This window comes from Brachybacterium vulturis, assembly GCF_043641765.1.
Taxonomy (GTDB): Bacteria; Actinomycetota; Actinomycetes; order Actinomycetales; family Dermabacteraceae; genus Brachybacterium; species Brachybacterium vulturis_A.
The window spans coordinates 57,108-102,697 of record NZ_JBHZRO010000015.1 but is presented as its reverse complement, the minus strand read 5'-3'; the positions used below and the strand labels follow the sequence as shown (position 1 = coordinate 102,697).

The window sequence follows — 45,590 nt, the reverse complement described above, 5'->3', positions numbered from 1 at the left end:
TCCTGTTGCGTAGCGTTTTGGAACCTTTGAACAGTCCCATTATCGCTGGTCACAGGAGCATCGTGCTGTTACGACCCGCCCACCACCCCGGCGGATCCAGGTTCAGACCCCAGCTACACCCTCGGATGCGATGAGCCGCATTTGTCCTCAACAAAATCGTCTAAGGTTGGCGAGAGCACTCCGCCTCATCTGCTGTCGGCAAGTCGAGCCCAGAAAGAGTGGAGGCACTCCTGGCACCTCCCCCTTCCTGGAGAGACAGCTCAGCGCCCGAAGTAAATGCCGTGCTTGCGCTTCGACAGTAGATAGAAAACGACACTCAGTGCGCAGAGAGCGGCGACGTAGACGGGAAATAGCCAGTACGCGCCGTGACCCTGGAGCCAGATAAGAATGTAGGAGCTCGTGCCGCCGAACAGCGCAACCCCGACTCCGTACCCGAGGCCGACGCCCGTGCCCCGCGCTCGTGCTGGCAAGACCGAGTTCGCAACGACAACGAAGACGGTCGCGTTAAGCAGGAGTAGAATGCCTCCGATCGCCATCACAAAAGCCATTGTGCCGAGGCCAGGGCCCGAGTAGACGAGGATCAGGAAGATCGCCGGAATTGTCAACAGGCGTCCGACCACGAACCATCGTGAAAGCTTCACTTTGTCGATATGCGGGACGAGCAGTAGTGCACCCAGGGTCAGGAAGATGCTGAGGCCCGTGCTGATTGCAAACACGCCAGTCGGATTCTCGCCGTAGGGGCCGTTTGCGAGGTTGGGCACCCCGGTCAGGAATGCGTACATAAACGACTGCATTCCGCCAACGATGAAAATAACTGCGATAATTGCGAGCCAGTGCTCCCGGACGGTCGCCCACGTGCCTTGGCGAGCTGACGCGTCCTCTTCAAGGTTGGCGACCTGCTCGCTGCTCCGGCCAGGCAGGGTCTCCGGGAGAGTGCGACGCAGATAGAGCACGACGATCCCGAAGAGTCCACCCAAGATGAATGGCACACGCCAGCCCCAATCTCCCATCATCTGGGCTCCAAGTACCGCTGAGACGGTGAAGGCGGAGAGGGGGGCAAGCAGATTGCCAAAGTTGTTAAAAAAGGAGAAGAATCCGGCGACGTAGCCGGGGCGGTCACGCACCAACTCAACGGCGTAGGCAGTACCGAGAGGTGCCTCGATACCAGCAGACAATCCTTGAATCAATCGTAGAGTGACAAGGATTATGGGGGCCGCAATCCCGATGGTTTCGTATCCGGGGAGCACCCCGATAAGGAGACTAGATCCAGCTATCGCCCCGATAGCGCCGATCATTATGACCTTCCGGCCGACCTTGTCGGCAATGAAGCCAAATACGACGCCACCGATCGGCCTTGCGAGGAAACCGACGGCGAAGACCGCGAGTGCGCTGAGCGTCTCGGCCACCACATTTCCCGAAGGGAAGAAAGCGTGGCCGATGTACACCGATAGCAGGCCGAACATCGCCCAGTCGAACCACTCTAGAGCGTGCCCCCAGCTTAGTGCGAGTAAGTGTCGGCGTTCTCGCCTGGTGACCGGCGTCAGTCCGGTGTCGCCCGCTACGGCTTCCGCGGGTGCTTCGTTCTTGAGCATCTTTGCTCCCTCTCGTCAGGACAGTGCGCTGCGATCTGCGTACATAGACTCTGGCATACTGTATACCAGAGAGTCAATCAGGTTGCTTCACGTCAGGTGAGCACCGAGGTGGGCGCGGTATCCGGCTCTTCGCAGATGCGGGGGTAGTTGCGGTGCGTGGGGTGGGCGCGTCGGTGCCGGGATAGACGTCGAGGTCTCCCGAAGATGGAAGTTCTGACACTCACCATCTGGAAGACCTCGACATGCCCAACGCTACCTTCGACAGCCCCGACCTGACGACCTTCGCCCGCCTCGAAGAGCTCGGCCTGGCCGTGGTCGGACAGAGACTCACCGCCGCCCGGGCGGTGCTGGAATGCCGACTCGCCGAGGAGGATCCATGGTGCCGGGCCTGCGGAGCACTCTCGACCTCGCGGGGCTCCATCTCCCGGACCCTGGCGCATGAGCCGTTCGGCCACCGCCCCACCACTTTGCTGGTGCGGATCCGCCGTTACCGGTGTGACCACTGCGGAACCCACTGGCGCGAGGACACCTCGACCATCGCCCCGGAGCGGGCGAAGCTCTCCCGGGGCGGGATGCGGTGGGCGCTGGAAGCCCTGGTCATCGACCACCTCTCGATCGCAAGGATCGCCGCCGGGCTGGACGTCGCCTGGCACACCGCCAACGACGCCGTCCTGGCCGAGGGGAAACGGCTGCTGATCGATGACCCGGCCCGCTTCGATGGCGTTGCCGTGATCGGCGTCGACGAGCACGTCTGGCGCCACACCCGACGCGGCGACAAGTACGTCTGTGAGTCTCGGGGTGGCTGGTCCGGGACCGGCTGGCGAGAATGGCTCCGGCTCTTCATCGGACGTGACTCGAAGTACGTGTGGCCCCGCCAAGGTGGGTGCCTTCACTGTGATCTGTCCGCCTGGTGGGGAGGCCGGCGCCGTTCTCGGCCCACCTCGGTGACTTGATCAGAAGGCTGTCCGATTCCCGTTGAACGCGGGATCGTGACTCATCACAGACCTGCCCCTGGGTGACTCCTTTCCGGACCGGCGCCGGCCACAGCGGCCGGACCATCAGCCCAGGAAGAGGAAGGATCTGTACCGCCATGACCATCGTCGCGCATGAGCACCAGTTCGTCATCGGTGTGGACACTCACGCCCGCACTCACGCTCTGTCGATCCTCGTCGCAGCAACCGGCGTCGTTGTCGACGAAGAACAATTCCCAGCCACCGAAGCCGGGATGGCCCGAGCGATTGCGTGGGCGGGGCGCCGTACCGAGGGTGACCTGGCAACGCTGTGGGTCATCGAGTGCGCGGGCTCCTACGGCGCGCACTTGGCATCCGTGGTGACACGGGCGGGGTACCAGGTCGCCGAGGCCGCGCGGATGGACGCTCGCGGCAACCGCGGGGTGGGCAAGTCCGACCCACTGGATGCTCGACGCATCGCGGCAGCGGTGCTCCCGCTCGCACTTGACCACATGCGGAAGCCCCGCCAGGACGATGGCCTTCGTGCAGCGTTACGGGTCCTGGTCAGCGCGCGCGATCAGATGACCACCGAGCGCACCGCAGCTATCAACGCGCTGACTGCTTTGCTTCGCAGCTTCGGGCTCGGCATCGACGCCCGCAGAGCGCTGAGCAGGACGCAGATTATCGCCGTGGCCAAGTGGCGTGCTCGCGGCGAAGACATCTCACTCGTCACCGCTCGGGCGGAGGCGATTCGATTGGCTAAGCGGGTCATCTACCTCGACGAGGAGGTCTCCCAGAACACTCGGACAACGACGCAGCTGATTCAGCAGAGCCCCGCGGAGGTGCTGTTGGCCAAGGTCGGAGTCGGTCCTGTCACGGCCGCTGTGGTGATGGCCGCGTGGTCACACGAGGGGCGCCTGCGCGACGAGGCCGCATTTGCGTCGCTGGCGGGGGTAAACCCGATTCCTGCTTCCTCGGGCAACACCGTGCGCCATCGGCTGAACCGCGGTGGCGATCGCCGCCTGAACCGAGCCCTACACATGGCTGTCATCGCACGAATGACCCACGACCCCGAAACGCGTGCTTACGTCGAAAGGCGTCGCGCCGAAGGACGTACGAACCGCGAGATCCGCAGGGTCCTCAAGCGCTACCTCGCCCGTCAACTCTTCCGCGCCCTGAACGCAACAACCGCGGCCGAGACCGAGCCTCAACGCGTAGCCGTAGCTGCTTGACAAGACATAGAAGGATCACCGTGATCATCGACCTCACCCCTACCAGGGACAAGACCGGGCCGGCGAGGCTGCTGGACATGGTCGAGGGACGTTCCAAGGCAGCGTTCAAGGCTTGACTGGAGGCTCGCCCCGAGGCGTGGAAGGACCGTATCGAGGTCGTCGCGATGGACGGGTTCTCCGGGTTCAACCTGACTTGCACAGGTAAGCAGGTTCTCGGCCATCTTGAGGGTGTCGATGCTGGTCAGTGAGTTTCGGCTCGGCAGATTGGGTCACTAATCTGGCCGGTAGGATCGGGTGATGGCTCCGTTTCTGAGGAAGGTGACGACTGCCTCCGGGGCGACGGCGGTCCAGGTCGTGGCCAAGGAGGGTCGCCGCAATCGGGTCCTTGAGCACCTTGGCTCTGCGCATTCCGAGGCGGAGTTGGCGGCGTTGATGCATCTTGGCCGTGAACGCCTGCACGCGGGGCAGGAAGCCCTCGATCTCGATCTGACCAGCGAGGCTGCTCCTGCCGCGGGCGTGTTGACCATGCAGGACCGGCGTAGTCGCTACCTCCTGGACGTCCTCGAAATGGGGTGGCGCCGGCTCGGGTTCGACGTGATCGATGACGAGGCGTTCTTCCAGCTCGTCGCCGCGCGACTGATCGAGCCGACGTCGATGAGCGACTCCCGCCGAGTTCTCGGTGAGGTCGGCATCGACCCTGTTCACCGCAACACATTCCACGCCGCGCTGCAGCGGTGCGGGCAGCGGGGCTATCGCGATCAGATCGCGGCGAAGTGCTTCGATCACGTCTGGACCAGCGGTGATGTCTCCTTGGTGCTCTACGACGTCACCACGCTCTACTTCGAAGCGGAGAAGGAGGACGAGCTGCGCAAGGTCGGGTTCAGCAAGGAGCGTCGGGTTGATCCGCAGATCGTGGTCGGCCTGCTCGTGGACCGGACCGGGTTCCCGCTGGAGATCGGCTGCTACGAGGGCAACAAGGCCGAGACGAAGACGATCGTGCCGATCATCAAGCAGTTCCAAGCCCGGCACGGCCTGGCGGACATGGCCGTTGTGGCCGACGCCGGGATGCTCTCGATGGAGAACCTGGGCGCGATCGACGAGGCCGGGCTACGGTTCATCGTCGGCTCGAGGCCGAAGAAAGCACCTGGTGACCTGGCTAATCACTTCCACTGGAACGGAGACGCATTCGCTGATGGGCAGCTGATCGACACCATCACCCCGCGCCACGGAAACTCGAAGACCGAGACGAAGCGGCGCCGCAGGGAGCCGGTCTGGGACGCGGAGGAGTATCCCGGGCACTGGCGATCGGTCTGGTCCTACTCCCGCAAACGGGACGTGCATGACCAGTACACCCTCACGCAGCAGGAGAACCGGGCACGAGCCGTGATCGCCGGCGATGCGAACGTGAAGGGGACCCGGTTCGTGAAGTCCACCAAGGCCGGCAAGGAGCTGGACGAAGCATCACTGGCGCAGGCGCGATCGTTGGCGGGGCTGAAGGGCTACGTCACCAACATCCCCGCGAGAATCATGCCCGCAGCGGAGGTGATCTCCAGCTACCACGACCTGTGGCACGTGGAGCAGTCATTCCGGATGAGCAAGACAGACCTCCAGGCCAGGCCCATGTTCCACCGACAACGCGATGCGATCGAAGCCCACCTGACCATCGTCTTCGCGGCGCTGGCGATCGCCCGCTACCTCCAAAGCGCCACCGGCTTCAGCATCCGAAGAATCATCCGAGCCCTGAAGCCACTGCTCGAGGTCCAGATCAACATCGGCGGACACCTCCACACCGCCGCCGACCCCCTCACCAACGACGCCCGCCACATCCTGGATGCCCTCAAGACCCCGGACGCCGTGGGTCACTAAACCTGTGCAAGTCAGGCGTAGCCGTAGCTGCTTGACAAGACATAGAAGGATCACTGTCATCATCGACCTCACCCCGGTACGGGACGGGAGCGGGCCGGCGAGGCTGCTGGACATGGTCGAGGGACGTTCCAAGGCAGCGTTCAAGGCTTGGCTGGAGGCTCGCCCCGAGGCGTGGAAGGACCGTATCGAGGTCGTCGCGATGGACGGGTTCTCCGGGTTCAAGACCGCCACCAACGAGGCTCTGCCCGGCGCGGTCGCGGTGATGGACCCCTTCCACGTCATTCGCCTCGCCGGGGACGCTCTGGACGACTGCCGGCGCCGGATCCAGCAGCAGCTCCACAAACGCCGGGGCCGTAAGGACGACCCGCTCTACAAGGCCCGCCGAACCCTCCACACTGGAGCCAAGTTCCTCACCGAGCGGCAGAGCGAGCGCCTCAGCAGCCTGTTCAGCAGCGAGAAGCACGCCGCGGTCGAGGCGACCTGGGAGATCTACCAGGCCATGATCGCCGCCTACCGAGAACCCGACCGGGTCCGAGCCAGAACGATGATGAAGAAGGTCATCGCGGCACTCAGCGTGAAGGCCCCGGACGCCCTCGTCGAGCTGGGAAAGCTGGGCCGGACGCTGGCCAAGCGCGCTGACGACGTCTTGGCGTTCTTCGATCGGCCCGGCACCAGCAACGGTCCCACCGAGGCGATTCAATGGCAGGCTCGAACACCTCCGCGGCTCCGCCCTCGGCTTCCGCAACCTCCCCAACTACATCGCCCGCAGCCTCCTCGAATCAGGAGGCTTCAGAAACCAGCTACACCCCCGGATGCGATGAGCCCGGTATCCTGCAGCGATGGAGGAGAGTCGATGACGCAATGGAGTACGGATCCCCGAACGGTGAACGAAGTAGCTTTCGATCGCCTACGAGACCTGATCCTCAACGGGCAGCTTGCAATGGGAGAGCGACTCGATGAGCGATCGCTTGCAGAGCGAATCGCCGTCAGTCGAACTCCGCTTCGTGACGCGATTGGCCGGCTGGCGAATCTGGGTGTAATAGAGCAGCGAACCTACCGCGGTTCCTTTTTACGTGTGTTTACCCGCACTCAAGTCGCAGAACTCTATGAGCTTCGAAAATTGCTTGAAGGGCTCGCGACTCGAAAGGCTACGGCTCAGATTTCGGTTGAACGCCTCGACGAGCTTGGAAAAATCGTTGACCGCGGAACCAGGGCCTTCAATGCGAAGGATACAGAGATGTTCGAGGCCGCGGATCGCGAGTTTCATGCCCTCATCGCTGAAGAGTCTGGCAACGGTCTACTGGTTGAGCATCTGAAGAACCTCGAGCTGCGCATCCAGCTTGTGCGGCACCTTGTAAACCTTGAACATGACGTCGCCGCACTCACTGTCGACGACCGTCAGCGCGTGCTTGACGCGATGAGGGAAGGTGATGCCGACGGTGCTGAGTTGGCGATGATCGACCATATTGGTGTTGTCGAGGCGGAGGCGTTGCGTCGACTCCCTGTGTCGGCGTGAGGCGCTGAGGATGCCAGTGCCTGTGGAGCGAAGCTAGGACGATGCTGGCCGGGGTGTTCGTTTGGATATTTACGAACACCCCGGTCGGCATCACTGCGTCAGGACTCAGCGCCTTCGGTGGTGCGGTGGGCGGTCGAGAAGACGATGCTCAGCTCAGCCTGGCCCTCTCCTACGTTGCGCGCGTTGTGAACCACTCCCTGTGGGATGGAGATGACGTCTCCCTCTTCCATCGGGAATTCTTCGTCGTCCCAAGAGTGGACGATGCGGCCCTTGAGGACGGTGAGGACCTCGTCACTCGTCGGGTGCCAATGGCGACCGTTCGCCTGACCGGGGTCAAGTACGCACTTGCCCACAGTGAGCTTCTCCGAGTTGCCGATGGCTCCCGATACATACCACTCGAGCCGACCCCACGGCTGGGGCTCGATGAGGTGCTGATCGGTAGTGCGGAGCCTAGCGGTGATGTCTGCGTTGGAATTCATGATTTTCCTTCAGTTCTTGGGTTCAGTTGTTGATGGCGACGGGAGTCCCGTCCGATTGCAGTGCGGCCTCAAAGACCTGCATCACGTTGCGAGCAAATTCGAGAGTCGACAGTTCCGGCTGGCGATCTTCCAGCACGCAGTCTAGGAAGTAGCGCAACTCACCGAACATACCCTGGGTAAAGAGTGCCTTGTTCTCAAGGGTGTTGTACGAATCCTGTGCTTCCCAAACGATTGCACCGTGGTCCGTACCTTCGGGGGCGAAGGTGGTTCCAGCGACATAGCTGTGAGGGATGTTGCGCTGGTACTTCACAGAGCGGGAGTTGTGGATCTCGATACTCTGGCCGTCGCCGACGAGGGTGTAGTGCTCAGAAGGCTGGAACATCGGTGCGCTGTCTGCCAAGTGCAACGCAGTGACGTTACCGCCCTCGTGTCGGATGATGAGAGCCCCCGAATTGTCGTCTGCTCGATGCGTAGTGACTTCAATCGCGCTACCACCAAGCGAAAGCAACAGCGCCGTGGGGTGGCAGCCGTCGACGAGCCAGCGGTTGCTCTCTCCGCGTGCAATAAAGTCGGCGTCGCCATGCGGAATGCTCATTGGATAGACGCCGGAGATTGAGTGCAACTTGCCGAACTCCGGTAGCCCAGTGAGCTCACGGGCCTTGACGGCGGCCGGCATGAACACCTTCTTATATCCGACGACTGCGATGCGGTCGCCGCGCGCGTCGATCATCGAGTCGACGTCCGCCACGCTCGTACCGACCGGCTTCTCCAACCACACGTGCAGTCCGGCAGCGAAGGCTTCCCGCGCCAATTTTGGGTGCAGCTGGGGCGATACGCACAGGAGCACGGCGTCCAGATCTTCCGCCGCATACATCTCGGCAGTGTCCTGGTACGAACGCTCGACCCCATACTGCTTCGCGGTTGCGTCGGCGAGGTCCTTGTCCAGGTCGGTTACAGCGATCAGGTCGACCGGCAGAAAAGTGAGCGTCGGCAGCAAGTTTCGGTAGCTATGCGATCCGAGGCCGACGATGCCGACCCGGACTCGCTTATCAAAGTCTCTTGCATAGCTCATCAGAGAATCCCCTCCACATTTGCTCGAAGGAAGTCAATGTCGCGCTTAACGAGATTGGTGTAGTCGTAGCCCGGCTTGTTTTCGCCGTGCTGGGAGGGATTAAGGCAGATGATCGGTGACACCCCGTCTTGCACCACCCGAGTGGTGATTCCAACGACGTCGTATGTGGAATCCTCCAGAGAGCTGTTCCACTTCAAGTTCTTGTCGGCGTCGGCGTGCTGGCCACCCTTGAGATGATAGTAACGAATGAGCGGCTTCAGCTGCTCGTAATCTTCCTGCGTCGGGAATACGCCCGTCGCCCATTGGTTGTTAATGTCCCAAGTGAGAGACACCTCCGGACGATCAAGCCACTCGTGGAAGTCGACGAAGTCCTGGGTTCGAGAAAGAAAGCTCTTATTAGCTTCGTTCTCGATTGTAGCAGTGAATCCGGCTGCTGCGATCTTGTCGACGACTTCGCGATACTGGTCAATCAGCCACGGGTAGTCTCGCTGCAGGATCTCCACAGCCGATTCGTCGGGCGCGCGCCCGGGCAGTTGAGCAGCGATAATGCGCACGAGCTTTGGCTGAAGCACTTCTGCGATTTCAAGGATGTGATCCAATGCTCCAACTTGATTTTCGTGGAACGAGGCCTCTCCGTCTGTGACATCGCCATAAAAGATGCTTGTCGAAAGGCAGAAGACATCCATTCCGGCATCATCGATAGCACGCTTCGCTTCGCGCGCCTCGCCAACGGTGATGTCTTTCACCCACTTGCCAGCGATTCCATCGCGAATGTCAAGATGGCGAATGCCCCACTCTTTGTGCTTCGCAAGTGCGACTTCCAGATCAGCGTCTGCCATCGAATTGAGCATTGTGAGCTCTGCAGTCTTCATGCGATTTCCTCCATGTTGATCTCCTTGAATCCCTGCACCTGCTTGGAGATGGCGAGCTCCGTGGGGAGCCTCTCCATGCTGGAGGCGCCGAAGAATCCGTCGACGCCAGTCGTGCGTTGCAGAACATACTTAGCGTCGTCTTGCTCAGCGATTGGTCCGCCGTGGCAGAGAACGATGACGTCATCACGGACCTCGACCGCCGCGTCGCGGATCGCCTGCACTCGATCAGCTGCGTCTTCCAGTGAGAGTGCGGTCTTTGCGCCGATAGAGCCACTAGTAGTCAGGCCCATGTGGATCACGATGATGTCAGCGCCCGCCTCAACCATGCTGCGGGCCTGGGCTTCATCGAAGACATAGGGGGAGGTGAGCATGTCCTGCTTATGGGCTTCGCGCACCGCCTCTACCTCGAGGTCGTAGCCCATGCCGGTCTCCTCGATGTTCTGACGGAACACGCCGTCGTAGAGGCCGACCGTCGGGAAGTTCTGAATACCCGCGAAGCCGAGCTCCTTCAGCTCGCGGATGAAGCGGGGCATCGAACGGAACGGGTCGGTGCCGCAGACGCCGGCGAGGACAGGAGTCTCCTTGACGATGGTGAGCACCTCGCTCGCCATTTCGACAACGATGCCGTTTGCGTCACCGTAGGGCAGCAAACCCGCAAGGGAGCCGCGGCCAGCCATGCGGTATCGGCCGGAGTTGTAGATGATGATCAGGTCGGCGCCTCCAGCTTCGGCAGACTTCGCCGACAGTCCGGTTCCGGCGCCTGCGCCGATGATCGGCGCTCCAGCTGCGATTTGTTTCCGGATGCGATCAAGTGCAGTCTTTCGGTCCATTGTTATTTGCCTTTCTGCGTGGTGCGAATCGAACGGTCAAGGGTATCGGCCATCTCAACCGCAAACTCAGGGTCGTTGATATTGACCGGTCGTCTGATGACGCGGATCGTGGGGTCGAGTCCATTCGTTAGCGTTTCGATGAAGGCCGCATCAGCGGCCGGGTCAAAGAAGGCCCCCTCTTCGACATCGATGCCGGAAAATCCGGCCTCGGGCAAAAACACTATCGTTGCCTCACGATCTTCGCGAGCATTGAGTCGATTTGCCATTCGACGAGCAATCTCCTGGAGCTCCTCTGCAGAAGTTCGCATGAGGGTCACTGAGTCATTGTGGTGGTAGAACGTGCGGTCCTTGTGCTCGGCAGGAACGGTAGATGCGGGGCCGAAATTCACCATGTCGAGCGCTCCGGGACTGACGACGTGGGGCACGCCCGCATGTCCAGCCGCTGTAAGGCGCGAAGAGCTCGCTGCGAAGACACCCCCGACCAGTTCATCCGCAAGTTCCGTTGTGGTTATGTCGAGCACCCCCACAGCGAGACCCGCTTCCACGATCGCTTCCATGGAGTCGCCTCCGGCACCGGTGGCATGGAAAACGAGAACCTCGTACCCCAGGGATTCAAGGCGTTCCCGGGCTGCGGTTACTGCCGGTGTGGTCAGCCCGAACATAGACGCCGTGATCACCGGCTTTGCATCGATTTCCGGGCGTTCGGCCAGCGCCATTCCTGCCACTGCTGCTGCAGCGTTACTGAGGATGGGGGCTGAGATCGCATTTACTCCAGCAATATCAACCACTGAATACATCAGGGTAATGTCTTTTGCGCCCACATAGTGGCGTGTCTCGCCAGAGGCGACTGTCGAGACGATGAGCTTCGGGAACCCCACCGGTAGGGCCCGCATCACCTGTGCCGACAATGTGGTGCCACCGGTTCCTCCGAGCGCCAAGATCCCCGCGATTTGGTTACGCTGAATCAGATCGAGGGCAACGCTAGTAGCCCCTCGCGCCATTGCGGCGATCGCCGCACCCCGATCGGGCAGTTCACGCACCTCGTTGAGGCTCATGCCCGCGGCCTGCGCGATCTCGTCACGCGTCACGTTTGCATCGATAGATGATGAGCCGAGCACACCCACGTCGACGTAGTGGGGCTCCACCCCCATTCTCGCCAACACATCGCCAACGAACTTGTACTCAGGCCCCTTCGTATCGAAGGTGCCCAGTAGGGCTACGGCTGTCATGTCGCCTCCTCGCAACTGGTTTGGTCTATTGTATACCAGATCTCGGCTCAGGTCGCATCATCGAGCAAACTGGCCACGAAGAGTGATCGATGCGCGACCAGGTGTTGCATGACCTGTGGTCCCCAGGGGCATTACAGGCACCTCCAGCGTTCCGAAGAGAACGAGGGCGGCATGTCTAGTCCTTGACGTGGGTTCATCTACATGCCCAGGCTCATGCCCACGCCCAGAACCCGCAGCCAAGTGGCCCCTGCAACCATCAACACCATGACGGAGACGGTCACGAAGTCACGCCCGCCAAATTTCGGGTTGAGTAGGAAGGTTCGCTTAGAATGAGCGCCAAAGCCCTTGGATTCCAGTGCCATGCTGAAGACTTGCGTGGAGCGGATTGTCGAGATAAAGACAGGGATGACAATGGGCGCCATATTCTTCAGGCGGTGGACGATGTTTCCAGCGTCGATGTCTAGTCCTCGGCTCCGCTGAGCTTGCATAATGACCTGCGCGGTGCCGAGCACGGTCGGAACAAGCCGCAAGGCAGTGGACAGTGCGAAGGCGAAGCGGTACGGCACCTTCAGGCGAACCAACCCAATGAGCAATTCTTCATTTGAGGTGGTGGATAGAAAAATTAACCCTGCCACGATAAGAGCCACCACGCGGAAACCGATAGTGATGCCGAAGATCACTGATTCAACCTCAATGAAGCCGATTAGCTGAGTCTCTCCTGGCTGGATGAGCCCGAACATGACGGTCGTGGCAATGAGAATGATTAAAAGCAATCCCCAAAATCGCTGGACATTGCTCCAGGACCTAGACAGTGTTACAACAATCAACTCGGCCAACAAAATTATTAGGTTGGCCCAAGGCGACATGAACACGAAGGCTAGGACAAACCACGCAGCGAGCATTAGCATCTTAGCGCGGGGGTCCATTCGATGGAACACTGTGTCCCGGTCGAGGTAGAGATACACGCTCACTGGGCACCTCCTCGAGTCAACGCGGTCATCTCCGCGACTGACATCGCGGTGTAGCCGAGGGAACTAGACAAAGCAACCACCGGGGGTGGGGCCAGGGACATGCCTTCCAACTCTGCTTCGTGAGAGAATACCTCGCGCACGGTTCCGTCGGCCACGACTTGGCCATCGCGCATGACGACTGCTCGGTGCGCGTACTCGCAAACCACCCACATGGCATGGGTGACGACGACGATCGTTGAACCAGCGTCGTTGAGCCGCTTGACTAGACGCATCATTCTCTGCTGCTGGCGATAGTCCAGACCGGTGGTGGGTTCGTCCAGCACGAGTACGTCGGGGTGCAGCGCAAGAGCAGAGGCAACCGCAACTCGCTGGCGCTCTCCCTTTGTAAGCGAGAAAGGATCAGCTTCCTCCTGACCGGACAGGTTTACTGCCTCCAGAACCTCGGACACGCGATCCTTGATGTCATCCTCCGATAAATTGCGTTTACGCAAAGCGAAAGCGACCTCGTCAAATACGGTGTCGGAGAAGATTTGATGATCCGGATTTTGAAACACATACGCGACATGATCGCCAAGCGAGAGTAAGCTTTGGTCGCGAGTATTTAAGCCATTCACTTCGACAGAGCCAGTGGTGGGTTTGAGCAAACCGTTGAGATGCTTGACGAAGGTCGTTTTCCCGGAGCCGTTCTGGCCAAGCACGGCCAGAAACTCGCCTTTGCGGATATCAAGGTCTACATCGCGCACGGCATCCATCCCGGTGGGATATCGGTGCCCTACGTTGCGCGCTCGAAGTACAACGTCCCCGTAGCCGCACGCTCGCTCTCTGTCAGCCTCAAGCATCCGGTCGTGGGCCACGGTGTCGATCTCGAGGCTTCCCGACTCATAGGCATGTCGAGCCTCCTCGACGGTCAGTGGACGGTCATCCTTGGGCACGCCGACTTCGGCAAACAGCTCAGGGATTTGAAGCGGCATAATGTGCAACTTCGTGAATATCTCTACTTCCTTAAGTACCTCGTGCGAGGGGCCGTCCCGGACAATCCTGCCACCGTCCATAAGCACCAGTCTGGATGACATGAGGGCTTCCGGAGTCTCATGCTCGACCACGACGAGAGTGATCCCTGACTGGGCCAGGACATTGGCGATGGAAAAAACCTCGATCTTGCCTACGGGATCCAGGTCCGTGGTCGGCTCGTCAAGGCACATCACGGAGGGGCGAGCGCCGAGGACTGAGGCGATAGCTAGTCGTTGCTTTTGCCCCCCCGAAAGCGTTGCCGGCTGGCGACGCTCAAAGCCCGTGAGGTTCACCTGTTCAAGGGCGTCCGTCACCCGACGTTGGATCTCGTCGCGATCCACTTGCAAATTTTCGATGCAAAACGCCACTTCGAGCTCAACATTCGTTGAGAAGAGCTGGGCCTCGAAGTCCTGAAAGACTAGGCCTACAGTCGGCGCCATCTCGGCGACCGAATGCTCCAATGTGTTGTGACCACCTACTTCCACGCGGCCAATGAACTCTCCTTTGATCTGATGCGGCACCAGACCGTTCAGGGCCTGGGACAGCGTGCTTTTACCTGCGCCTGAGGGGCCCATCACCGTAACGAATTCACCCGGCTGTATTTGCAGATTGATGCCTTGCAACGCGTCTTCCTCGCCTTCGGCCGCCTCTCGATGAGTGAAGTGCAGATCGGTGATGTGGATCGCTGGCTTAACCTGCTCGCTCATGCTGGTCGGTCCATCCTCAGAATTTCCGCGGATATCTGCAGCCACTTGCCCTCCCTAAGAGGTCGTTGATGCGGATTCGTTCGGCAGGTCATCGGGTGGCGGGAATCCGGCTCGTTTACTCCGGCGCCGTCTCGCGTTCATATCGTCTTCCCGCTCTTGTTCCATGGCCATGACCTGCTCACGACCACCCATGAGCACAGATCCACCAAAAAGCAGTACAAGGAAAGGGATGGGGAGGAGACGTACAACGATGTCGCCGGAAGGTATCCCTAGGACAAACATGGCAATAATCAGACTCGCCACCCCGCCAAGCGCTCCGACCGTGGTTAATGCAAACCCGACCTTACGGAAGCGCCCTGCGGACACCTCTTCGGGCTCCATAATATCCGTCCATAGTAGTCCCCACTTGCGGATCCGGGGGTAGATGATGCGAAGGATTACTGGGGTAATAAGCCCCGCCGTGATAGCTCCGGGTATTAGGACAGCGACGAAATAGAATTCCGCTGGCGCAAGTCCGAGCGTCAGCGCAACCCAGAATGTGAGAACTACAGTGATCCCACATTGGCGGATGAGCTGCGAGACCTGGTAGCGCAGCATCCGCGGCCCGGAATTTAGTTTGAGTCCCATATCCCTCAACGGACTGAGCGCATTCCATAATTTGTAACTCAGGAAGGCATTCATGAATCCCGCAACGAATCCACCGATGGCGCCTGGGCTCAAAGTGCCAAAAAAGTCACCGATCAGATTTCCGATCGCCACTCCCCACGCACCGGCCGGACCGAACAGCATTCCAAAAGCCACCGGCAAAATATCCGCCACTCGCAGGGACACATGGCCCGGAATAATCGGAATGCTCTGGAACGGAATGAGTAATGCCGCGTACATTGCTGCCGAGAGGGCGACTAGCACGATCATGTTCGTGTGCCGCCACATTGTAAAAACTTCCTTCACGGGGTGCCTCCTCTGGCCGGACATCCTCGTCCGCCTCGCTTGGCCCTGCATCCAACTGTCTGGGTGCCCGTCGGCACTGGTACACAATGTGCAATGCACCACAGTGTCGAGTACCTTAGGGCAAGGGGCTCCCGCTGTCAACGGTCGTTGCGGGTTGCTAGCCTTGGCCGTTGACTGGCAAGGGGTCGAACGGAATGAGTGCATCTAACGGAATGTATGGAGAGGGGCGTCAGTGAACGCAACGGAACTCGGTATCGAATCGAGCACCATCAACCAGCGGGTGTACTCACGCCTCTGTGAGCTGCTCGCCCACGGGCAGTGGGGCCCAAACGAGCGGTTAGACGAACGTCTGCTTGCCGAGCAGCTCGGAGTCAGTAGAACGCCACTGCGGGAAGCATTCACTCGTCTAGCGAGCGACGGCGTGGTGCGCCACCGGCCCTACCAGGGGAACTTCGTGCGCACGTTTACACCGCAACAAGTTGATGATCTCTATGAGGTGCGCAAATCGCTCGAGGTTCTGGCAGTTCGGAGTGCCTGCGAGAGAGCCACAGACACCGAGGTGGTGCAACTTCGGTTGACAGTTGACTCATGCCACGAGGCGCTTGACGACGGTGACCTCGAAGCCTTCGAGGAGGCTGACCGGAAATTTCACTCCCTGATCGTTGAGTACGCGCGGAACGAGTCACTCTCTGCTTCCCTCCGGATACTCAACCTTCACGTGCAGCTGGTGCGTCAAGTTGCAAATCAGGAGCCGACATTGCGGGAACACACCCGTGCGCACCGCGACGGCGTGGTCGAGGCAATAACCCGCCGTGATTCACAGCGGGCTGCGGATTTCCTAGCAGAACATATCGCTGATGTCCAGACGTCGGTACTGCAACAGATGGAGGAGCACGAAGAGTTACGAGCCAAAGTCTCGGGCAACGCCTGAGCTGACGGAAGGGGGAATCCCATGACCGAATATCTCAGTGGTGCTGTCGCCATCGTGACTGGCTCCGTCTCCGGTATCGGCGCCAGTGTGGCGAGGGCACTGCATGCTGAGGGCGCGCGGGTCGTCCTAAACTCCCGGTCCAGTGTTGCTGCAGGGCGTCGGATGGAAGCAGGCCTGCGGGATAGCGTGTACCAGCAGGCAGACGTAACTCAACGAGAAGGTGCTCAAGCCCTGGTCCAGTGTGCTCTAGACCAGTGGGGCCGGGTTGATATCTTGATCAATTGTGCGGGTGCTACGCAACGCATCGATCACGCGGACCTCGAGTCCGCGACTGATGAAGTGTGGGAACAGATGCTTAGCGGCAACGTGCTCAGCATCTGGCATATGGTCCAGGAATGTGTGCCCGCCATGCTTAACGAGGGCTTAGGCCGCATAGTCAATATTTCTTCGATGGCAGGCCTTGAGGTGATGGGAAGCTCGATTCCTTACGCCGCGATGAAAGCTGCCGTGAATCACACAACTCGTCTTCTGGCCAAAAGCTTAGGGCCGGAAATTACCGTCAACGCAATTGCGCCGGGACTGATTGACACGCCGTGGACCGCGGGATGGACTCTGGAACGTGACCAAGTCCGAACGCACTCACCGATGCGACGAATAGGCACTCCTGAAGATGTTGCTGAAGCATGCATATCCCTTCTCAGCCAGGCGTACACCACTGGCGTCGTGCTGCCAGTCGACGGAGGTACTCGCCTCTGAATCAGTCTAACCTCAATACCGTTAATTTAGTCGGTTTCGGTGGAGTCTCGGGGTATGCCAAGAGCGGGAATGGGTGAAGCCGGAGTCGGATCGCAGACTGTCGGATCTGGTGTCGGTGGGGGTGCTGACCCGGGTGTTCCCTCCAGACGTGGTCGATACGGTGATCGCGGCTCTTCGCGGTTCGTGGTGAATGACCCTGTTGTGGTGGGTGTTCACGCTACGGTTTTCGCGGCGCTGGTGAGCAGGATACGGGTCCGGTAGTTCTCCGGGTTGCGGAATCCGCGGCCGGTGTGTTTGATGTTCTTGATGCCGGTGTTGCCCGCTTCGACCTTCGCGGTGGTCGCGCCGGTGACGTTGAGGACCTCGATCGCGTCCCACCAGGTCACGATGGTGTCGTAGAGCTTGGTCGTCTCGGGCATGTTCGCGATCTGGGCGAAGTAGCCCATCCGCATCCGTTCGTCCCAGGCCTGGGCGAGGGTGTCGGTGGCCAGCAGGCGTCGGAGCTGTTCTTTGATGCCCCAGGCGGCAGAGAGCTCGTCGGTGGGATCATCGGTGCGGAAGACCGTCTCCAGCCGTTTCCAGGCGCGAGGGGTGAGGGTGTCGCCGCCGCGTAGCAGCAGCATCCGGTGCGCCCAGGCCGGGTCGTCCTTGCGACCCCGACGACCGTGATGGGTGCGGGCCAGGCGCTGGCGGACGGTGGTGACCATGTCGTTGCCGAGCTTGACGAGGTGGAACTTGTCGACCGAGACCGCTGCGCGGGGCAGGTAGGTTCGTAGTGCCTTGCGGAACGCGGCTGAGGGGTCGATCGCGACGATCTCGATCCGCTCCCGCCAGGCCTCGGAGCGCTGGGCGAGCCAGTGGCCGACGGCGGCGGAGTCCCGGCCATCGACGATGCCGAGGACCTGCCCGGTGGCGAGGTCGACCAGCGTCGTCATCCACGGCTCGAACCGTCTCCAAGCGCCTTCATCGGTGCGGAACCAGCGCACTGACCGGTAGCGGTGCTCATCGATCCCCAGGCGCGTCACTGGCACGTCGTCGACGGTGGGCAGGACCACTGCGGCGGCGCTGAGGGCGGCCTGGACCAGCCACCACGAGACCCCGTGGGCCCGGGCGACCTCGGAAGCTGCCCGGCCCGAGGTGATCACGGCCGAGACGACCTGGTCCCGCAGCCGGGTCGTTGAGCGGGCGTATCGCGGGACCTGCTCGGTGGCCTCGGCGAACGTGCCCCGGGTGCAGGCCGGTTCCAGGCAGAACCAGCGCCGCTTGACCCACACCACCACCGTCGCCCCGGCCACGAGAACGTCGCGCACCTGCTGTGACCGGCGGGAATGGACCTTAGTCGCGAGCACCCCGCACGACGGACAGCCCGGTGGGACGGTCGAGGTGATCACCACCCGTCGCTCCCCGTCGGGCAGGTCGACGGCGTCGATAACGCGGAAGTCGGGCAGGTTGAAGATCGTGCTCGCAGCATCCCGCTGCGAACCAGTACTCTCGTGCACAGGCTCGTGGTCCTCTGTGATTCGGATGTCTTGACAACACCCATCACAGCAGGACCACGAGCCGTTTCACGCCAGCGACGCGACGCTCCCCATCACCACGAACCGGGAAGAGCCATCTACCCACTACAGTGCAGGAATGGTCAGCACTGCATGGGTGATCCGGTCCGGTCGCTACGGCGAGAGGGACGAGTGGGCCCTGGAGAACAGCTGCTCGGGCGGAGGGTGGCGGGAGGTCCCGGATCTCACGTCGGCCGGCTCTCGCGAGGAGATCCAGCGGATCGTCGAGGAGGTCTACGCGCAGGAGTCGGCCGGTGCCCGCACCAACTTCGTCGCCCAGCTGTGGGCGCTGCGTGGCCGCATCGCCGTGGGCAATCTGCTCGCGATGCCGATGAAGACCACTCGCGAGATCGCGATCGGCCGCGTCTCCAGCCCGTACACCTTCCTCGCTGATAACGATCCGGCGTTCCGGCACGTGGTCGGCGTCGAGTGGCTCCGACAGGTGCCGCGCTCGGCGCTCAAGCAGGACCTGCTCTACACGCTCGGCAGCGCCTTGACGATCTTCTCTCCGAGCCGCAACAACGCCGCCGCCCGGCTCGAGCATGTCCTCGAAACCGGCGAGGACGCCGGCTCGCACGTGCTCCAGCGCAGCCCGGCGTCGGCCCCGACGCCGCGCTCGGCCAGTCCCGCTTCCCCGGACGTCGTGGACGAGCCCGAGTCACAGCCCGACATCGACATGATCGCCCGCGACCAGATCAGCAGCCGCATCGCCGAGGAGTTCTCCGGACATTCCTTCGCCCACCTCATCGCGGAACTGTTGCGCGCTGAAGGCTTCGACACCGACGAAGCCCCGCCCGGCGCTGACGGCGGCATCGACATCACCGCCGGCCGCGGCCTGCTGGGTCTGGAGTCCCCGAAACTGATCGTCCAGGTGAAGACCCCGCAGATCGGCTCCGAGGTGGTGGCGCAGCTGAACGGTCTGGTCCACACCCACGGGGCGGACTACGGGCTGCTCGCCACCTGGTCGGGACTGAGCAGACCCGCACGGGACGCGGTGAAGCACCAGCGCTTCCGGGTGAAGGTCTGGGACTCGACCGACATCGTCGAGGCGGTCCTGCGCAACTACGAGAAGCTTCCGGAGGACATCACCGAGCGTCTGCCGCTGCGCAGGGTGTGGATGCTCAAGGACGCCTGAGCCGGCGGTGGGCCTCGCCCACTCGCCCCCACCCCCTTCACCTGATCCAATAGCACCATGAGCCGCCGTCGCAGATCCTCGCGCATCCCTCGCCCGCACCAGCACGAGAGCGCACGCCGCAGCGCCCACCGCACGCACTCGGCGTCGGACCCCGCGGCGGGCAATCCGCTGGTCCCGATGCTGCGGCCGGCGCTGCGGGACCAGGACATCACCGCGTTCTGGATCACCGCCGCTCCCCTGATCCCGCTGCTGGCCGAGGATCCCGGCGACCTGCCCGCGGGCGTGGATCTGCTGCAGACCTTCCTCGACGTCGACATCGCCGAGACCACCGCGCTGCTCCACGTGATCGCGGCGATGAGTCCCGACGAGGGGTTCCGCCAGCGCGCACGGGCCGCCCTGCCGACGCGCCGGCAGCCGATGCCGCCGCAGGTGACAGGACTGTCCGCGGCGGCCGCGGGGGGCGCGACCGTGTTCAGCGACTCCCAGGGCGACAACCTCATGATCGAGCTCGTGCTGCCCAAGGCGGTGCGGGCCGTGCTCATCACCTACATCGCCCGGGACCCGCTGCCGTACCTCAAGGACGCCTTCGTGGTCGGCGCGCCACTGCGGCAGGTCCACGCCGACTACCGGCGCATCATGGCCCGCGACGGGTTCACGCTGGACGACGTGCTCGAGGTCCTCTCCCCCGAGCAGGCCGGGGCCGCCCTCGCCGAGGCGCTCGAGGCGACGCCTGCGGGGCCGGAGGCTGCTGACGGAGGCGGGGAGCAGTGGCCGATGCTGCGACCGTTCGTCGAGTTCGTCGGCGACCTCCTGCCCGCCGGTGGCCCGGGGTACGACGAGGACGGCTGGCTGGTGGGCTCGGAGCTCCGCGCCACGCTGGAGGACGTGGAACCGGAACCCGACGGGCTCGACCCCGATGAGGGGAGACCGCCATGGATCCTCGAGGACGGCACGGACCTGGTCGTGGAGTTCCTCGCCTCGCCGCAAGGACGTGACTTGGACGGGGACGATCATGCCCCGCCGCTGGTGACGTTCCTGTTCCTGGTCGCCTCGGGCGCGAGCGGCGATCCGCTGGGGTGGACGCCGGAGCTCTCCGAGTGGGTCGCCGCGGAGATGCTGCCGACGAACCCCGTGCTCTCGGACGAGGCGACGCAGCGCGCCCCCGCGGTGCTGCCGGCACTGATCACCTGGGCGCACGCCCGCACCGGCACCGAGGAGGCCACCACCCGGGCCGTGCTCGACGTGGTCCGGCCCCTGCTGGAAGACCTCCCGGCCCGGCGGTCGGACCCGCAGATCCGCGCCCGCCGGCTCGAGGAGAACGTCGAGTACGCGCTGGAGACCGCGGACCCGGATGCGCTGCGCTACGCGGACCTCGCGATGCGCGTGGGCGGGGACGAGGAGCTCGACCAGCTCGACGACACCCCGCTGCCCACCGAACCGCTGCAGCTCGAGGACGTCCCGGAGGACCTCCACCCCACGCTGCGCGAGATCGACGACCATCTGGTCCGCGACCTCGACCGCGTCGCCGCTGACCACCCGGAGCAGGACTCCGTGTTCGGCGACGAGTTCCGCACTGCCTGCCGTCGACTGCTGACCCGCATCGCCCGCCGGGACCCGGCGGTGCTGCGCCGACGGGCCAGCACCCGCATCACCGCCGGGGCGATCGCGTGGACCGTCGGCCGCGGCAACGACCTCGTCGGCCATCCGCCCGCTCCGGCGCGGGCCTCGGCACTGCTCGGCGCCTTCGGCATCACGGGCTCCCCCAGTCAGCGTGCGGAGACTTTGACGCGGGCCGCCGCGATGCCGCGCAGTCCGATCGGCGTGGCGCTCGGCGATCCCGGACTGCTGGTCTCCGCAGCGCGGCAGAGACTCGTGCGGACCCGAGACCGGCTGGCCGAGAGGGCTTGAGGACTCACCGGACCGGGCGGGAGCCCTGCCTGCCGCGGGAGCGCGCAGAGGGTCTACGGTAGGAGCGCACCCCGGTCCCCGCCCTCGAGGAGCCCCGCCCCATGCCCTGCACCACCCTCCTCGTCGGCCGCGATGCCAGCGCCGACGGCTCACCTCTGGTCGCCCGCACCGAGGATTCCTCGAACGGCACCTTCGATCCGAAGCGGGTCGTGGTGGTGCAGCCGGAGGACCAGCCGCGCACCTACACCAGCGTGATCGGACGGCGCACGATCGAGCTGCCGGAGGAGCCGCTGCGGTACACCGCGATCCCGAACGCCCTGCCGGATGAGGGGGTCTGGGCCTGTGCCGGGATCAACGCGGCGAACGTCGCGATGAGCGCCACCGAGACGATCACCTCTAACCCGCGCGTGCTCGGCGCGGATCCCCTGGTCGAGCGCCACGGCGACCAGCCCGGCGGGTTCGGCGAGGAGGACTTCGTGACCCTGGTCCTCCCCTACCTCCGCAGCGCCCGCGAGGGCGTGGAGCGCCTCGGTGCGCTGCTGGCCGAGCACGGCACCTACGAGATGAATGGAATCGCCTTCTCCGATGCCGAGGACATCTGGTGGCTGGAGACGGTGGGCGGGCATCACTGGATCGCGCGGCGCGTGCCGGAGGACCGCTACGTGACGATGCCGAACCAGCTGGGCATCGACTCCTTCGACCTGGACGACGCCGAGGGTCCCGGCCGCGACCACCTCGCGAGTCCCGATCTGCGGGAGTTCGTGCGCGAGCACCACCTGGACCTCACCTTGCGCGATGACTCCGCGTCAGAGGCAGCGGTGTTCAACCCCCGTGACGCCTTCGGCTCCCACTCCGCGCACGACCACGTCTACAACACGCCCCGCGCCTGGTATATGCAGCGCACCCTGAACCCCACCAGCGAGGACTGGGACAGTGGCCGCCCCGGCGCGAGCCCGCACTCCGACACCCTGCCCTGGAGCCGGCGTCCCGAGCGTCTGCTCACGATCGAGGACGTCAAGGACGTGCTCAGCTCCCACTTTCAGGGCACCGTGTTCGACCCGTACTCCTCCCGTGGCACCGAGGCCGAACGCCGCGCCTTCCGCCCGATCGGTATCAACCGCCACAACGCGCTCCCGATCCTGCAGATCCGGCCGGACCATCCCGAGGCCTCCCGGGCTCTGCAGTGGATCTCCTATGCCTCGAACCCGTTCAACACCCTGATCCCGATGTTCACGAACGTGGAGGAGGCTCCCACCTATCTGGGGACGACCACCGGGACGGTCAGCACCGACAGCTTCTACTGGGCCTCGCGGATGATCGCGGCACTGGCCGATGCCCACTTCGCGGAGACCATCCCGCTCATCGAGCGCTACCAGCTGGAGGCGCTCGCGCTCGGCCACGCCGCCGTGCACGCCGCTGACGAGGCGGCGGCCGGTGCCGGCTCCACGGAGGATGTCCCGGCGCTGCTGGCCGCGGCGAATACCCGCATCGCCGAGCGGATCAGGGAGGCGACCGATGCGCTGCTGGGCTCGGTGCTGTTCACCGCGAGCAACCGGATGACGAACCGGTTCTCCCTGTCGGACCAGTGAGGCTCCTGGTCTGAGGCGCTCACGAACCGTCGGCCTCGGCTGCTGAACCAGGCTCATCCAGCTGCTGAGCGACCGCCTGCACGGCCTCCGGCGGGATCATCCCCACGGTCACCGTCGCGATGTCGAGCAGCGTCATCTCCAGCGCCTCCGGCGGCAGCGGGCCGTCCACGATCTCGCCGAGCCCATCAGGGTGATGACGTGGCTGCGGCCCCAGACCTACGAGGACACCTACGGGCTGATCTCCAACGTCACCTTCGTCGAGTGGCTCGTGAAGTTCCGCGGGACGTGGTTCGCGTACTACAGGCAGTCGGACACCATCTCGGCGGTGGCCGTCGCGGACCCCCGGAGACCGGGTTCAGGGCCGGGCTGCGCGCAGACGGGCGTGACCCCAATCGTCAGTCCCTCCTGCGAGGATCGATCAACCTACGTCGGCCACACGAGGAGCCTCGACCGGATGACCTCTGTGCGGGCTCTACGGATCGGAGATGCCTTGTTCCCTTCACGAGACATGATGGACGGCGTCGAGCGCCTCCTCGAACGCGATCGCGTCCATCAGCTGCTGATCGACGCCCATCCCGCGCTCGCCGATCGGATCGAGATCGACGAGGCGAACCCGTTGCTCAAGATCCCGACGGGGTCCGGAGGCGCGGTCATCATGTGGAAGGGCGAGGTCGACGGAATCATCCGGTGGCGCCTGGCAGCTCCCGACGGGGACGGGGTGAAGGTCCTCGAGCCGGACTCGATCCAGGAGTTCCCTCACCTGGTGGGCGAGGAGCTGGGCCTGACGGGCTGAGACCTGTTCCGTCGCAGTTCGAGGCCTTTGCAACGGTGTCGTGACGCACGAATACCCATTGAACTGGGAAGATGGCCATTACCACACAGATGCTCTCCACTCCGGGGGCCTACCCCCGAGCACCCCGAGCATGACCAGGTGCAGGATGGTGGCGCGGCCAGCCGTCGGCTCCCGTGATCCTTCACCCCTAAAGCGTGGATCACCTGCCATCATGAATACCATGGAGTCGCCCTCCGCCACGTCGATGCCCGCGCTGCAACGCGAGAACGAGCGTCTGCGGGCCGAGGTCGCACGCATGAGCCGCTTGCTGGACCTCCGTGCAGGCGAGACCGCTCCGGCCGATGAACAATTGGCGGCGCCGCTGCGAGGCCAGGGCATCGTCGATCTCGGCTCCCCGCAGGATGCGAAGCTCGCCCTGTACGCCGATCTGTTCCGAGCCCGCACGGACGTGCACGCAGTGCGCTGGCAGAACGCTCGTACCGGGGCGGCCGGCTGGATGCCGGCTGTGGCGGGTGGGTGGCGCAAGGGCATGGATCGCCGTACCGCCACGCCGATGCCGCTCAGCTCCACGGTGCTCTCCCAGCACCTGCGGAGCGACGAGCGCAGTTTCATCGGCCTGTATCCGCTGCACAAGGACAACAGCTGCTGGTTCCTCGCTGCGGATCTCGATGGCTCGACCGCAGTGGTCGACGCGCTCGCGGTGGTGAGGGCCGCCCGCGTCAACGGCATCGCGGCAGGTCTGGAGCTGTCACAGTCCGGACGCGGCGCACACGTGTGGATCTTCTTCTCCGATGCCGTACCAGCGGCGACCGCCCGCAGCATGGGCACGTTCCTCCTGCATGAGGCCATGAGCATGCGTGGGTCGATGGACCTGCGCTCCTACGATCGCCTGTTCCCCAACCAGGACGTGCTGCCCAGCGGCGGCTTCGGCAACCTGATCGCCGCACCGCTCGAGGGGCGCAAGCGCAAGGATGGGCTGACCGTATTTCTCGACGTCAGCACTCTCGAGCCCTACCCGGATCAGTGGGCGTATCTCTCGACCCTGGCCCGCGTGAGCCCGGGCGAAGTCGCTGCCCTGGCAAGAGCGGCAGAACGCACTGTGATCAGTGGGACGACGGTACCGGTCAAGCGCTCCTCGGTGACCGCTATCCATCCTCCCCTGCCACCCGTGGTGCGCGCAGAGCTCGCTTCTTCGCTGACAATGGACCTGGCCGAGCTTCCCCCCGCGACCGTCTCTGCACTCGAGCACTCGGCCTCGCTGGCCAATCCCAAGTTCTACGAGATGCAGCGACTGCGCAAATCGACGTGGGACATCCCCCGCTTCGTGCTGGGTTACGACCGCACGGTGGACGACAGACTCGTGCTGCCGAGGGCCTTGCGTCACGCGGTGGGGAGCATCGTCGACCAGGAAGGGTCTCGACTCGAGGTGCAGGATGGCCGGAACACCGGTACCGAGATCGAGGTATCGTTCCGCGGCGACCTGCATCCTGCGCAACGGACCGCGGTCAGCGCGATGCTCGCCCATGAGGATGGTGTGCTGCTCGCCCCGCCCGGTGCCGGCAAGACGGTGATCGCTGCGGCGATCATCGCTGAACGCGGTCTGTCCACCCTTGTCCTGGTGGATCGCAAGGCTCTCGCGGAGCAGTGGCGAGAACGGATCGACACCTTCCTCGGGATCACGCCGGGCCAGATCGGCGGTGGCCGACGCACACTCTCCGGGGTCGTCGACATCGCGATGATGCCATCACTCGCGCGTCGCGACGACGTCGCGGACCTGACGAGCGGGTACGGACAGGTGATCGTCGATGAGTGCCACCATCTGGCGGCTGCTGCCTACGATCACTCCGTCAAGCACATCGCGGCCCGCTACTGGTTGGGTCTGACCGCCACGCTGACCAGACGCGACGGTCTGCAGGCTCTCGTCGGCTGGCACCTCGGTCCGGTGCGCCACACCTTCGAGACCCCGCCCCCTGGCTCGATCCCAGAGCCAGGCCACCAGGTGGGCGTCTCGAAGCGCACCCTGTATATCCACGAAACTGAATTCGCTGCAGAGATCGATCTCGACGAGCCCGGCGCCTTCGCAGATCTCCAGCGCGAGGTGGCCGTCGACGCACAGCGGAACCAGCAGATCTCCCGCGATATCGCGACAGAGCTCGCCACTGGCCGCAACTGCCTCGTGCTCACCCGACGCATCGCCCAGCTCGAGGAGCTTCGTCGCCTGCTCGAGAACGATGGGCAGTCTCCGTTGCTCCTGCACGGTGGGATGTCGGCGACAGACCGTCGGGCGACGATCGGGAAGCTCGCCGAGACTGAGGCGAAGGACGGGGTGCTCGTGCTCGGCACCACCTCGTTCATCGGCGAGGGTTTCGACGCCCCGGCGCTGGACACGCTGTTCCTCGCCGCCCCGATATCGTTCGACGGCCTTCTGGTGCAGTGCGCCGGGCGCGTGATCCGTTCGTCCCGGGGAACGGAGAAGGCCATCGTCCACGATTACCACGATGTGCGCACTCGAGTGCTCGCCGCATCCCTGGAGCGTCGTATGCCCGGCTATCGCCGCCTCGGGTTCACGACAGACGACTGACGGGCAACGGATCCTCGGTGGGGGAACGGCACTCGCATGGTCCAGGTGCCGCGCATCCCTTCAGGCTCACCCGTCTGCGCCGTCAGATCGGTCTCACCTCGATTCCCGGCCCCCAGTCCTCGGGATCGGGATACGCGAGGGAGAACAGCAACGTCCGGGCCTCGTACCCGCGCAACGGCCGTTTGCGCCAGCGCTTCGTCTCCTCGAGGAAGCTCACGAACGGCAGCAGGTCCACGGCGGCGTCGCGAGGGTCGTTGAGCCCTTCGGGCATCTTCTCGGGGAACACCTCGCTCACCAGCGCCCTCACCAGCTCCTCGGTCCATTCGAGGGGGTCGGTGCTGCCGAGCACATCGTCCTTGAACTGCAGGAGCTGGCGCACCGTACGCGTGACCGTCATGATCTCGTCGGGTTCGTGCTCGTCCGCTCGCAGCCAGTCCTCGAACTCGACCAGGAGCGTCCGGGCGAGATCGCGCTCGGCCTGGGTACGACGGGCCCGCAGAATGCTCTCCCGCTCCTGGTCCACGGCGCCCCAGTCGCCGGGCAGCAAAGGAGTGTCGTCGGTGGATCCCATGGTGCCATTCTGCCTCACCACGGCTCGTCGCACAGAGTGCGACCATGGAGACGGCCTCATTGTCAGTGCCGCGCGATTGCCCCAGCACGCCGGCTCCTCAACAGCAAGTGCGCCCCACTCACCCGCGCGTGATCGCGAACGCCCCTTCCGGCACGCTCCTGCGCCCCCTGGTCACGGGACCCACGCGTGTCCCGTCGGCTCGGTACGCGCTGCCGGTCTCGCCCGGCACGGTCGCCGCCTCGGCGTCGGCTGAGGCGACATACAGCGTCACCGTCCTCCCGCGCTCGGTCGGGAACTCGGCCGTGGTCACCGCGGGCAGCAGCATCAGCTCATCGAGCTCCATCCGCCCCTCGGAGACGGCCTCGATCGCCACAGCGTCCTCCGGGATCGGCACCTCGAGCCGTTGGGGCCTGAGCACCCCGTCCCATTCGGTCACGCCCGGTGACCCGGCACCACCCAGCTCGAGCGAGCCGAGCGCAGTCCGGGCTCCTGCCGCGTCGATCGCGGTCCAGTGCGACACACCGGCGTCGTCGGCGAGTCGGTGGAGCAGCGGGTGCGCGGTCGCGCCTCCGGCGGAGACCGCGGCTCGTGCCTCGGCACTCAGTGCGAACCGCACGGTGCCGCCGTCATCGGCCAGCACGTACGAGCCGTGCCAATTCGACTCCCCCGTCCACGGGCTCTCGGGCGTCACCACCGAGGCATCGCCGCCGAGCTGCGCCTCCTCCGCCGGCAGCCACTGCATCCCGTGGTACTGCGGAGTCGCGGTGAGGCGCTGCGCCGTGCGGGCGAGGGTCCTCTCCTCGTCCAGCGCGATCATCGTCAGCAGGGCATGGATGGTGGATTCGGCGCCGGAGTTGCGGTTGAGGCGGCCGTCGGGCTCGATGCCGTCGACCGTGACGCCGGTGGCCGGGTCGTACACCCGCTCCCCCGCAGGGTTCGCGCCGAAGAACCAGCCGGCGACGAGAGCCGCGAGCTCGCGCAGGCCCTGACCGCCGGTGGCGTCCGCGGTGCGCAGCAGGGTCTCGACCCGGCACTGGACTCCATAGGCGATCTGCGCCTCCCCGGGCACCGGGGACCAGGCGTTGTGCGGCCCGCCGGAGGTGAGCAGCTGCGGGGTGAACACCCCCGCATCGCCGACCGCGGCGTCCAGGCCCCGGCCGGTCACCGGGGCGGCGGTGGCGAGCGCGGCCGGGGCGAGACCGCCCCAGGCGTGCCAGAAGCTCTGCGATCCGGTCCACGGCAGGACGGCGCCGAAGGGCCATGCGCCCACGCCACCGGAGGCCATCGCCGAGATCCCCTCCGCATAGCGGTCCAGCGCTCCGGCGATGCGGGAATCCTCCGGGAGCGCGTCCAGGGCCGCGACCAGACCCAGCACGGCCTCCCCGGTCGCATCGGCGCCGCCGGCGATCAGCCATCCGGGAACGTCGACCCCGTCGGCCACCTCCCAGCGGCCGTACCGACCCAGCGAGGCGCGCTCGAGCGCCTCCAGGGCGAGGTGGAGCCGCTCGCGCAGGAAGGCGGCGAAGTCCGGATCCGCCTGCGCCAAGCCCGCGATCCCTTCGCCGAGCGCCCAGACGGTGCGGGCCAGCCAGTAGGACTCCTCGGAATCGGAGGGGTCCGGCAGCTCGACGGGTATCGCGCTGCGGTTCAGGGTGCCGTCGCTCTGCTGCCACAGCACCACGTTGCCGGCGAACTCGCCGGAGTCGACCTGCAGGTAGGTGAGCGTGCGCAGCAGGTCGCGGGCCGTGGCGAGGTCGGACTCCTCGCCGAAGGCGGCGTGGGCGCGCAGGAAGACGATCGCGGCGCGGGAGATGTCGTCGGCGTTGTAGGCGCCCTGGCTCCAGTGCCCGGTGGTGGGGTCGAGCTCGCCGCCGCCCACGCGGGTGAAGGCACCGTGCGCGGCGCGGTCGGCGTAGGTCCACGGAGCGAGACCCGTGGGGCTCGAGTCCTCGAAGCGGGAGTGGCCCTCGATCGCAGGCAGCGGCACCTCGGCGAGCAGGAACCGCAGGTGGTCGAGGTTCGTCAGGCGCTTCCTGCCGCCGCTGCCTCGCTGGGGTGCGGGTGCGGCGAGGGCGGTCGCGGCCGGGACGGCGGCCGCGGCGAGGACGGTGGAGCGGAGCAGGGTACGTCGGGTCAGCACGGTGGCCTCCACGGTGAGGAACGATGCGCATCCGTGATCCGTCGGTGGATCCGGAGGGCTTGACAGCGCACGCGTCAAACCGGTTTTATAGTGCGTGATCAAACCGGTTTGCGCAAGGGTGCGCAGTCTTCCGGGCCGCGGCCCGGACACGAGGAGGAGGTCGCACGTGAGCGCACCGAGCAGAGCCACCATCGGCGACGTCGCCCGCCTCGCCGGCGTCTCCAAGGGCACCGTCTCCCTGGCCTACTCCGGCAAGCGTCCGGTCTCCGAGGGGACCCGGCAGCGGATCTTCGCCGCCGCCGCGGCACTGGACTGGACCGCCAGTCACCGTGCCCGGGCGCTGGCCACCTCCCGCACCGGCGCGATCGGGCTGGTCATCGCCCGCGACCCCGAGGTGCTGGCCACCGACGCCTTCTTCTCCAAGTTCCTCTCCGGCTGCGAACGGGTGCTGGCCGAGCACGAGATGGGGCTGATGCTCCACGCCGTCACCACCCCCGAGGCCGAGCACCAGGTCTACGAGCGACTCGCCGCCGGTCGCGCCGACGGCGTGATCCTGCTCGACGTCAAGATCGACGACCCCCGCTTCGCCCTCGTGCAGCGTCTGGGCCTGCCCGCCGTGGTGCTCAGCGCGCACGAACCCACCCGCGGCGAGACCGCCGGGCTGCCCACCGTCTTCTCCGACGACTCCCCCGCCGTCACCGAGCTGGTGGCGCTGATGGCCGAGGCCGGGCACACCCGCATCGCGCACGTCGCCGGCCCTGCCCACTACATCCACGGCCGGATCCGCCAGGAGGCCTTCCGCGCCGCCGTGCGCGAGCGCGGCTTGGACGATTCACTCGTCATCGAGGGCGACTTCACCGCCGCCTCCGGCCGGGACGCCACCGCACGGCTGCTGGACCTGCCCGAACCGCCCACCGCGATCCTCTTTGCCAACGACATGATGGCCATCGCCGGCCTCTCCCTCGCCCGCAGCCGCGGCGTGCGCGTGCCCGAGGACCTCTCGCTGTCCGGCTACGACGACAGCGAGCTCTCCGCCCATCTCTCCCCCGCTCTGACCACCGTGAGCACCGGCGCCGTGCGGCGCGGCGAGCTCGCCGTCGCCACCTTGCTGGCCGCGCTCGCCGGCGAGGCGCCCGGCGCGGTCCTGGCCGATCACACCACCGTCCTCCCCCGCGGCAGCATCGCCCCGCCGCCGCGGCCCTGACCACCACCACCTCCGAGGAGTTCGACGATGAACATCAACCGACGCACCTTCACGACCGGCGCGATCGCCGCGCCGCTGGCCGCCGCCACGCTCGCCGCCTGCGGTGACAGCGGCGGAGGCTCCGGGGGCGATGCCGCCGAGGCTCGCGGGCCGATCTCCGTCTGGCTGTCGAACAACGAGCAGGAAGTCGCCTGGGGTAAGGCCGTGGTCGAGGCCTGGAACGCCGACCACCCCGACGAGCAGGTCGAGGCCCAGGAGATCCCCGCCGGGCAGAGCTCCGAGGAGGCGATCACCGCGGCGATCACCGCCGGCACCACCTCGGATCTGATCTTCAACATCTCCACCGCCGCGGCTCCGGGCTGGGTGAAGCAGGGCGGACTGATCGACCTGACCACCTTCGAGGACGGCGCGAGCTACATCGAGGAGCGCTCCGGCGCCGAGGTCGCGAAGGGATATGCGGACGACGAGGGGAAGTACTACCTGCTGCCCTGGAAGTCGAACCCCGTGATGATCATGTTCAACAAGGACCTGTTCGAGAAGGCCGGACTGGATCCGGACGACCCCGGGATGAACTCCCATGAGACCTTCCTCGAAGGGGCCCGGAAGATCGTCGAGTCCGGGGCGGCCCCGGCCGCGATCTGGCCCTCGCCCACCAATGAGTTCTTCCAGCCCTGGTTCGACTTCTACCCGCTGTACATCGCGCAGACCGACGGCATGCAGCTGGTCGAGGACGGCAAATCCACCTTCGCCTCCGAGGACGGTCTGGCCGTCGCGGAGCTCTGGGCCTCGATCTACTCCGAGGGCCTCGCCCCGAAGGAGGCCTCCACGGATGACGCGATGGCCACCAGCAAGACCGCGATGCAGAGTGCGGGGCCCTGGGCGATCAGCTCCTACAAGGACTCGTTCCCCGTCGGCTTCATGCCGGTCCCCACGGCCGACGGCTCTGACGCGGAGACGGTGAAGACCTTCGCCGACTCGAAGAACGTCTCCATGTTCACCACCTCGCAGAACCAGGCCACCGCCTGGGACTTCCTGAAGTTCGCCACCTCCCAGGAGCAGGACGGCGCCTTCCTCGAGGCCACCGGCCAGATGCCGCTGCGCACCGGGCTGCTGGATGCCTACCCCGACTACTTCGAGGAGAACCCCGACTACACGGTGTTCGCCTCCCAGGCGGAGCGGGTCGTGGACGTCCCCAACATCCCCAACTCGATCGAGGTCTGGCAGACCTTCCGTGACGAGTACTCCGCCGCGGTGATCTTCGGCAAGGAGCCCGTCGAGGGCGCACTGCAGACCGCGGCCGAGAAGATCGACCAGCTCGTCCAGGGCTGATCATGACCACCACCACGCACGACGCCCCCGTGCGGCCCCGACGCTCCCGGCGCCCGCTCGGCGGCGTCCTCGGGTCCCAGCCGCTGGGAGTGCTCCTGGCGCTGCCGTACGTGCTGTTCCTGGCGGCGGTGATGGCCTGGCCGCTGATCCGGGCGGTATGGATCTCCTTCCAGGACTACTTCTTCACCGCACCGACCGCCGTGGTCGAGCACCCCTTCGTGGGGTTCGACAACTATGTCAGCGCGGTCACCGACCCGCAGGTCCAGCAGTCGTTCACAAACATCGCGGTGTTCCTGGTGATCAATGTGCCGTTGACGGCGGTGCTCTCGCTGGTGCTCGCCTCCGCGCTGAACCGGATCGTGCGCTTCGCCTCCGTGTTCCGGGTCGCGTTCTACATCCCGTATGTCACCGCGAGCGTGTCGCTGATCGGCGTGTGGATGCTGCTGTTCTCCCGCCACGGCCTGGTCAACACGATCCTCGGACCGCTCGCCCCGGATCCGTCATGGCTGGTCAACAGTGCGCTGGCGATGCCCTCGATCGCGCTGTACGTGACGTGGAAGCAGCTGGGGTTCTACATCCTGCTCTACCTCGCCGCGCTGCAGGGCATCCCGAAGGAGCTCTACGAATCCGCGGAGATGGACGGGGCCGGCGCGGTGGGCCGATTCCGCAACGTCACCGTGCCCGGGGTGCGCTCCGTGACCGCCCTGGTGCTGATCCTCGCGATCATCACCGGCGCGAACCTGTTCACCGAGCCGTACCTGCTCACCAACGGCGGCGGGCCCGACGGCGCCTCCGCCACCCCGGTGCTGCTCATCTACCAGAAGGGCATCCAGCAGACCAACCCTGACGTCGCCTCGGCGATCGGCGTGCTGCTGGTGATCGGCATCGGCATGCTGTCCATGCTCGCCGCCCGCAGCGGACGGGAGCGCTGACATGGCAGCCCGCACCCGCACCAAGGGATCCGTCGGCAGCGCCTCCCACCACGGCACCCGGCGCAGCCTCCTCGCGCTGTACGCGATCCTGACCCTCTGCGCGCTCGCCTTAATCTTCCCGTTCTGGTTCATGGCCGTCGGCGCCTTCCAGGCGAGCCCCACCAGCTCCCCGACGGACCTGTTCCCCACCGGTGGCTGGACCCTGCAGAACTTCACCGACATCAACGCCCGCTTGCACCTGCTGCGCTCCCTGGCGAACTCGCTGATCTTCACGCTCGGCGTGCTCGCGGGCACCCTCACCTTCGGGCTCGCCGCCGGGTACTCGCTGTCCCGCCTGCAGTGGCGGGGCCGCGGCGCCCTGTTCGCGATCATGCTGGGCGTGCAGGCGATCCCCTTCCAGCTGCTGATGATCCCGCTGTACGTGCAGGTCACCCGCATCTACGGACTCGGCGATTCGTATCTGGGCATGATCCTGCCGTTCCTGATCAACACCACCGCCGTGTTCATCTTCCGCCAGTTCTTCCTGTCGTTGCCGGAGTCGCTGTTCGAGGCCGCCCGCATCGACGGCGCCTCCGAGCTGCGGATCATGACCTCGATCGCGGTGCCGCTGGTGCAGCCGGCCATCGCCACGGTCGCCCTGATCACCTTCATCGGCCCCTGGAACGAGTTCCTGTGGCCGTTCCTGATCACCAAGAACGCCGAGCTGCAGCCCTTGGCCGTGGCACTGGCGAACTACATCTCGAACGTCTCCCAGACCGCCACCAACCCCAACGGCGCGATCCTCGCCGGCGCGGCCACCCTGGCCTTCCCCGTCGTGCTGCTGTTCGTGTTCTTCCAGCGCTACTTCCAGGCCTCCGACATCAGCTCCGGGGTCAAGGGCTGAGCGCCTTCCTGTCATCTCACACCCTCTCGAGGAGAAGCATGTCCACCGTGTCCCTGTTCGGCGGCGCCACGTTCCCGCTCGGACCCTTCGTCCCCTATGAGCACAACCCGATCCTGCGCCCCAAGGGCGATTCCTGGGAGTCCTCGAATCTCTACAACCCCGCCGCCCTGGTGGTCGATGACCGCGTGGTGCTGCTGTACCGGGCGCACGCGGAGGACATCGTCTCCCACATCGGGATCGCCGTCAGCGACGACGGCTACTCCTTCGAGCGGGAGGACGCCCCGCTCCTCTCCCCCGAGCACGACTACGAACGATTCGGCTGCGAGGACCCGCGGATCGCGTTCATCGAGGGCACCTACTACCTCACCTACACCGGCTGGGACCGGACCATGGCGCAGCTGTGCCTGGCCACCTCCCCCGACCTGCGCAGCTGGACCAAGCACGGCCCGCTGTTCGCCGACTTCGACACCTTCAAGGTCATGGACCCGCGCGGCCACAACTGGTCCAAGGCCGGGGTGATCGTGCCTCAGCAGATCGACGGGAAGTGGTGGATGTACTTCGGCGAGGGCGGCATCTACTGGGCCACCAGCGACGACCTCATCCACTGGACCCCCGGCACCACCGACGACGAGCCGATGTACCTGCCCATCCCCGGCACCTTCGACGAGGCCCTGGTGGAGATCGGCACCTCACCGGTGCTCACCGACGACGGCCTGCTGCTGATGCTCATCAACGGCGCCACCCGCGAGATCCACGAGGACGGCACCGTGGACGTCGACTACCGCTGCGGTCAGATCCTCATCGACCCCGCCGAGCCGACGACGGTGATGGCCCGCCTGCAGCAGCCGTGGCTGCGACCCCAGACCTACGAGGACACCCACGGGCTGGTCTCCAACGTCACCTTCGTCGAGGGGCTCGTGAAGTTCCGCGGGGCGTGGTTCGCCTACTACGGGCAATCCGACACGACGCTCGCGGTCGCGGTGGCGGATCCGGCGACGGGCTTCGGGGTGGGACTGCGCGCGGACGGGTGAGACGGGAGCGCGCCCACCCCCTCTGCGTCCGCGCCCGTCCTGCGACCGGCGCCTGTACGCCCTCGGCGAACACGATCTGGCACTCTCCGCTCGCGAGTGCTAACTTATAAGCACTTGAGTCGAGGGGACTCAAGGTGGTCGGCCGCCGCAGGTGGCGGCCCGATAGGGAGGAGTTGTGATGACGACCTTTGACCCGTTCCGCGACCTGGAGCAGTTCACCAGCACCTTTTTCGACTCCGGCCGGCGAGGCCCCCGGCAGATGCCGATGGACCTCTACCGCGTCGGTGACCGCTACATCCTCGCGGCCGATCTGCCAGGGATTGACCCCGGTTCCGTGGACATCGACGTCGATGGTCAGCTGCTGACCATCCGCGCCGAGCGCACGCTCACCACGGAGGAGGACGTCGCCTGGATCGCCCGGGAGCGCACCGGAGGCACCTTCCTGCGCCAGCTCACGCTGGGCCAGGGCCTCGACACCGAGGGGATCACGGCCAGCTACGACAACGGCGTGCTCAGCGTGACGATCCCGCTCAGCGAGAAGGCGAAGCCTCGCAAGATCGAGATCACCTCACAGCAGGACACGGCACAGATCGAGTCCACGACCAGCTGAGGGGATCGGCAGGGCCCGGGGTGACCCCCGGGCCCTGCGCTATGTCGCCGCCATGACGCGGAAACCCGCGTTGCACCGCATGCCACCGGGTTCGTCCTCCTCGAGAGCGCCGAGCGGTGCAGCCATGGACCCCGGTACGGTCACCGAGTGACCACCCCCTCCCGCCGCTCCAGCATCCGTCGACGCCGCAGGTCCCGCGCCGTTCGGGGACGAGGCAGTCGCGGTGTCCGCTGCCCTTCGTCGGCCCGGGCGAGCGGTGGTGGGTGCTGGACGTCCTTCGGGACCCAGGTCGAGGGCGCCACCTGGCACCCCGCCGTGACGATGCGCCTCCATGCCGGCCGCACGCTGCCCATGGGTGCGCTCGGCAATGCGCCGGACGGCACCAGCAGTGCGCTCGGCATCGCCCGGGAACGCGAGCGCGGCCGGGGCGGCGCGCATCAGAGCGCCGTTGCCGGCAGTGCGGCCGGTCCGCGCGTGGAGCTCGGCGGCGACCGCGGTCATGCGCTCGGCCAGACCCGGGCTGCCGTCGTCGTCCCGCAGCGCGCCGAGCACGTACCGGGTCTGCGTGCTCACGTCGGTCGTGCCGTCGCGCAACCAGTCCAGGAAGCCCTGAGCGATCGCATCCAGGCCCTCGGGCGCATCGATGGGCACGTCCGTCGCCGCCACCTGGGCGATGCACAGCGCCATCTGGGTGTCGTCGGACCACTCCCCCGGCGCACACGGGCCGAGACCGCCGCCGATCAGCTGCGGACCGAGGTCCGGGTGGTACGGGGCCGCGGCACGGCGAGCGCGCGAACTGTGGATCGCCGGCGGCTACTGGTGCGAGGGTCTCCGGCGGTGTCGTGGCCCGTGCACCTCAGTTGGTCTGGTCCTCGAGATCTGCTCCGGCGTGGGCGACATCGATGACCAACCGGGGTGGGTTCTCGGTGATGGTATCGACACGGAACCCCACTTCGCGGGCCGTTCCGTGGGTGGTGGACACGCCGAGATCAAGTTGGGCCACGTCTTCGAAGCTGCCGAAACGTCGCACCTCGACCACTGCCGTGAGGTCAGGTTCGAGGACGTGCGGCTCGCGGTCTTCGACGCCGCCGAGGGTGATCTCCAGGAACCGGTTCCCGGCCATCTCCACGGGCTTGCCCGAGCCGGGCTCTTGGACCTGCTGGTCCCCTTCCAGCCATCGCACATCCCATTCGGGGATGCCCTGGCCGGGTTCGAAATCGACGACCACCCGGTCGAAACCATCGTGACGGCCAACGCGCACGTCGGTGACCTCGGCGACCTTCTCATCCTCGGTGCCCGGCCCGGACCGTGGGCTCGTGTCCTCAGGCACGGTGGCGGGGAGGCCGGGATGCGCGCTGGCGGATGACTCCGGTGGGGAGGACGCAGCAGTCGGCGTCGACTCCGGTGATGTGTCGTCCGACGACGACTGCGCCGGCGACGTGGGGGTGGAGGAGGAAGCGGCCGTCGGCGAGGCATCGGTGGTCGTCGCAGTGGGTTGCGGGGAACTATCCGATCCGCAACCCGCGATGACCATGGATGCGGTCAGGACGGTGGCGGTGGCGAGGGCTCGTCGTCGCATGTCGACTTCCTATATGTGTCCGTGAGGTGCGTCAAGCATCTCGGACAGTCGGTGGCGGGTTCGGTGGCCGGGCCGGCGAGATGCACCTCGTCGGCCTCGCCGGTCCCGAGTATCACCGGACCAGCGGCAGCGTGCGCCTCACGCTCACTGCGTTGAGCCGTCTGAGCCCTGAACAGCAGGCGGCGCTGCCCTCAGGAGCTGAGGCGATTCTCGCCGTGCTCCGGCGCAGCGATCATCCGCTGGGCACCGGAGACATCGCCGACACGACGGGTCGCTCGTTCGGGCGGACCGTGCACGGGTGACTGCTCGGCGATGACCCGGTCGCGCCGCCCGCGGCCCTCACTCCGGCTGGGCCGCGGCCTCTCCGCCGGCAGCGACTCCCTCCGGCTCCCCGGGGGCGTCGGCCTTCCCCTGCCCCCGCAGCGCCGCCCCGAGCGCCTCGCCCTGGGCCGCGCCGGTGGCGCGTCCCTGGATCAGGTCCGGGATGCTCAGGCCCAGCGTGGACTGGACGGTGTCGAACACGCCGCGCAGGGCCCCGGCGGACTCGCCGGAGAACTGCTTGCCGGCCACGTCCCCGCCGTTGCCGTCGGAGCTGACCACGGTGATGTTGCCGATCTGCGCGTAGCCCTTGGCGAAGGTCTCCATGAGGGTGGGCAGCTGGTCCACGACGCGCTGGGCGAGCAGCGCCTCCTGGTTCTCGCGCAGCGCCTCGGCCTCGGCGCGCATGGCATCGGCCTTGGCCTCACCGGCCAGGCGCTCGGCCTCCGCATCGGCCTCGGCGCGCATCTTCACCGCGCGCGCATCGGCCTCGGCGACCTCGGCGCGAGCCTCAGCCTGGCGGCGCTGCTCGTAGGCGTCGGCGTCGGCATCCTTCTGGCGGCGGTACTGCTCGGCGTCGGCGACGCGCTTGACGTCCGCATCCAGCTGCGCCTGCTTGTTCTCGGCCTGCTGCTGGAGCACCTCCTGGCGGGACTTCTCGCCGGCGAGGGCCTCGGCCTGCTCGGCCTGCGCCCGGGCACGCCCCACCTCCGCCTGGGCATTGGCGCGGTTCGTGTCCAGCGCCTGGTTCTCGACGAGGTTCTGCTCCTCGTTGCGGATGCGCTCCTTGGCCACGGCGCGCTCGGCGTTGGTCTGGCTGATCTCGGCCGACTGGCGCTTGGCCTCGATCTCCGGGGCGCCCAGGGACTGGATGTAGCCGACGTCGTCGGTGATCCCGCGGATCTGGAAGGAGTCGAGGATGAGGCCCTGCTCGCGCAGCTCCGGGATCACCGTCTCGGCGATCTGCTCGGAGAAGACCTTGCGGTCGCGCATCAGGGAGATGACCGTCTGCTGGGCGACGACGCCGCGCAGCACACCTTCGAGCTGGTCCTGGGTGAAGGGCTCGATCGCCTCGTCCTGGGAGCCGAAGCGCTCGGCCGCCCGGCGCACCAGATCGCTCTTCGAGCCGATCTTCACCAGCGCGACGGCCTCGACGGTGACCGTGACGTTGTCCGCGGACTGCGCTTCGGCGCGCATGTTCACCTGGCGCTGGCGCAGCGAGATCACCTCGTGCCGCTGGGTGATCGGGTTGACGATCGCCTTGCCGTTGACCACGACCGTGGTCGCCGAGGTGGTGCCGTCCTCGTTCTTCTGGCTCTTGCCGGAGACCACGAGCGCCTCATCGGCCCGGGCGACCTTGATCCATCGGCGGATGACGAAGAAGGCGATCAATGCGATGACGGCGAGGACGATCAGGATCAGGGCGACGACCCCGAGGGCCCCGATGCCGAGGAACGTGTTCATGGAACTTCTTTCGAAGGGGGGGAAGAGGGTGACCAGTCTTTCACGGGAGGCTCGTGGCCGGGGAGCATTCTTGACGGGTGACCATCGGACGCTCGAGGGGCATCACCCCGCTGCTCGTGGACCCGCCGCGTGCTGTCGGCGAGCTGTCCCCGTCCGTGGACGGTCCCCGATAGCCTCGCGAGGTGTCCACCCCTCGCCGCACCACCACCCGCAGACGCCGCAGGTCCCCGCGCCGCTTGGGGACGAGGCAGTCACAACGGCCGCTGCCGTTCGTCGGCCCGGGTGAGCGGCTGTGGGTGCTGGACGTCCCCTACGGGACCCAGGTCGAGGGCGCCACCTGGCATCCCGCCGTCAAGATGCACCTCTTTCCCGGCCGCACGCTGCCCGACCACCTCGTGCCCTTCGCTCCGGGCCCGCACACCCTCGGACGCTTCCTCGAGAACAGCCTCAACCCGGGCGCGCCGGCGCCGAACCCCGAGCCGGCGGAGGACCTCGAGCCTCGCAGGAACCAGTACGAGGCGGCCGATGCGATCGCCGAGCGCGCCGCAGCCGGCGGGCGACAGTTCCTGCTGGCGGACGAGCCGGGCGTGGGCAAAACGATCTCCGCCGTGCTCGGCGCCAGCGCGGTGGGCGACCTCCGCGGGGCGCAGCGGGTGCTGGTGGTCGCCGATCGGCCCGCGGCGATCACGATCGGGCACTGGTGCCGCACCATCTCCGCGCTCGGCGACAGCGGCCTGGAATGGGTGGTGATCACCTGGGATCGGCTGGAGAAGGTCGCCGGATACGACTGGGACGTGATCATCGCCGACGAGGCCCACGCCCTGCGGCGCACCACCACCAAGCGGTGGAAGCACTGGGCGGCGCTCTCCGGCCACGCGCGCTCGCATGAGACGGCACTGTTCGTCATCTCGACCACCGCGACACCCGGCCACACCCCGCTCGAGCTGCCCTATCTCGCCCCCGCCTACGCCCAGCGGCACGAGGAGCCGATGACGGAGTGGACCTCCGTGAAGCAGCCCGGCGCCGACTTCGCCACCGCCCTCGAACGCCACGGGATCGGGCTGGAGATGGGCCGCTACGGCGCCACCTGGACCACCGACGCGACCCGTCGGGCGGAGGATCTGGCGCTGGTGCGCAACTGGCTCGAGGAGTCCCGGCCACCGGCCATGCTGCATCGCGCCGCGCCCTGGGGGCCGGTGCCGATCTCCGGGATGCCGGTGACGCTCACCCGCGGCGAGCGCGCGGCCTATGACGCCGAGTGGGGCGAGTTCTGCCGTGAGATGGACATCGCCCGCCGCGGCCGCAACACCGCCAAGGGCCGGGCGGCGCTGCTGCGGTTCCGGCAGAAGGCCGGGCTGATCCGGGTCGATTCGACCGTCGCGTGGATCGCGCAGCAGGTGGAGGCGGAGCGGCAGGTGGCCTGCTCGGTCGAGTTCGTGGGCACCGCCGCGGAACCGATCGTCGAACGGCTGCGGGACTCGGGTCTGCAGGTCGCGACGATCTTCGGGCAGGGCCGGTTCGACGTCGAAGCGGAGCGTCTGCGGTTCCAGACCGGGCAGGCGAAGGTCTGCGTGTTCACCACCGTCGCCTCGATCAGCCTGCACGCCGGGGAGACCCTCGAGGGCGGGCGGCAGGCCAGCACCGAGCCGCGCACGGGCCTGTTCCACCAGGCCCGGTTCTCCGGGATCGCCGGCCGGCAGGTCACCGGCCGCACCCACCGCGACCACCAGGTCTCCCCCTGGCACATCGCCTTTGCCCAGGGCACCGTCGAGGAGCAGGTGAGCAAGGTGATGGTCGAGCGGATCGCGGCCGCCAGCGACACCGTGGGCGGGGACACCGCGGGGCTCTCCGAGGTGGCGGAGCTGCTCGGAGCGGACTGGCTGCCGTCGGCGTCCCTCACCGCGGGCAGTGCCTGAGCGACGCAGCACCCCGCTCCCCCGCCAGCAGAAGGAGCCCCGTCAGCACGGTGGGGCCGCCGGCCACACCAGCGGCGCCCTCCGCCCAGGATTGTCAGGTTCCGAATCGCTTTCGCCCCGGAAGTGGATCAGAACCTGACAGCTCCGTGCCGCGGACCGACGGGCGGGAGACGCTGCGCGCAGGGCGTCGGCGCGCGTGCCTGGTCGCCGCGGGGCGTGCGTCGCGTCGGTCAGTCCTCGGCGAGCCGGAGGCCCCGGTACCGGTTCACGGCGGCGTGGACCTCGAGGAGGCGCGGCCGGGCGAGGTGACCGGGATGCCCTCGATGCGGGGACAGGCTCTCCAGACCCTCTGCGTCGAGGCGGGCGAACAGTGCGGTGATCGCCGCATCGAGGGTGGCGCGGGACCCGGCCGGTTCCGGCCGCCCCGCGCTCCCGGCCTGCTCCAGCAGCTCGGCCAGGCGGTCCAGCGCGTGGGCGACGGCCGTGGTCTGCGCGGCATCGACCAGCTGCGAGACGGCTGCCAGGTCGATGTGCTCGCGCCCGAACCGGATCGTGTCGCGCCCGCGCGCCGAGGCGGGCTTGGTCTTGCCCGCCGGCCGCAGCGCCCCGGCGGCAGGGACCCGGGCCCGCAGCGGACCGAAGACCGGGGAGGCCGGCTGCGGGGTGGTCTCGGCGAGCTCGCGCGCCTGGGCGGTGACGTCGCGGGGCACGTACTCCTGCAGCGCGATCACGTGGTCGGCGACGTCGAAGAACGCCCCGGAGCCACCGGCGACGAGCACGGTGGAGACCGCGCGCTCCGCGTGCAGCGGGCGAATCCGCTGCACGAACGGGGTGATGGGCTCATGCTCGGCCGGGATCAGGCGGCGCATCCGGTCATCACGGATCATGAAGTTCGTGGCCGAGGTGTCCTCGTCGATCAGCAGCGCGGAGGCGCCGGCGTCCACCGCCTCCACGAGGGAGGCGGCCTGTAAGGTCGACCCCGAGGCGTTGGTGGTCGAGAAGCTCCTGGTGTCCGTGCCGGAGGGCAGGCCGGAGATGAACGGCGAGATGTCCACCCCCGCCACGGAGCGGCCGTCCTCGGCGCGCACGGAGGCGACGTCCTCGCGGGTGAGCACCCATTCGCGGCCGTCGCCCTCCCGGTGCGCATAGACGCCCCGCTCGATCGCCCGCAGCAGGGTCGACTTGCCGTGGTATCCGCCGCCGACGATGACGGTGATCCCCTCGGGAACGCCCATCCCGCTCACCGTGCGGCCGCTGGGCAGCTCGAAGGAGACCTGCAGGGACTCGGGGCCGCGGAACGGGACGGCACCCTCCGTCAGCGGCAGATCGGAATCCCCGGAGCGGCGCGGGAGGATCGCGCCCTCGCCGACGAACGCGACCAGGGACCGCTCGGCCAGCGCTCCCCGCAGCGCCTCCTGGTCACGGTGGAGGGTGACCTGCGCCCGCAGCGCCTCGGTGTCGAGGCTCGCAGGGAACAGCGCGGCCTCGGCGATCCTCGGCAGGTCCTCGGTGAGCAGCCGCTCGGCCTGGCGGCCGCGGATCCGGCGCCCGGCGGCGGGCAGCTGGACGGCGAGCCGCGCTTCGATCCCCTGGTCGGTGATGGCGACGCTGGTGCGTTCGAGGACCTCCTGGCCAGGGGTCCCGATGCTGATCCCCTCCCCGATCGACCCTGCGGCGGCCGCGACGGCCCGGGCCAGGAAGTCGGTGGTCGCGACGTATCCCGGGCGGTCGGTCAGGAGATCCTCGGGGAGGGCCGCGTCGGCGCGGCGGACGATCAGGCGCATCAGGGAGGGAGGGGCGAAGGGGTCCACCTGCACCCGGTCCACCACGAGACGGCACCGGCCCAGGTCGTAGCTGCCCGTGAGCTGCTTGTAGGAGCCGTAGCCGCGGCCGTCGATCGACGTCAGGATCTTCGTCAGGGTGGTCATGTCACCGCTCATCGGTGCATCGGTCCTTCCGCTCGGGTGCTCAGCGTTCGAGGTCCGTCTTCAGGCGGGCCAGGGTGCGCCGGATGTTGCCCGCCTGGAAGCGGTCGAAGGTGCTGCCGCGCGTGACCAGAGTGTCGAAGCGGGCCGCCCAGGCATCCGACCATCCGGTGCGATCGTCCTGCCAGGTCTCCGTGACCAGGGTGCGTCCCTCCCCTGCCGGTGCGAAGGTGTACGTCCAGGTCGCGATCGCTCCGCGGAGCACAGGCGTGCGCAGGCCGATCCGGTGGACCCGGAAGGCGAACCTCTCGCCGGGCTCCGCGGCGATCACGGTGCAGGCGGTGGACCAGCGGCCGGGTCCCCGGCGGTTGCGGCCCACGAACTCGTCCCCGACCGTCAGGGGTCCGCGGCCCGGCGCAGCCGTGCCCCGGTTCTCGGGGCTCCAGCGCCCCATCTGCGAGGGGTCGGCGACCTCGCGATAGATGGTCATCGCCTCGGCGGCGATCTCGATGCTGTCACTGACGTGCATGGGGCGGGACATCGCGCCAGCGTGTCACACTGGACGGGCTCGCGGAACGGCGCTCCCGGCACGTCACCCATCACCTGGCCGGCAGAGATCAGAGTCGGCGGCATACCGGTATCGCACTCCTCTCAACAGCGACGCTGCTGCGCGAGGGCGAGCGCAGTGGCCGGACGGTGATCGCCTCCCGTTCACACTCCGCCATGCACGGGGGCCCCGCTGCGGCACCGCGGCTACTCTCGGCCGCAACAGCCCCGCCCGCCGGAGTACGGAGATCGACCATGTCCCAGAACATCCTCACCGACCGTCTCGACGCAGGCCCCGTCATCTGCGCCGAGGGCTTCCTGTTCGAGCTCGAGCGCCGCGGCTACCTCACTGCCGGCGAATTCGTGCCCGAGGTCGCCCTCGAGCATCCGGAGGCCCTGCGGAGCCTGCACGTGGACTTCCAGCGCGCCGGCTCCGACATCGTCGAGGCGTTCACCTACAACGGTCATCGCGAGAAGATGCGGGTGATCGGCAAGGAGGACCTGCTGGAGCCGCTGAACCGCTCCGCACTGCGCATCGCCCGCGAGGTCGCCGCTCAGGTGCCCGGGAACCTCATGGCCGGCAACATCTCGAACTCGAACATCTGGGACCCGGCCGACCCCGCCCGGCAGTCCGAGGTGCGCGGCATGTTCGAGGAGATGGTCGGCTGGGCGGTCGAGGAGGGCGCGGACCTCATCATCGGCGAGACCTTCTACTACGCCGGTGAGGCCCTGGCGGCTCTCGAGGTCGCGAAGGCCTCCGGGCTGCCGGTGGTGCTCACCCTCGCCCCGATGGCGTTCCAGGAGATGGCCGACGGCGCGGGGATCGTCGAGACCGCGCAGCGTCTGGAGCAGGGCGGGGCCGACGTGGTCGGGCTGAACTGCTTCCGGGGGCCGGAGACGCTGCTGCCCTGGCTGCGGCAGATCCGTGAGGCGGTCTCCTGCCATGTGGGCGCGCTGCCGATCCCGTACCGGACCACCGAGGAGGAGCCGACGTTCTTCAACCTCTCCGATGATGCGGCCTCTGTCCCCTCCCCGCACGGGCGCACCTTCCCCACCGCCCTGGACCCCCTGTTCACCAACCGCTACGAGATCCGGGCCTTCGCGAAGGAGGCCTACGAGCTGGGCGTGAACTACCTCGGCGCGTGCTGCGGCGCCGCTCCGATCCACATCCGCGAGGTCGCCGAGGCGGTGGGCCGCACCCCGGAGGCCAGCCGGTTCTCCGAGAACATGGCGAACCACTTCATGTACGGCAGCAACGAGCGCCTCCCCGAGCACGTGATCGGGCTCGGCGCGCGCGCCTGATCGGGCGGAGCTCACGTCTTCCCGCTCTGGCCTCAGACCCGCGCCGGCACCGCCACCACCCGGTTCAGCCGCTCGGACATCACCAGTGCCGCCACCACCAGCACGGCGAGGAACAGCGGGAAGATCCACATCCCGGTCCAGGTCGACAGCAGACCGAAGACGGGCGGCGCGAGGGTGGAGCCGGTGTAGGCGGCGGCCATCTGGATGCCGATGATGGCCTGGGAGTTGCGGCGGCCGAAGTTCACCGGGGTGGAGTGGATGATCGCCGGGTAGATCGGCGCGGAGCCGAGCCCCACGACGACGAGGCCCGCCAGGCCGACCGCCTCGGTCGGCAGCGGGAGGGCGAGCATCAGCGCGCCCATCCCGATCATGAGCAGACCGCCCCGGATCAGCGCCCGGTCGCCGAGCCGCTCGGCGACGAAGCCGGCCAGGAAGCGCCCGGCGGTCAGGCCGAGCACGAAGAGCGCACCGAAGGTGGCCGCCGCCGCCGGGAGCACCCCGCGTTCGGCGACCAGGTAGCTCGAGGACCACACCAGTGCCGTGCTCTCCAGCGCGCAGTAGGCGCAGAAGGTGAGCAGGATCAGCACCACCCCGGGGATCCGCAGCGCCGAGGCGAGCGGGACGGGGGTGCGGTCCCTCGGGGCGGGAGCGGCCTCGCCGGGGTCATGGGCATCGACGGTCCGCGCCCGGGTCCGTGCGCTGTCGACCCTGCCCCACAGCGGGATGCCGGCCAGCAGCGCGAGCGTGAGCGCAGCCTGGACCAGCCCGATCACCAGATAGGCGGTGGACCATCCCTGCCCCGCGGAGATCGCGAACCCCATGACGAACGGGCTGAGCGAGGCGCCCACTCCCCAGAAGCTGTGCAGCCAGTTCATGTGCCGGGCCGCGTAGTGCAGGGCCACGTAGTTGTTCAGCGCCGCATCGACCGCGCCGGCACCGAGCCCGTACGGGATCGCCCACAGGCACAGCATCCAGAACTGGTCGGAGAGCGAGAAGCCCACCAGTGCGGCGGCGGTCGTCCCGACGCTGATCGCCGTGACCGCTCCGGTGCCGAAGCGGAGGGTGACCCGCTCGGAGGCGAGGCTCGAGACGATGGTCCCCACGGCGATGATCATGGTGATGATGCCGGCGAACGCCACCGGGACACCGAGGTCCTGATGCATGACCGGCCAGCCCGAGCCGACCAGGGAGTCCGGCAGGCCGAGGCTGACGAAGGCGACGTAGATGATCGCGAGCAGGAGCGAGTACACGGCGGGGGGACGTCTTTCGCGAGGCAGGGGAAGGCGATCGCGACACTGCACCGCCGTACGGGC

At 66.5% G+C, this 45,590-nt stretch carries 38 protein-coding genes and 3 pseudogenes; 22 read left to right on the top strand and 19 right to left on the bottom strand.

Annotated elements, in window-relative coordinates:
* Nucleotides 1-260: 260 nt before the first annotated feature.
* Entirely contained in the window at nt 261-1,592 is a 1,332-nt protein-coding gene (locus tag ACHUEU_RS12515) for an MFS transporter (protein WP_394216454.1), read from the bottom strand.
* Nucleotides 1,593-1,834: 242 nt separating this feature from the next.
* On the opposite strand from ACHUEU_RS12515, the pseudogene ACHUEU_RS12510 reads away from it, so the two are divergent.
* The 6 genes and pseudogenes from ACHUEU_RS12510 to ACHUEU_RS12485 form a co-directional block, all read left to right on the top strand.
* Nucleotides 1,835-2,377, top strand: a pseudogene (locus tag ACHUEU_RS12510) (transposase family protein); the annotation flags it as partial.
* Between the two features lie 305 nt (nt 2,378-2,682).
* Nucleotides 2,683-3,774: an IS110 family RNA-guided transposase gene (locus ACHUEU_RS12505; RefSeq protein WP_394216453.1), complete on the top strand. Its 1,092-nt coding sequence runs from the start codon at nt 2,683-2,685 to the stop codon at nt 3,772-3,774.
* A gap of 2 nt (nt 3,775-3,776) precedes the next feature.
* Nucleotides 3,777-3,959 (top strand): annotated as a pseudogene (locus tag ACHUEU_RS12500) (transposase); the annotation flags it as partial.
* A gap of 112 nt (nt 3,960-4,071) precedes the next feature.
* A complete protein-coding gene (locus tag ACHUEU_RS12495) occupies nt 4,072-5,640 on the top strand; it encodes an IS1634 family transposase (protein WP_394216452.1) in 1,569 nt (522 codons plus the stop codon).
* 37 nt (nt 5,641-5,677) lie between these two features.
* Nucleotides 5,678-6,461 (top strand): annotated as a pseudogene (locus ACHUEU_RS12490) (ISL3 family transposase); the annotation flags it as partial.
* The gene (locus ACHUEU_RS12485; protein ID WP_394216451.1) at nt 6,458-7,156 is read left to right on the top strand and encodes a GntR family transcriptional regulator; all 699 of its coding nucleotides are present in this window, start codon (nt 6,458-6,460) and stop codon (nt 7,154-7,156) included. The pseudogene ACHUEU_RS12490 and the gene ACHUEU_RS12485, both read left to right, overlap by 4 nt.
* A 98-nt stretch (nt 7,157-7,254) precedes the next feature.
* Here ACHUEU_RS12485 and ACHUEU_RS12480 read toward each other — a convergent pair whose 3' ends face one another.
* The 8 genes from ACHUEU_RS12480 to ACHUEU_RS12445 all read right to left on the bottom strand — a co-directional run bounded on the left by ACHUEU_RS12480 (nt 7,255) and on the right by ACHUEU_RS12445 (nt 15,278).
* Nucleotides 7,255-7,635 (bottom strand): cupin domain-containing protein, encoded by a 381-nt coding sequence (locus tag ACHUEU_RS12480; protein WP_394216450.1) that lies wholly within the window; start codon nt 7,633-7,635, stop codon nt 7,255-7,257.
* Between the two features lie 22 nt (nt 7,636-7,657).
* On the bottom strand, nt 7,658-8,707 hold the full coding sequence (locus ACHUEU_RS12475; protein ID WP_394216449.1) for a Gfo/Idh/MocA family protein: 1,050 nt from the start codon (nt 8,705-8,707) through the stop codon (nt 7,658-7,660).
* Entirely contained in the window at nt 8,707-9,579 is an 873-nt protein-coding gene (locus tag ACHUEU_RS12470) for a sugar phosphate isomerase/epimerase family protein (protein ID WP_394216448.1), read from the bottom strand. Before ACHUEU_RS12470 ends, ACHUEU_RS12475 begins: the two co-directional genes overlap by 1 nt.
* Complete coding sequence (locus tag ACHUEU_RS12465; protein ID WP_394216447.1) at nt 9,576-10,409, bottom strand: phosphoenolpyruvate hydrolase family protein; 834 nt, start codon at nt 10,407-10,409, stop codon at nt 9,576-9,578. The genes ACHUEU_RS12470 and ACHUEU_RS12465 overlap by 4 nt, the downstream gene beginning before the upstream one ends.
* Nucleotides 10,410-10,411: 2 nt before the next feature.
* Nucleotides 10,412-11,638, bottom strand: a complete 1,227-nt coding sequence (locus ACHUEU_RS12460) for a Tm-1-like ATP-binding domain-containing protein (protein ID WP_394216446.1) — start codon at nt 11,636-11,638, stop codon at nt 10,412-10,414.
* A gap of 197 nt (nt 11,639-11,835) precedes the next feature.
* Nucleotides 11,836-12,609, bottom strand: coding sequence for an energy-coupling factor transporter transmembrane component T family protein (locus ACHUEU_RS12455; RefSeq protein WP_394216445.1), 774 nt, complete (start codon nt 12,607-12,609; stop codon nt 11,836-11,838).
* Nucleotides 12,606-14,327 (bottom strand): ABC transporter ATP-binding protein, encoded by a 1,722-nt coding sequence (locus tag ACHUEU_RS12450; protein WP_394216444.1) that lies wholly within the window; start codon nt 14,325-14,327, stop codon nt 12,606-12,608. The genes ACHUEU_RS12455 and ACHUEU_RS12450 overlap by 4 nt, the downstream gene beginning before the upstream one ends.
* Nucleotides 14,328-14,381: 54 nt before the next feature.
* Entirely contained in the window at nt 14,382-15,278 is an 897-nt protein-coding gene (locus tag ACHUEU_RS12445) for a QueT transporter family protein (RefSeq protein ID WP_394216443.1), read from the bottom strand.
* 232 nt (nt 15,279-15,510) lie between these two features.
* Between ACHUEU_RS12445 and ACHUEU_RS12440 the strand changes: the two genes are divergently transcribed.
* Both ACHUEU_RS12440 and ACHUEU_RS12435 read left to right on the top strand, forming a co-directional pair.
* Nucleotides 15,511-16,209 (top strand): GntR family transcriptional regulator, encoded by a 699-nt coding sequence (locus tag ACHUEU_RS12440; RefSeq protein WP_394216442.1) that lies wholly within the window; start codon nt 15,511-15,513, stop codon nt 16,207-16,209.
* 21 nt (nt 16,210-16,230) lie between these two features.
* Nucleotides 16,231-16,965 carry an SDR family NAD(P)-dependent oxidoreductase gene (locus tag ACHUEU_RS12435; protein WP_394216441.1) on the top strand — a complete coding sequence of 245 codons (735 nt, stop codon included), beginning with the start codon at nt 16,231-16,233 and terminating at the stop codon, nt 16,963-16,965.
* A gap of 212 nt (nt 16,966-17,177) precedes the next feature.
* Here ACHUEU_RS12435 and ACHUEU_RS12430 read toward each other — a convergent pair whose 3' ends face one another.
* Nucleotides 17,178-18,464 (bottom strand): ISL3 family transposase, encoded by a 1,287-nt coding sequence (locus ACHUEU_RS12430; RefSeq protein WP_394216440.1) that lies wholly within the window; start codon nt 18,462-18,464, stop codon nt 17,178-17,180.
* Nucleotides 18,465-18,600: 136 nt separating this feature from the next.
* On the opposite strand from ACHUEU_RS12430, the gene ACHUEU_RS12425 reads away from it, so the two are divergent.
* The 3 genes from ACHUEU_RS12425 to ACHUEU_RS12415 all read left to right on the top strand — a co-directional run bounded on the left by ACHUEU_RS12425 (nt 18,601) and on the right by ACHUEU_RS12415 (nt 23,153).
* Nucleotides 18,601-19,656: a restriction endonuclease gene (locus ACHUEU_RS12425; RefSeq protein WP_394216439.1), complete on the top strand. Its 1,056-nt coding sequence runs from the start codon at nt 18,601-18,603 to the stop codon at nt 19,654-19,656.
* 57 nt (nt 19,657-19,713) lie between these two features.
* Nucleotides 19,714-21,564 carry a hypothetical protein gene (locus tag ACHUEU_RS12420; protein ID WP_394216438.1) on the top strand — a complete coding sequence of 617 codons (1,851 nt, stop codon included), beginning with the start codon at nt 19,714-19,716 and terminating at the stop codon, nt 21,562-21,564.
* A gap of 101 nt (nt 21,565-21,665) precedes the next feature.
* Nucleotides 21,666-23,153, top strand: coding sequence for a C69 family dipeptidase (locus tag ACHUEU_RS12415; protein ID WP_394216437.1), 1,488 nt, complete (start codon nt 21,666-21,668; stop codon nt 23,151-23,153).
* 19 nt (nt 23,154-23,172) lie between these two features.
* Here ACHUEU_RS12415 and ACHUEU_RS12410 read toward each other — a convergent pair whose 3' ends face one another.
* The gene (locus tag ACHUEU_RS12410) at nt 23,173-23,322 is read right to left on the bottom strand and encodes a hypothetical protein (protein WP_394216436.1); all 150 of its coding nucleotides are present in this window, start codon (nt 23,320-23,322) and stop codon (nt 23,173-23,175) included.
* Between the two features lie 24 nt (nt 23,323-23,346).
* On the opposite strand from ACHUEU_RS12410, the gene ACHUEU_RS12405 reads away from it, so the two are divergent.
* Entirely contained in the window at nt 23,347-23,946 is a 600-nt protein-coding gene (locus tag ACHUEU_RS12405) for a hypothetical protein (protein ID WP_394216435.1), read from the top strand.
* 220 nt (nt 23,947-24,166) lie between these two features.
* Nucleotides 24,167-26,527, top strand: a complete 2,361-nt coding sequence (locus ACHUEU_RS12400) for a TOTE conflict system archaeo-eukaryotic primase domain-containing protein (protein ID WP_394216434.1) — start codon at nt 24,167-24,169, stop codon at nt 26,525-26,527.
* Nucleotides 26,528-26,609: 82 nt separating this feature from the next.
* On the opposite strand, the gene ACHUEU_RS12395 is transcribed toward ACHUEU_RS12400, so the two are convergent.
* Together ACHUEU_RS12395 and ACHUEU_RS12390 are read right to left on the bottom strand one after the other, a co-directional pair.
* A complete protein-coding gene (locus tag ACHUEU_RS12395) occupies nt 26,610-27,098 on the bottom strand; it encodes a hypothetical protein (RefSeq protein WP_394216433.1) in 489 nt (162 codons plus the stop codon).
* A 118-nt stretch (nt 27,099-27,216) separates the two neighbouring features.
* The gene (locus tag ACHUEU_RS12390; protein WP_394216432.1) at nt 27,217-29,238 is read right to left on the bottom strand and encodes a hypothetical protein; all 2,022 of its coding nucleotides are present in this window, start codon (nt 29,236-29,238) and stop codon (nt 27,217-27,219) included.
* A 166-nt stretch (nt 29,239-29,404) separates the two neighbouring features.
* On the opposite strand from ACHUEU_RS12390, the gene ACHUEU_RS12385 reads away from it, so the two are divergent.
* The 6 genes from ACHUEU_RS12385 (at nt 29,405) to ACHUEU_RS12360 (ending at nt 35,227) form a co-directional block, all read left to right on the top strand.
* Entirely contained in the window at nt 29,405-30,442 is a 1,038-nt protein-coding gene (locus ACHUEU_RS12385) for a LacI family DNA-binding transcriptional regulator (RefSeq protein WP_394216431.1), read from the top strand.
* Between the two features lie 27 nt (nt 30,443-30,469).
* The gene (locus ACHUEU_RS12380; protein WP_394216430.1) at nt 30,470-31,771 is read left to right on the top strand and encodes an extracellular solute-binding protein; all 1,302 of its coding nucleotides are present in this window, start codon (nt 30,470-30,472) and stop codon (nt 31,769-31,771) included.
* A 2-nt stretch (nt 31,772-31,773) separates the two neighbouring features.
* Nucleotides 31,774-32,703 carry a carbohydrate ABC transporter permease gene (locus ACHUEU_RS12375; RefSeq protein WP_394216429.1) on the top strand — a complete coding sequence of 310 codons (930 nt, stop codon included), beginning with the start codon at nt 31,774-31,776 and terminating at the stop codon, nt 32,701-32,703.
* A 1-nt stretch (nt 32,704) separates the two neighbouring features.
* Complete coding sequence (locus tag ACHUEU_RS12370) at nt 32,705-33,586, top strand: carbohydrate ABC transporter permease (RefSeq protein WP_394216428.1); 882 nt, start codon at nt 32,705-32,707, stop codon at nt 33,584-33,586.
* A 38-nt stretch (nt 33,587-33,624) separates the two neighbouring features.
* Entirely contained in the window at nt 33,625-34,617 is a 993-nt protein-coding gene (locus ACHUEU_RS12365) for a glycoside hydrolase family 130 protein (protein WP_394216427.1), read from the top strand.
* Nucleotides 34,618-34,795: 178 nt separating this feature from the next.
* On the top strand, nt 34,796-35,227 hold the full coding sequence (locus ACHUEU_RS12360) for an Hsp20/alpha crystallin family protein (RefSeq protein ID WP_394216426.1): 432 nt from the start codon (nt 34,796-34,798) through the stop codon (nt 35,225-35,227).
* Between the two features lie 39 nt (nt 35,228-35,266).
* On the opposite strand, the gene ACHUEU_RS12355 is transcribed toward ACHUEU_RS12360, so the two are convergent.
* Nucleotides 35,267-35,968: an ADP-ribosylglycohydrolase family protein gene (locus tag ACHUEU_RS12355; RefSeq protein WP_394216457.1), complete on the bottom strand. Its 702-nt coding sequence runs from the start codon at nt 35,966-35,968 to the stop codon at nt 35,267-35,269.
* Nucleotides 35,969-36,083: 115 nt separating this feature from the next.
* Nucleotides 36,084-36,806, bottom strand: a complete 723-nt coding sequence (locus tag ACHUEU_RS12350; RefSeq protein ID WP_394216425.1) for an AMIN-like domain-containing (lipo)protein — start codon at nt 36,804-36,806, stop codon at nt 36,084-36,086.
* 80 nt (nt 36,807-36,886) lie between these two features.
* On the opposite strand from ACHUEU_RS12350, the gene ACHUEU_RS12345 reads away from it, so the two are divergent.
* Nucleotides 36,887-37,108, top strand: a complete 222-nt coding sequence (locus ACHUEU_RS12345) for a hypothetical protein (RefSeq protein WP_394216424.1) — start codon at nt 36,887-36,889, stop codon at nt 37,106-37,108.
* Nucleotides 37,109-37,145: 37 nt separating this feature from the next.
* Here ACHUEU_RS12345 and ACHUEU_RS12340 read toward each other — a convergent pair whose 3' ends face one another.
* Nucleotides 37,146-38,588: an SPFH domain-containing protein gene (locus tag ACHUEU_RS12340; RefSeq protein WP_394216423.1), complete on the bottom strand. Its 1,443-nt coding sequence runs from the start codon at nt 38,586-38,588 to the stop codon at nt 37,146-37,148.
* Between the two features lie 182 nt (nt 38,589-38,770).
* Between ACHUEU_RS12340 and ACHUEU_RS12335 the strand changes: the two genes are divergently transcribed.
* On the top strand, nt 38,771-40,504 hold the full coding sequence (locus tag ACHUEU_RS12335) for a DEAD/DEAH box helicase (protein WP_394216422.1): 1,734 nt from the start codon (nt 38,771-38,773) through the stop codon (nt 40,502-40,504).
* Nucleotides 40,505-40,734: 230 nt separating this feature from the next.
* Here the strand turns inward: ACHUEU_RS12335 and ACHUEU_RS12330 are convergent, their stop codons facing one another.
* Nucleotides 40,735-42,432: an ABC-ATPase domain-containing protein gene (locus ACHUEU_RS12330; protein WP_394216421.1), complete on the bottom strand. Its 1,698-nt coding sequence runs from the start codon at nt 42,430-42,432 to the stop codon at nt 40,735-40,737.
* A gap of 40 nt (nt 42,433-42,472) precedes the next feature.
* Complete coding sequence (locus tag ACHUEU_RS12325) at nt 42,473-42,970, bottom strand: SRPBCC family protein (protein ID WP_394216420.1); 498 nt, start codon at nt 42,968-42,970, stop codon at nt 42,473-42,475.
* A gap of 260 nt (nt 42,971-43,230) precedes the next feature.
* On the opposite strand from ACHUEU_RS12325, the gene ACHUEU_RS12320 reads away from it, so the two are divergent.
* Nucleotides 43,231-44,277, top strand: a complete 1,047-nt coding sequence (locus tag ACHUEU_RS12320; RefSeq protein WP_394216419.1) for a homocysteine S-methyltransferase family protein — start codon at nt 43,231-43,233, stop codon at nt 44,275-44,277.
* Between the two features lie 32 nt (nt 44,278-44,309).
* Here the strand turns inward: ACHUEU_RS12320 and ACHUEU_RS12315 are convergent, their stop codons facing one another.
* Nucleotides 44,310-45,527, bottom strand: coding sequence for an MFS transporter (locus ACHUEU_RS12315; RefSeq protein WP_394216418.1), 1,218 nt, complete (start codon nt 45,525-45,527; stop codon nt 44,310-44,312).
* Nucleotides 45,528-45,590 lie beyond the last annotated feature (63 nt).

Excerpts from the sequence above, each read along its gene's own strand:
- ACHUEU_RS12515 (WP_394216454.1), bottom strand. The coding sequence starts at position 1,592 with ATGCTCAAGAACGAAGCACCCGCGGAAGCCGTAGCGGGCGACACCGGA.
- ACHUEU_RS12505 (WP_394216453.1), top strand. The coding sequence starts at position 2,683 with ATGACCATCGTCGCGCATGAGCACCAGTTCGTCATCGGTGTGGACACT.
- ACHUEU_RS12495 (WP_394216452.1), top strand. The coding sequence starts at position 4,072 with ATGGCTCCGTTTCTGAGGAAGGTGACGACTGCCTCCGGGGCGACGGCG.
- ACHUEU_RS12485 (WP_394216451.1), top strand. The coding sequence starts at position 6,458 with ATGAGCCCGGTATCCTGCAGCGATGGAGGAGAGTCGATGACGCAATGG.
- ACHUEU_RS12480 (WP_394216450.1), bottom strand. The coding sequence starts at position 7,635 with ATGAATTCCAACGCAGACATCACCGCTAGGCTCCGCACTACCGATCAG.
- ACHUEU_RS12475 (WP_394216449.1), bottom strand. The coding sequence starts at position 8,707 with ATGAGCTATGCAAGAGACTTTGATAAGCGAGTCCGGGTCGGCATCGTC.
- ACHUEU_RS12470 (WP_394216448.1), bottom strand. The coding sequence starts at position 9,579 with ATGAAGACTGCAGAGCTCACAATGCTCAATTCGATGGCAGACGCTGAT.
- ACHUEU_RS12465 (WP_394216447.1), bottom strand. The coding sequence starts at position 10,409 with ATGGACCGAAAGACTGCACTTGATCGCATCCGGAAACAAATCGCAGCT.
- ACHUEU_RS12460 (WP_394216446.1), bottom strand. The coding sequence starts at position 11,638 with ATGACAGCCGTAGCCCTACTGGGCACCTTCGATACGAAGGGGCCTGAG.
- ACHUEU_RS12450 (WP_394216444.1), bottom strand. The coding sequence starts at position 14,327 with ATGAGCGAGCAGGTTAAGCCAGCGATCCACATCACCGATCTGCACTTC.
- ACHUEU_RS12435 (WP_394216441.1), top strand. The coding sequence starts at position 16,231 with ATGACCGAATATCTCAGTGGTGCTGTCGCCATCGTGACTGGCTCCGTC.
- ACHUEU_RS12425 (WP_394216439.1), top strand. The coding sequence starts at position 18,601 with ATGGTCAGCACTGCATGGGTGATCCGGTCCGGTCGCTACGGCGAGAGG.
- ACHUEU_RS12420 (WP_394216438.1), top strand. The coding sequence starts at position 19,714 with ATGAGCCGCCGTCGCAGATCCTCGCGCATCCCTCGCCCGCACCAGCAC.
- ACHUEU_RS12415 (WP_394216437.1), top strand. The coding sequence starts at position 21,666 with ATGCCCTGCACCACCCTCCTCGTCGGCCGCGATGCCAGCGCCGACGGC.
- ACHUEU_RS12405 (WP_394216435.1), top strand. The coding sequence starts at position 23,347 with ATGACGTGGCTGCGGCCCCAGACCTACGAGGACACCTACGGGCTGATC.
- ACHUEU_RS12400 (WP_394216434.1), top strand. The coding sequence starts at position 24,167 with ATGGAGTCGCCCTCCGCCACGTCGATGCCCGCGCTGCAACGCGAGAAC.
- ACHUEU_RS12395 (WP_394216433.1), bottom strand. The coding sequence starts at position 27,098 with ATGGGATCCACCGACGACACTCCTTTGCTGCCCGGCGACTGGGGCGCC.
- ACHUEU_RS12380 (WP_394216430.1), top strand. The coding sequence starts at position 30,470 with ATGAACATCAACCGACGCACCTTCACGACCGGCGCGATCGCCGCGCCG.
- ACHUEU_RS12375 (WP_394216429.1), top strand. The coding sequence starts at position 31,774 with ATGACCACCACCACGCACGACGCCCCCGTGCGGCCCCGACGCTCCCGG.
- ACHUEU_RS12370 (WP_394216428.1), top strand. The coding sequence starts at position 32,705 with ATGGCAGCCCGCACCCGCACCAAGGGATCCGTCGGCAGCGCCTCCCAC.
- ACHUEU_RS12365 (WP_394216427.1), top strand. The coding sequence starts at position 33,625 with ATGTCCACCGTGTCCCTGTTCGGCGGCGCCACGTTCCCGCTCGGACCC.
- ACHUEU_RS12360 (WP_394216426.1), top strand. The coding sequence starts at position 34,796 with ATGACGACCTTTGACCCGTTCCGCGACCTGGAGCAGTTCACCAGCACC.
- ACHUEU_RS12350 (WP_394216425.1), bottom strand. The coding sequence starts at position 36,806 with ATGCGACGACGAGCCCTCGCCACCGCCACCGTCCTGACCGCATCCATG.
- ACHUEU_RS12345 (WP_394216424.1), top strand. The coding sequence starts at position 36,887 with ATGCACCTCGTCGGCCTCGCCGGTCCCGAGTATCACCGGACCAGCGGC.
- ACHUEU_RS12340 (WP_394216423.1), bottom strand. The coding sequence starts at position 38,588 with ATGAACACGTTCCTCGGCATCGGGGCCCTCGGGGTCGTCGCCCTGATC.
- ACHUEU_RS12330 (WP_394216421.1), bottom strand. The coding sequence starts at position 42,432 with ATGACCACCCTGACGAAGATCCTGACGTCGATCGACGGCCGCGGCTAC.
- ACHUEU_RS12325 (WP_394216420.1), bottom strand. The coding sequence starts at position 42,970 with ATGTCCCGCCCCATGCACGTCAGTGACAGCATCGAGATCGCCGCCGAG.
- ACHUEU_RS12320 (WP_394216419.1), top strand. The coding sequence starts at position 43,231 with ATGTCCCAGAACATCCTCACCGACCGTCTCGACGCAGGCCCCGTCATC.